Source organism: Pararcticibacter amylolyticus (assembly GCF_003130405.1).
Classification (GTDB): domain Bacteria; phylum Bacteroidota; class Bacteroidia; order Sphingobacteriales; family Sphingobacteriaceae; genus Arcticibacter; species Arcticibacter amylolyticus.
Genome location: NZ_QEAS01000006.1, coordinates 1 through 47928, shown reverse-complemented (window position 1 = coordinate 47928; position 47928 = coordinate 1). Strand labels below are relative to the sequence as shown.

Genomic DNA, 47928 nt, shown 5'->3' with positions numbered 1-47928 from the left:
CCTTATCAGGTACATTTCAGCTGTCCTGAATAGTTTAATGTCTGTAAGCCCGGCAGCTTCATTGCTTCTGCCCGCATATTTTTTTACCATGTATGGTGATTTTCCATTACCCCGGTCCGGATCAAATGCGATATAGGAGGTGTACCGGATATCCTTGTCTTTGTCGAGCGAACTGATTAGTTTGCCGGATGGGGCATAAAGAACGATCCCGCCATTTTGCCGGAAGAAGAAACCTCCGATCGGTGTGTCTCCGGCAACTCTTTTTAGTTTCCAGATCACTTCCTGCTCACTGACGTCCGTCCAGATCTCAGGGAAATCACTTAATGAAGCGAGCGGCTGTGCCTGAATGGCTTCAGTAGCGTAAGTGACAGCCTCGGTCCAGTTTTTCTCATATAGCGCAACCCTTGCCTGAATAGCACTTACCGCGTTCTTTGTGATTCTCGTTCTGTCGCTGAAAGAAGAGGAGATCAGGGGTTTTGCTTGTATCAGGTCGTCCTTTATGTTGGTGATTACAGCTCCGAACGACTCTCTTGCGGGGTAGCCGATCGACGAAGCTTTCATATAAGCGATACCTAACGCATCCGCCTGGTACGCTGATGCATAAGCTCTCAGCAGTTCAAAATGGCAGTATGCCCTTAAAGCAAGCAGTTCACCACGGTACTGTTCTTTTATTTCAAGTTCATTGTCCTTTACCTTAATCCGGTCGATCGCAGCAAGCACACGGTTTGCCCGGTCGATGGAAACATACAACTCATAAAATGCTGAGGTAACGGAGCCGCTCCCGGGGGTATAGAGCCAGCGGTAAGCACTGGTATTGGTCACATTGTTTTCCTGGGGCATCACGGCCTCATCGGATACAGTTACATTATTTCCCGTTAGTGTATAACCGAGCGAGCCGTAGACGCCGAGTATGCCCATGTTCACATCCTTGATATTGCGAAAGGCAGCCGAAGGATCAATGGTATCTGACGGTGAAATGTCCAGCTTGTCACACGATGCCAGAAGGAACAGGACCGGAAATATCAGTAGGTATTTTTTTATGTCTTTAGTGATCATTGTCTTACATTTAAAGGTTAACATTAAGCCCTGCTGTATAGGTTCTGGCGGCCGGATACTGAAAACGGCCGAAAACACTGCTGTTTTCGGGGTCAAGCCCTCTCCAGCTGGTCCAGGTAAAGAGATTTTGTGCCTGCACAAAGATCCGGAGGTTCTTTATGAACCCCAGCTTTCCTATTGTGGCAGCAGGAAGCGAGTACCCGATATTTACATTTCTGAGCCGGAGAAAAGAAGCATCCTGGATGTCCTTGGATGTGAACTCGCGCGGAATGTCGATCCTTTGAAGGATCGCATCATCGCCCGCTTTTTTCCACCTGTTCTCAAGCATTCTTATGGACTGGTTACTGGTCATGTAATCCATATTCTCGTTATAGTAGTCCTCATTATTCCAGCGTTTTACATTGGTGACAAATGAAAATAAAACACTTGCGCTGAAGCTTTTCCAGGTGATCCCCGAACTGAAACCTCCCGTGAGCCGGGGAAACATACTGCCCGATTCTGCAACGCTCTGAGTGTTTTCATTATAAACTGAAGTAATACTACCGTCTGTATTGTAATACTGAGGTTCGCCTGTTTCACGGTTTACACCAGCCCAGCGGGGAGCGTAGTACGATCCGTAAGCCTTTCCTACTTTCAGGATACGGGTGTCACCATCAAGAACTTCATCGGTAATATCTGTGAGATGAAGGATCGTATTCTTGTTGTAAGCCGCATTAACGCCGGCAGTCCATGAGAAATCCTTATTCTTTATAATGTCCCCCTGGATATCAAATTCGACACCACGGTTTCGCATTTTCCCGGTGCTGAGCGACAGGATGTCAAAGCCTGATGTGGCAGAAAGAGGCTGGTCAATGAACATATTACGCGTGATCCGGTTATAAAAATCAGCAGTAATCCTGAGACGGCTTTCCTTCAGCAGGCTGATATCAAAGCCAGCGTTAAATTCATCTACGTATTCCCAGTCAAAATCGGGATTTCCTGGTTGTGAGGGGGCTATGGCTTGTGATCCTCCATAGGAGCCGCTGGTCACATAAGTGGGAAGGTAAAGGAAGTTGCTGCTGAAAGGGCTGGCCGTGGTTCCATAGCTTATCCTGAGTCTGAGAGATGGAATAAAAGCAAGGTCCTTAAGGAAGTCTTCCTGTTTAATATTCCAGTTTCCGCCCAGTGAATAAAACCCATGCCAGCGGTTTGTCTTCGCTACTTTAGTAGACCCATCGTACCTGTAGCTTCCGGTAAGAGTGTATTTGTCGCTGTATGTATAACGCCCGGTAGCCATATACGACAGGAGGGCGCTTTTAGTTCTTCCTCCTCCTATAGTCGGGAAAAAGTTGGGATCATTGTTTGAGATCCCTGCTGGTGTTTCCGGTAGCCTTTCGTCAAGGCCGAAGGCAGTATAATTAAAAGACCGGTAGTTGTCATGAACATATTCAAAAAAGCCTGATACTTCGAAGTCATGAAGATCACCGGCTCTTTTGCTGTATGTCAGCCCGGTCGTGGAGATAATGTTAAAGTTCCTTCTCGTACCTTCTTCGAATCTGCCCTTGCCCCCAACAGTCGTAGAATTGTCCCTCGATCCATAATAGGAGTTGGGATTGATATAAGTCTGATCCGTGGAGTTCCGGTAATCGATCCCCGCACGGGTGCTTGCTTTTAAGCCTGGCAGTATCTCATAGTTTAATGAAATTCCGGTGACAGACTTCAGCTGATCTGTCTTGCTGGAAGAGTTCAGGAGGCGTTCGAGGCCCTGGCTGCCTTCCCGGAGGTCATATATATTATCATATTCATCTTCGTTGCCAGGATGAATGAGTGTGCCATCCGGAGCGTAAGGGTATTCATAAGGAAGAGCATAATAAACTGACGCCATAGCTGTGCCGACCCTTGTTGTTCCTTCACCTTCCGTGAAACTGGAATTCGAATAGCCCAGGGAAAGGTTTACATTTCCCGAAAACTTATCCGACCTGAAATCAACATTACTTCTTAATGCATAGCGGTCCATTCCCGTTCTCTTGGCAATCCCGTCCTGGCTGTAGTAATTTAGTGAGTTATAAAAACGGACATTCTCATTACCGCCGCTTACGGCTACCTGCTGCTCCATAAATTTACTCTGCTGGAAAAATATGTCCCGCCAGTCGGTGTTGATCTTACTAATACTGTCGAGGATGGAAGCGTTACGGTTTTTCTCTTCCTGCGATAAATTTGCGTTTTCCGGGTTTTGTGGCGAGAAAGCCCATCCAGGACCGATATCTTCATCCATTTCAAGCCCTACCTCTTCTTCAAAGCGAAGCCGTTGTTCGGTATTCATCATAGTAAAACGAGGTCTGGTGAGGTCTGAAAAACCATACTGCGATTTATATTCAACCGCTACTTTTCCGGCCTTGCCTTTTTTGGTCGTAATGACGATTACCCCGTTTGAGCCTCTTGATCCATAAAGTGCTTTTGCAGAGGCATCTTTCAGAACAGTCACCGATTCAACGTCTTCAGGATTGATAGTTTGAAAATAATCTGGCTCGATCGGAATGCCATCCATAACATATAAAGGAGCTGTACTGCCATTGATACTTCCTACTCCCCGTATGGTCACCATTGCGCTGCTTCCGGGTTGTCCTGTCCCCGACATAACGGTCATGCCGGGAACTCTTCCCTGGAGCACCTGGTCAATGGATGCCATCGGCACCTGTTCTATTTTGCCTGCTGTTACAACAGAAGCGGCATTTGCCGACTGAGAGCGCGAATAGTTTGTGTATCCCGTAACGGTGACTTCTTCCAGTGTCCGGTTGTCTTCGTTAAGAGAAATGCTGACTTCTGTCCTGCCTTTTACCGGCACCGTTCGGGTAGTAAATCCAACGAATGAGAACTCAAGTACGCTGGTTTCATCAGGAACCGGCAGAGAGAAACGGCCGTCTGCGTTTGTCGAGGTACCACGAAGCGCCCCGGGGATTTTCACCGAAACACCTGGCAGAGGCAAGCCCTGCTTGTCCGTTACACGGCCGCTTATCACGCGGTCCGGTTTCGACAGTGCTCCACTATTATGGATGACGATCAACCCGTCTCCTTTTACAGTATAACTCAATCCGCTGCCCTTTAACGCCTGCTGCATCGCTTCATCAATAGAAGCATCCCTGACATCAATACTTATATGGCGGTCTTCCGCAAGGATAGTATTGTTATACACAAACCGGTACCCGCTTTGCTTTTCAATTTCCTTCAGAAGATGCTTCATGCTGATCTCCCGGTAATTTACATTGATCTTGTTTTGGGCATAGGTTAGCGCTGAGACCTGTAAGCACAGCAGGAGCAGGATTAAAGAAGTTAATTTCATGGTCCGAATGATTTGCCTGGCAAACGTATTACTGCCGGGATGTACCAGTAGTATAGTTTTTCTCATAAATTGGGTTGATTTGTGTTGAACAGATAATGATGATTTCTGAATTATTTGACAGATCATGTGGCTGTGATCAGCCTTCCTGTCATTAATGGGTGATGATTATTTTTTCATTTTCGGCCTTGAAGTTAAACGGATAGGATAATTGCAAAGCTTCGAGAGCCTCCGCTATAGTTTCACTTTCAAATGTGCCTGAGTACCGTAGATCCTTAACGTTTTCATCTCCGAACTCTATCCTGATTCCATACCATTTCCCGAGTTTGAGGGCTATATCAGAAAGTTTCTCATTGGATAATTCAATCCTGCTTCTCGTCCAGCCCGTCTCCGCCGGTCTATACAGGACCCCTTCTTTTGAAAGCGGGCTGATTTGCGCCTGAATGTTGCCGGTAGCGATAGCGGACTTACCAGCGTGCGCAACAGTACGTATTTTTTGGCCCGCCCTGAGCAGGTATTTCTTTTGGAGGCCCTGGTTCAGCTCCACCTCCACTATCCCTTTCAGCAGGGTTGTCTCAGTTATACCAGCGTCCGCAGGATGTGCTTTCAGATTAAATGTAGTACCCAGAACTTTTACGGTTACAGTATTCGTATGAACCAGGAAGGGGTGAACAGGGTCTTGTTTTACATCAAAGAATCCTTCTCCCCGTAAATGAACTTCACGTACCTGTTTTCCGAAATCGGCCGGCAAAAGAAGGAAACTGTTATGGTTTAAGGTTATAAAGGTTCCATCAGGTAGAACTATCGTTTTTCGTTCTGATTTTCCTGTTCGGTATGATTTTGACTGATTATAAGATCTGCTGACCTGCTCGTCTTTAGGATAGCGTTTGTCTTGAAGAAAATATAAGCCTGCTGCTATGATGATTGTGGCGGCTATACCGCTGATATATTTCGCTGCTCTTCTGAAAGGGTACGAATCTGGCTTTTTGATATCCAGTTTATTTTCAAGAATCTGTCTTTGTTGCAGGCCTTTTTGAAGCCGGGACAGCTGATCATCGCGTTTTTCCTGGCCTGCGTTGAGGATCATGACCAGTTTTCGGGCAGCATCAATGATATCCTGCCGGGCAGGATTTTTTTTCGTCCAGTTCTCCCAGAATGCTATTGCCTCCGGATCTTCTCCCTTGCAATACTGTTGAAAGCTGTGTTCACACGCAAAGTCTTCTATGTCGTAGTTGTCGTAATCCATCCAGAGGTGAGTGTTTTCTATACAGACGGAAAACTTCCCGTAATTTCCCTGGAAAAAATACCTTTTTTTTAAAATAGGGCTAAAATTCTCTTTTTTTCTTGTCTATTTCCGGGAGAAGGTCTCTTTTGAGGGTTTTGACGGCATCGTGGATGACGTTGTAGCACGTTTTTATGCTCTGGGTTGTAGAAGAAGCAATTTGTTCGTAGCTTAAACCCTCGAAGAACTTCAGCTTTACGAATTCAATTTGTTTTGGGGATAGTTTTTTTAAGGCAGTATTCAGTTTTTTTCTAACCTCCTCGTCATGCTGTACCCTGATCAGGATCTCCTCATATGACAACTCTGTTTCCTGGTCCGCAGCTTGCATGTTGCTCACTGCCAGGTCTATTTTGGATTGGTAAGAAAGCTGATCCAGGATATTACGTCTGAGGGAAGTGAAAAGATAAGCCCTCACATTCTTCACCGGTTGCAGCCGTTCACGCCTGTCCCAGATGTTTAAGAATAACTGGTTTACACAGTCCGCTACCAGATCGTTATCTGCGCATACTTTCAGCCCAAACCTCAGCAAGTGAAAATAGGTATTATTATACAGATCAAACAGAGACTGTTTATCCCCTTCCAGTATTTTGCTCCAGAAATCTCTGTTCTCTTCTTCTACGGACATCTCATGAATAAAAGTAGTATAAAAAGTTTTCTTATCAAAAACATTCAACTCTATTGCCGAATCAAAATATTCCTGTATTTTTGCAGCCGGTTTTGGCGGAAGCACGTACAGTGCAGCCAGAACTTAAACCATAGAATGGTCCATTCGTCTAGGGGTTAGGACGCAAGATTTTCATTCTTGAAACAGGGGTTCGATTCCCCTATGGACTACCAAAAGCCGCTGGTGCCCGCCTGCGGCTTTTTTATTATTCCCGCGTACCGCCATTATCAACCGTGCAGCCAGCGATGTTGTTATTTAGAATCATTATAAAAGTCTTATATTCGCAGCGAAATCTTTTGTTTTCATGTTCGATCAGGATATAGAAGAAAAGGCAGGGCCATTGGATGAAACCATGTTTACTGATTTGTATAATCAGTATTGGGAAAAGGTATTTTCAATCTGTTATGCACATTTGGAAGATGTCGATGTGGCTAAAGAGATAGTACAGGATATTTTTAAGTCGGTGTGGGAAAGAAGAGATACGCTGACATTTACTCATTCTGTTGAACGTTATCTCCTGCGTTCTGCCAAATTAAAGGTATTTGAATATATCCGGAACAAACAGATCAGAACTACGCATTTAAAACGTCTGGCTGATGAAGCAGGGCGTGAAACGAATGTGACAGAAGATCTGGTCATGCACCGCTGCCTTTCAGAAACTCTGGTATCTTTAGTAAATGCTCTTCCTTATAATTATCAGCGTGTTTTTCGTATGAGCCGTGAACGCGGCTTAAGTACGAAGGAGATTGCTGAAGAATTGCTTATTTCAGAGCGTACTGCCGCTTATCATCTGGCCAGCGCGCTGAAGCAACTGAGATCAAGCTTGAATGACTACGCTTTATAGCAGCGGATCGGGTCTGAATAACCGAACTTGTTAAAAAAAGAAAGTTTGTCTAAGTTTGTTACATTAAACGATTTTCATTTCCCGCTTTTTTATGAAGGTATCCAAAGATCTGCTTGAACGGTATCATCACGGTCTTTGCAGCCCCGATGAACAGAAGTCCGTAGAACAATGGTTACTGGAGGATGATGATGATTTTCATTTCCCGGATCACTTACCCGATAAGAATCTCGTTAAAGAAGAGATTTGGCAGCAGGTACAGTCAGATACTATTATGGCCGGCCCATCTGATTTGAGTACCATAGTCAGGAAAAAACCTAAAAAAAGATATTGGGCAGCGGCAGCTGCTATTGTATTGCTGGTAACGAGCCTGTTCGTTTTCAGGAACGGTAAGGAGCCTGATAGTATGGTAGTCCAAAACCGGAAAATGAAAGGCTTAAACACCGAATTGTTCGATATAGAGTTCGGCAACGAAAGCCGGGCGACATTTGACCGCGAAAATGAGATGGTCGATTTCTGCGGTATCATCAAAATCACGCCTAAGAAAAGTATGAAATTGTCCTTTTCGAACTATTGTGGTAATCACGAGGAACTAAAGAGGGAAATGCATGTGACCGGTGGAACCACTTATTTTGCCCTTGATTTGAAAAATAATCACCATACCGAATTATTGGTTATGAATGAAGACTTGCTTTTCGAACTACCTCCTTTGTTACGCAATTCGTTAATAAAGCAGTTCGGTATATAACATGATCAGCCAACCTAAAAATTTCTTTCCTGCAATTATCGCTGCATTTCTCATAGGTAGCTTGCTTTCAACTATAGGAGCTTGCAGAAAGAAGGATCCAGCCGGGCATAAAAAGTATAGTTTCTTTGTTATGAGCAAAGATCAGAAGCAATATCTGTGGCAAACCGACAGCCTGGATGCGGGAGCTGCTAACCCGATAGAAAAAGGCGTATTGCTGGATCACCCGCCGCGCATCTGGTACTATATGCTGGTAAAAAATGGCTATTATTATTATGTAGATCCGAAAACGGAGTATTTCATCAGGGGACGGATCGAAGATTCCCGTTTTGAACGTTTGGACTCGGTTCATCTTAAGGGTTTCAGCTATCCGGACAATGCATTGTTTATCAATGCAGACACCGTTTTTCTCGTCAATCACAGTGTAGGGAGAAACCCAAAACGTTACGCCAAAGTAAATGTCCGGGACATGTCGGTCGTTACGGATCAATTACCTCTTCCGCCTCCTCGTGCATTATTCGATAATATGTCTGTCGGGTTTGAACTTTGGAGGGGCAATCAGCTATGGATGGGGTATACCTATCATTTTAACAATGAAGAAAGAGGCTATGGTTCGTCCGACACCGTATACATAGCCCGGATGTCTTATCCTGAAATGAAGCTGCTGAATATAGAAAAGGATCCGCGTTCCACTTATCCTGGTAACGTGAACACGGCTCAGCAGAATACTTTTGTGGACGAGAAAGGCGACTTTTATTTCCTGTCATGTCCCGGCATTGCACGGGGAGCCAACCCGGATCAGCCGACGGCCATTTACCGTATTAAAGCAAACGAACAACAGTTAGACCGTGCCTGGTTTTTTAATATTTCTCAATCACCTATACAGAACCATGCTTATGGCCTCTGGTATCTTGGGAATCATAAGGCCCTTGTCCGGAGTGAACGAAAGGATCTCTTCAGGACTTATGAAGAACATTACCTCCTTGCACATATCGAATATCACGAAGTAAACCTGCTTACCCGGGAAGTGCACAAATTGAATTTGCCATTAGACAGGGGAAGTTCCCGTACCTGTGTTCTGATCCGGAATGAACGGGCTTATATTACGATCAACGATGGAAAGGGGAACAATGATGTCTGGATTTACCGTCCCCAAGACCGGTCCCTCACCAAAGGCCTGCATCTGGAAGGCAATATTGACTATATTTTCCGGTTAGAAAAACTATACGATTAAGTCGCTTTTTAACCTTATTTAAATTAATTCTAAAAAAAATCATATTCTATTGCAGTGAGGGATCACTTATGCAACTATGTCTTGGTTATCGGGAAGAATGTTCCTGATTATAGATAATCAAAATATGTGCATAAAAAAATACCTGTTTAGCAATATTGTCATTTTCTGTATTCTTATTATTTCATTTGCACAGGCTCAGCCGAAGCATACTTTATCCGGGAAAATCTCGGATTTGGAAGGACTTCCGCTGGAAGCTGTGAGCATTTCCGTTAAAGGGCTTTCTTTCGGTACTCAATCCGATAGAAAAGGGGAGTTCAATTTACAGCTGCCACAGGCTGGTACCTTTATCCTGGTTTTTTCATCTATAGGTTACCAGAGCCTGGAGAAAAGCGTAAGCATCGGCAATGGTCAGAGCGCCAGGTCCCTGCGAATTATCCTGGCGGCTAATACGAATGCCCTGGAAGAGGCTCAGGTTCGGGGGAAATCAGAGACACGGCAATTGAAAGAGCAGGGCTTTGCCGTGAATGCCATTGATGCGCGGCATTTCGCTAATCAGAGTACCGACCTGGGGCAGGTGCTTAACCGGACAACGGGAATTAAAATGCGGGAGCAGGGAGGTGTTGGTTCCGATTTTGATTTTTCTATCAGCGGACTGTCAGGCAAGTCAGTCAAGTTCTTTTTAGATGGTATACCCCTCGAGGTGATGGGCAGTGCTATGAACCTGAATAATATCCCTGTTAACATAGCCGAACGTATTGAAGTATATAAAGGTGTTGCTCCTGTATCTCTCGGATCTGATGCGCTGGGCGGCTCAGTTAATATCGTTACTAATAAAGCCCCCGGCAATTATCTCGATATCAGCCATAGCTATAGCTCCTTTCAAACCAATCAGTCGGCGTTGACCGGACAATATGTCTTCCCGTCTTCAGGCCTGGTGCTCAAAGGCAGCGCTTTCTATAATTACTCTAAAAATAATTACAGGATGAAAGACGTGGAAGTCTGGGACGCGCAACAGAAGCTCTATGTGGAGCGTGACCTTCCCCGTTTCCATGATCGCTACCGTTCGGTGATGGCACAGGCGGAGATCGGGTTGGTTAATAAGCCCTGGGCAGACATTCTCTTCATTGGATTAGGGTATACTAATTACGACAAGCAGGTACAAACAGGAGTACGGCAGAGCATTGTATACGGCGCGGTCACACGTGACGGAGATGGCCGCAATATAAGTATGCGCTACCGGAAAGCGAACCTGTTTAACAACAGGCTCGACCTGGGGCTGTATGCAACTTATTCGAAAGACAACTATGTGCTGGCTGATACTACCCTGAAACGATACAGCTGGGATGGAACCTATACGGATGGGAATCCAGAGACAGGAAGTTTCCGGCTTACGCATGTAGAAAGGCCCCGGTATTTTAGCAGGTTAAATGCGAATTACCTGTTGGCTGAGGGACACAACCTGAACCTCAATTATAGCTTCGATCAGGTGGAAAACCGGACATTTAACGCCCTGTTCGAAGATGAAGACACTATGCCCGGTAAATTGGGGAAGCACATTCTGGGCCTGGGCTATGAGCAGAAACTGAGCGAACGCTGGACCAATACCTTTATGGGCAAGTACTACGGACTGACCCTGAACAAAAAACAAAACGATTACAACGCAGGCGGCTTCGTCAATGTACACAGTTACCAGGAATACTTTGGCTATGGCCTGGCATCAGTTTATAAGCTCTGGGAAAACCTGGGAATCAAGGCGTCTTACGAACATACCTATCGCTTACAGGATGTTAATGAAGTATACGGAGATGGCTACCAGCTTATGAACAACCTGGACCTGAAACCAGAGTCGGGCGATAATATCAACCTGGGCGCCTTTTACGGGCAGACTTTTGGTAAGCATGAATGGTTTGCCGAAGCATCCGGATTTTACCGGGACGCTAAGGGATTCATATATGTTAACCAGTATGATAATAATCAGATGCGATATGAGAACCTGTCCAATGTACAGATCAGAGGAGTGGAATCCGAACTTCGTTACCGCTACTCATCTCTGTTCAGTGCCGTTCTGAATGTCACTTACCAGCATGCCATAGATAACACGAAGTATGTCAAAAATGATGCGAGTGGAGCCATATCAGCTACCTACAAAAATAAGGTTCCCAACCAGCCCTGGTTGTTCGGAAATCTTGATTTGAGCCTTGGCAAAAACGATGTCCTGACAAAAGGAAACCGCTTGCAGTTCAATTGGATGACCTATTATACTCACTGGTTTTATCGTTCATGGGAAGGTTTTGCTACGGCGAACTCCCTGGTTACAATTCCCCGGCAACTGGTCCACAGCCTCTTACTGGCCTACTCCATGGAACAGGGAAGGTATAACCTGTCCCTCGAATGCCGGAATCTGACAGATGAAACTCTTTATGACAATTTCAGGCTGCAAAAACCCGGGAGGGCTTTCTATGTCAAGTTCCGGTATTTCCTGAAGTAACTCACATTTTAAACTATAGATCATGAATAAATTCTGCAAATTTTTCTTCGCGGCCGCATATTTGGCCTTAAGCTTTACTTCTTGTAGCAGTGATGATGGTGCTAAACCGGAAGATCCGGAAGCCGGATCTGAATTTGCTATCTGGACCCAGCTGGGAAGCTGGCCTAATACCAGCTATTATATCCTCGGTGTTAATAATTTGAACGAAGGCGCTGTAAAGCTTGAAGGTAATGGTATCGATGTGACCACCAAGCTGAACAATTCGGTCATTACCCGCGCCGGTTATTATTATTTCTATAACACTGCCGAGGGCCGTTTCGGGAAATACCAGTTAGTAAATGGTGCAGTGTCTACCGTAAGAGAGGTTCCCCTGACTAACTTAGCTTCCCTGGCTGGCCATACATGGATTGACGATAATACGCTCGTTATTATCGGCGCCAACGCGGCTGCCAGCGCGATCAATTATTCCATTATCAAGGTTAATGACTTAGATATTACCAACGGAACGGTAAGTGGTCTGCCTGACCGCCCGGATGGACACAAGTATCGTGTCGGTGGAGATATACAGTATAAAGATGGTAAATTGTTTTTTTCAATTGCCTATCAGAATACATCTGACTACCAGCTGTACCCACGTTTCAATACCCTGGCCGTTTCTTATCCGGCATTCAGCGTCACTCGTGTTTCTACCGACACCCGTACCGCAGGGGTAGGAAATACTTCAGGCTATTTTGCAACCTCTTTCGTGGACGAAAAAGGGGATATGTATTTTCTGACCAGCTGGAACGGAGTTTGGAAGGATGACGGAACTTCGTCTCCGAAAAATATCTATCGTATCAAAGCCGGATCGGATGAACTGGATGCATCCTACCTTTTGGATGTTCAGGCAGAACTGGGCCATGAAGCAGCAGCCGGTTTATTTATGAACCTCGGAAATGGTAAAGCGATCATTAAATATCAGGAAGCACCAGGAAACAGCAATACTAAATTTGGCTATGCCATCCTCAATTTAACCACGGGAAAAGAGCTTCGCAAACTCACTGAAATCCCATCAGGTGCCTCAGGAGAGCGGAATGTTTATGTAGAAAATGGTAAGGCCTATATCGCGGTTTTATCAGGGCAGGGGACCGACTACATCTGGATCTACGACTCAAATACAGATAAAGTAACGAAGGGTCTTCAGATCCAGGGAGGGTATACCTCTTTTTCACGTATCGATAAATTACAGTAACGTACAGATTTCATAGAATGATGCCAGATGCACCATCAGTAAGCAAAAAAAGTAAGCCGCCGGCAAACAAAAAAGCGTCTTTATTACGGCGTTTCAACGACTGGTTTCACCTTTGGGTTGGGATCGTGACGGGCATTCCTATTGTCCTGATCAGCCTTACTGGATGTTTATTGGTCTTTGAGCAGGAAATTACGCAGCTGTCCAGGCCCTGGTGGAATATAGAGGTGAAGGGCGAAGCGCACTTGCTGCCTCCTTCTGTTATCCGTTCACGCGTGCAGCAGCAGCTGCCCGACATGGAGATCCGCCGCTTCTGGTATTATGGGTTGGACGCTCCGGTGAAAATTACACCGGAGCATTCCGATTCCCTGATATTCGCTAATCCCTACACCGGCAGGGTACTGGCGCTGGAAGATCATGAGAATTTCTTTCATCTGATCGATGAAGGCCATAGAAATCTTTGGCTGCCTCCCGAAGCCGGACGATCTTTTGTAACCTGGTGTACGGTGATCTTCTTTGTCCTGCTCATTACCGGGATGGTACTTTGGTGGCCTAAAAAGTGGAATATACGTCATGTCAGGCAGGCCTTTACCATAAACTGGCGGGCGAAATGGAAACGTGTTAACTATGACCTGCACAATGTACTGGGTTTCTATTCTCTGACGATCGGCGTGCTGATGGCATTTACAGGAGTATTGATGGGTTTCCTGCCCGTGCGTAATGCTGTATACCATTTATTGGGAGGGCAGGATAAGCGGGAGGAAGTACGCAGCATCCGGGAATGGAATGCAGAGCTTCCGCAGAAAATGGATGGAAAAATTGATGCTATCTGGCATAAGGTAACCCGTGAGTTAGGGGAAAAAGATCCCTTCCAGATCAGTATCCACTATCCAAAAGAAGAGGCTACCTCCATCTATGCCTGTACAGACATGCAAAACGGTACCTGGCGGGAACTTTACTTTGACAAGGAGACGCTTGATCTTTTATCGAACTCACAGGAGAAAATATCTCTGGAGGTACCATCCAAATGGATGATGCGTTCAAATTTTGCTCTGCATACTGGCTACATAGGCGGAACTGTTACCAAATGGCTGTATTTCATTGCCAGCCTGATCTGTGCCAGTCTGCCCATTACCGGATTTTACATCTGGTGGGGTAAGAAGAAGAAAAGAGCATCACAAGCATTCTAGAATAGAATTTAAAGAAGAGGACATCCAAAGTTTGAATGCCCTCTTCTCGTTTTAATCCTCTATTTCAATCTTAACCTTCTTATCTTTCACGATCACGTAATATTCTCCAGGTTCCAGGAACCGTTTCCCATCCCCGTCAACAAATCCTAAATCCCGTTCCAGGTTTACTTCAAAGCGGTAGTTCACCGTTGTCCCTTTCTTTATCAGTTTCTTTTCGAAATACTTAAGCTCTTTCACAGGACGGGATATGGAAGATACAGGATCTGATATAAACCAATGTACCGTTTCTGAACCATCCCTGTCTCCCGTATTCGTAACGGGGATCTCAATTGAGAGCTTATCGCTGCGCTTCAGTTTCGGTGATGAAACCTTTATCTCCCCATACTGGAATGTTGTATAGCTCAGTCCATGAGTAAATTCGTATAAGGGGGTGCTGGGTATATCCTGGTACTTGCCCTGGTGAGGACGGGCACTTTGCCTGTGATTGTAATAAACAGGGATCTGGCCAGTAGAGTAGGGGAATGTCATAGATAGTTTCCCCGACGGATTTACCCTTCCTGATATGATTCCTGCAAGGGGCTTACCTCCCGGAGTACCGGGCTGCCACATGGTAAGAATAGCATCACTCAATGGCTCTAACCGGTTAAGCTGCAGAGGGCGACCGTTTGACAGTATCAGTATCACAGGTTTCCCAAGCTTTTTAAGTTCCATCACCAGTTCCTCCTGTATACCGGGCAGGGCTATGGTGGACCGGGAAGCATTCTCGCCGCTCCAGTTTTTCTTTTCTCCCAGGCAGAGCAGGATCACATCCGATTTTGAAGCCAGGGCTTTTGCTTCTTCAAATCCCGATTTGTCTTTGCCGTCAAAATCACAGCCCAGGGAGTAGGAAACCTCCGCTTTGCCTTTATATTCCGCTTGCAAAGCATCATAGATCGTCGTAATATCTTCCGCCTTACCCTGCGCAGCCCACGAACCAAGCAAATGCCATTGGCTTTTTGCCATAGGACCGATCACGGCTAACTTAGAGACTTTCGATAGTGGCAGAGCTTTGTCCTTATTCTTAAGAAGTACAATAGATTCTTCAGCTAACTGTTCAGCGATCTTCAAGCTTTCCGGAAGATAGAACCTCGCTTTTTCAGAACTGGCTGGCGTATAAGGCCGTTCAAACAACCCTAACCTGAACTTTACCCTGAGTACGCGTCTCACTGCGTCGTTGAGTTGTTCTTTAGTCAATTTTCCCTCTTTAATAAGATCCGCGAGATGGTTGTCATAGCAACGGTTCATCATATCCATCTCCACACCGGCACTGAATGCTTTCAAGGCCGCTTCTTTCTTATCCGCGGCGACCCCCTGCGGACGAAGCTGCTCTATCGAGCCCCAGTCTGATACAACGAAGCCATCATGCTTCCATCTATTCTTTAAAATTTCAGTCAGGGTATAGTGGTTCGCCGAACCAGGAACGCCGCTTATATCATTAAAGGAGCTCATCAAAGTAGCCGCTCCTGCCTTTACTCCCTCTTCGTATGGCAGCATGTAAGTATCCCACAGGCTTTGCCGGGAGATCTCGGTATAGACGTAATCCCTGCCCGCTTCCGACGCGCCGTAGCCAATATAATGTTTCAGGCAAGCTGCCACCTTGTTTGTGCCCGACATGTCGTTGCCCTGATAGCCTTTCACAGAAGCAACCGCAAATACCGCATTTGTATAGGGATCTTCGCCGTACCCTTCTGCAACTCTTCCCCAGCGCCCGTCACGTGCGACATCGATCATCGGCGAAAAGGTCCAGTCTACTCCCGACATTCTTGATTCCTGGGCAGCCACCGCACATGCCTTTTCTACCAGGCCGGGGTTCCATGAACATGCCTGGCCCAGAGATATAGGGTATATCGTGCGATACCCATGTATAACATCGTATCCGAACAGGATAGGAATGCCCAGCCGGGTCTGTTCCATTGCTTTTTTCTGTACCCTGTTACGCAACTCAGGGTTACTGCTGAAATAGATGAGAGAACCTACCCCTCCCGGAATATCGTTAACGGGGTCAGCCATATTATTTGCATTATCATTCCTTCCGAGGGTATATTGATTTAGCTGCAAAACTTTCTCCTCTATGGTCATTCGCGACAACAAATCTTCAATCCGCTTTTCAACAGGCTGTTTCGGATCTTTGTATAGCGGTTTTTCTTTATCACCTGCCGCAGGAGAAGCGGCCGGAATAAGCAGAACCAGTAAACAGTATATGAGAGTTTTTTTCATAATTGCATGTATGTCTATTTGAAAACAGGAGTTTCCGATAGTTTCATTGTATTTTTCTGATTGTTCTTTAATTCAAAGACAACAATTTCATTATTGCCCTGCACCAAATCACCCGCTTGTATTTTTATGGACTGTTGTTTTTCCTGCTCCCAGTACGCTCCTACATATTTGTTATTGATCCATACTTCCCCCATTCCCCAGCCGGATATGTCAAGATTCGTATTCCGTACAGAGCTAAGGTTAAAGGTACCCTTATAAAAACAAGGTACCTGGCTATTGGTGTCCGGGCTGAAAGTAAGATTTTTAACGGGACAATTCCTTACATTTATTGGGGTGATGGTCCAGTTTCTGATCTCTTCTCCATTCAGCGTGACGCTTCCGAACAGCCCTTTCGAGTTATCCAATATCTCGGGGCCATAGGTGATCCGCCCGATATTTTCGACATATAACTGTAGCTGATGTTTTCCCGGAACCGTTTCGAGACCTATCTTTTTTTGATTATCCGTCAGTGTTCCCTTCAATTTACCATCTACATAGACGGCTGCATAATCACGCACATTCTCCAGTTCCAGCTCCGCACTTTCCGATTCAGTTGAAATTTCAGACTGATATAATACATATCCTGACTCTATATTCAGGTCGTTCATCGGCAGCAGGTTTTCCGACTTTACAGAATCAATATACGCCTGCTCTAAAGAAGCTGTTTGATCCAGGGTGATTTCCTGGCTCAGGAGAGGAGTATAAAAAAATACCACGAGCCCCAATACAAATATCCTGATCATAATTTATCTGTTTATTTAATTAAGAATGACTGGATGAATGACTCTTCCACCGCAACTTTAGGAGCAAATTTGTCGCTCTTTACATAGTTGTCGATGCTCCGCAGCAACTGCTGTGTAGCTGGCCGTTTATCCATATCTTTTTGAGTGTCTACCGCCAGAACCAGTAATTTGCCACCCTTCACTTTTGCTTCAAACCCGATCCCCAGCTTCTGATTATTATCATAGCTGTCTATCACCTGTATAAATGGGCGTAGCTGGCCAGGCGTATCCTGCATTTCAATCACTTTAGCATTGTTTAAAATGTCCCACCACTGCCAGTCTGTATGATAGGAGGTTGTAAAGTCTTTAAATACAGGTTCTTCCTGGTGAATCAGACAACCGATCGTCATCGGTGGCCATGCAAACATGATAGGATTCCAGAAATGGTTATGGAAAATAGATTTTCTTCCTTTTACATTATTAGGCATCGGGCATAGCACCACAGTCTTCCCCGCAGCAAGCTGCTTTTGGGCTGCATCGTCATACACAGTGGTGTAGAGCACCTGATCGGTGGACTGCATCAACGATTTATTTTTAGGATACACCCAGATATTCCAGCTGTTTTTAACCTGGTCATTTACAGAGAGGTGCACAGCCAGCTTTTGCGCCACAGTAATGCCATTCAACGCTATTGAAAATTCGCCGATAGGGGAGACGTTATCATTGGCAATGGTTTGCGTTTTAAGATTTCCCTTTTTAAGCACCTTGCCTGCATCATCCGTCAGCCACCACTTCAGCTTAGCATTTTTAATCTCAGAATTGCTGAAGTTATACACTTCAGCTTTGCCCTTAAAGGTCTCATCGTTGAAATATGCGCTTTTATCATAGCGCAGCAGTGCAACCCGCGGAGCGCAGAACTCCCTGAACTTTTCAGGAGTAACCAGGCCTTTTGAATCCCAGAAAGGATCAAGAATGCCTACAGGCGCATAACCCTGCCCCGGAAAGTCATTGATAGACAGCAGCTGGAATCCGGCTGATTTTGATGAACGCAGAAGAGCTTCAATAACGGCTTTGTATTCCAGCACCGTCAGTGCTCCCGATGCCCGGAAAAAGTCGTGAGCCTGATCTCCCATCCCGTTTTTTTCCAGCATTTCTTTAAATACCTCGAAGTTGCGGGCTTCAACGGGACTGTTCGCATATTTTTTTATTTCTTCGAAGTTCGGGTAAATACAACGCTGACCTGATTCATGTGATATCACGGGCACATCCACATCCGATTCTGTATTCCGGTCCCAATCCGTCTCCGGCAAGCCTTCATAGACCTTTACCGGCCCTTTGTTGGTTTGCTGCGACACGTAATACTGGTCTGACTTTACCCGCGTACGGGCGGTAGATCCGCTGTACAGGTGACGGGGATCGAGTTTTCTGCCTTCTGCGGTAAGCTCTTCTATAAAATCAAAGTTGCCGGTAATTTCATTTCCATTACAATACAACACAAATGAAGGGTGATTGCCATATTCCTTTAAAATGGCCTTAATCTCCCTGCGGAAAAAATTGTAGCGGGCTTCATCAGGCTCGGCATCTTTACCCCACATAGGCATTTCTACTTCAAAGTAGATCCCGTGTTTATCAGCCATGCGGAAGGCCGCCTCTGGTGGACACCAGGAATGAAAGCGGAGATGATTCATGCCATACTCCTTCATCAGCAACATGATCCGCTCCCATGATGCGTCGTCTACCGGTGCATGTCCTGTCTTCGGGAACACCGCGTTTTCAACATTTCCCCTCAGGTGAACAGGCCGGTTATTGATCAGTACGTGATTCTTACCCTGTTTCACTTCCCGCATTCCGAAAGTCGCGGATTTCTCATGCTGATAGTTAACTTTATCATCTGAGGTCTTCAGCTGGCAGCTGATCGTATACAGGTTCGGATTGAACTCGTCCCACAATTTGATGTTTTTACCCAGTTGAATGATGCTTTCGATAAAGGTCACCGAATCCTTGCAGACCACCTGAACCTCCTTGCTGAGGCTGTAATTTGTTCCTGATATTTTAAATACGGCGCCGCCGTTTATGGCTTTCTTAGTGTCGTTATTAATTTGCAGCCGTACTTTCACAGATTTGTCCGCTATGTTAGGATAAACCTGGATATCATCAATGTATACCGGATCAACTGCAATCAGCTTCATCTTCCCCAGTATTCCGTTCCAGTTTATTTGTGTAAACTCGGTGTGGGCATGATTCCATTTATGGGTGTTATACTGGAATCTGTTATCGATGCAGACGGTGATCCGATGCGATTTTCCTGGTTTGACAAAATCAGTCAGATCGTGATTATGCGGTACGCTTATATAATCGATTTTGCTCACCTCCTTGGTATCCACATAAATAGAACTAAGCCAGTGTGTACGTTCGAAATACATGAATATGCGTTTCCCTTTCCAGGATGCCGGGATTTCAATGTCCCGCTGGTACCATGCCGGTCCCATATATTCATATTTCCGCGTAAGGCGATCGATATAACGGTAAGGCGATTTATAACCGATCTGGTAATCGTCGGTGATCCCCGGAAGTTCAATCTTTCCCTGCAAAAGGTGATTGTAACGGGGAGAAAGAGAGCCTCTCCGGAAATCCATCAGGTCTGTTTGAAATCCCCAGGTTCCCGATAGATCGACCTCAATGGTCTGCGCCTTAAGTGGATTGATCTGAATAAACAAAAGGATAATAAAAAAGCTCTTCAGGTATCTTTTTATAGTATGATTCATGTCGGTCTCTATCTTCAAATGCTTTAAATCTTTTTCTTCAAACGGCTCAGCGCTTCCAGGTAGTAATAGTCGGCATAGGTGAGCGGTACATCGACCTCCGACTTGCCGGGGTAAGAGCCGACACTATGTTTCAGGATGAAGCATCCGTTTTCTCCCGGTTGGGCGGTATACTCAGGTGAAGCCAGTGTCCTGATTTGTGTTTCCACTATCTTCATGTATTTTTGAGCAAGCTTCTTGCCGGTATACCCGCTAAGCTCAGTCAGCGCCGAAGCCATAACAGTTGCTGCCGATACGTCCCTGTAAGTATCCGGGATACCAGGTGCGTTATAATCCCAGTATGGAATATAATCTTTCGGCATATTGGGATGATTGATCAGGTAGTTTGCAATATTTTTAGCTTGTTCCAGGTAGCGTTTATCTTTTGTTTCCCGGTATAAATAGGTATACCCGTATAATCCCCATGCCTGTCCGCGGCTCCATGAAGATTGATCTGAATACCCCTGGTGAGTTTGCTTCAGATGAGGCAGACCGGTAGTAGTATCATAGGATACAACATGGTAAGAACTGTAGTCCGGCCGGAAATGATGTTTCATGGTCTTATCGGCATGAGATAAAGCAATTTCCCTGAATTTGGTGTTCCCCGACTGGTTAGCCGCCCAAAGCAAAAGTTCCAGGTTCATCAGGTTGTCGATGATAACCGGATATTGCCATTTATCTTTATTATGATCCCAGGAGCGGATAAGCCCGACCTTCGGGTTATAGCGGGTACTCAGCGATTTGGCAGCAGTAAGCATGACTTCTTTGTAGCTATTGTCATGGGTTAACCGGTAGCCGTTGCCAAAACTGCAATAGATCATAAAGCCCACATCGTGGTTATCGGTAGTGTATTTCTCTCTCTCGACCCGGCCGGTATATAACCGGGCGTACTTCAATACTTCCGCATTCTTATTGTTGCCATAGAGATACCATAGCGAGCCGGGAAAGAAGCCGCTGCACCACCACCGAGAATCAGAAGATACGTCTTTGCCCTTTTCGTATGTCTTTGGAAGCCTGCCTTCCTGGCTTTTGTATTTTTCAGCCATTAATAAAGATTGTTTTTCAGCAAGGACGAAAGCCTGGTCGACAACCTGTTTTAAGGGCTGATCTTTGTCTTTTTTTGGCTGGCTATTGCCGGATGCCAATCCTGCCAGAACCATTATAAAAATCAAGGTTATGTTATTCATTGATATGGGATTATGTGTGTGTTATTTAAAATGTTTGTCAGCAAATTTTACAAACTGTTCCCAGTCGTAAAGGGTAATGTCATGGTTTCCCGAGCGCACGTGGTAACCGATTGAGCCCGGCATCAGGGGCTGGTTAACCGTAGGAAGACCCGTGCCGTTCAAACCTTCACGACCCAGTAACCGGTAGACAGGAGTAGCATGAACCCCGGAAAGAAATTCTCCTTTCGGGTCAGCCCATTTATCATCTATTGCGCTGGCTATATATACCGGCCGGGGAGCCATCAGGGCGATCAGTTCATGCTGATCGACAGGTAAAAGCTCTTCCTTATCGTTGTATTGCTTGAAATTTTCGCAGAACCAGTGGGGGAAGAGCCTATTGACCTTGCTGAACGTTTCTCCATACTTCCGCCTGGATATAGCAGCTCCGCCACAGCCTGAGTCGTTGGATATCGCCATGGCAAAACGCTGATCAATCGCTCCGGCCCATAATGCTGTCTTCCCATGACGCGAATGGCCCACTAAAGCAACTTTCTTACTGTCAATGTCCTCATCTGTTACGAAATAGTCCATGGCACAGCTTAATCCCCATGCCCAGGCGGAAAGTGTGCCCCATTCATCTGCGCGCGGCCTGGTTTGACCTTTGCCATAGAATAGCGGATGCACGCCGTTTTGAAAACCGTCATCATAATCAGGATCAATATCTCCACGATAAACTGTCGCCACAGCGTATCCGTTGGCGATCAGCATCTCAACCGGCCAGCGCGATGATTCAGCCCCGCGCTTAAATGTTCCAGGCTGTTTTTCACTGCCTCCTTCACGCGGCTTCATCCGTGTCACCGATTCCGTGATATCCGGATCATCGCAGATGGTATGATTCCCCTTAAAATTCAATCCAAAGAACACCGGTGCTTCGCCACGCCGTTTATTAGGGATATACATCAGGATGGTCATATAATGCTGTTCATCTTTCGTAAAATAAACAGCAACCTCTTTGCGCGTGGCCATATTGCTGAGGGCATAGCGGTCTTCAGACAGTACCCGGAAGTGCAGGTCTTTCGGGTGTTCCGGCATTTTACCATACACCTGGGTTTCAAATACCTTCAATATTTCCGCCCTGCGTTCAACCCATTTTGCCGGGCTGTTCACCTCATCGCCGTTCTCCATTCTCAGAGGATCAGGCAATGTATAGGCAGGTACTTTAGATTCATCATAATTAGGCTCCTGCGCTTTAAGCGTAAAAAACGCACCAAGAAAAAGGGCCAGCAAAAAAGCGTTCCTCATAAGTCCTGTTTTATGAGCCTTATTTAATACTGTCATAATATTCCTTCATTAAATACCACGCTTTCTTCCGCTGTCCCTGGTCCGATACCAGTCCTTTGCGGTTCCAGCCATCCTGGTTAGTAGGGTGGAGGCGAAAAGGGGAGCGGAAATCAAATAGTATCCATGGCGCTGTTCCCCGCAGGTTTGGGATATGCTTAAACATCTCCAGGTTATCCCTGTAAAGAGTCGCCTGGTAGTCTTCGCTCCAGGAACTGACCACGTCAGCATCTCCTGTCTTCCCGTAAAGCGCCTCGCCCCCGAATTCCGAAATGATCAGCGGCTTTCCTCTTGCCACATCCCACTTCGCTTTATCCGGTGCTAAAGGCCACTGGTGGTACCAGCCCATATATTTGTTCACAGCTACTACGTCCAGTTCTTTTATAAAAGGATCGTTCATGGTGAATACCTGTCTTTCCCGGTCGAATCGTACCAGGTCGCAGGCGGCCGTTATCAGGCGTGTGGTATCTATCGATTTGCAGTTGGCGATCAGGTATTTCAGGAAAGCATCCCGGGCTTCGGAAGGCTGTGTTTCATTCGCTACTCCCCAGAAAGCCAGAGAACAGCGGTTCTTGTCCCGAATGACCATCTCCCTGGCCATCTTGCCCGCCTTCTCCCGGGTCGCTTCATTCTTAAAATCAATGCCCTGCCATACCGGTATTTCTTCCCACAGCAGGAAACCCATCTTCTCCGCCAGTCTTACCGTGTATTCATTTTGCGGATAATGGGCCAGGCGGATCAGGTTGCATCCAAGCGCTTTGGCTTCCGAAAGAAGCATGTATGCATCAGCTTCAGAAAAAGCACGTCCCTTCCTTTGGGGTATTTCTTCATGAAAGGAGATGGCTTTCATAAATACCGGCTTATCATTCAGATAAATATCTTCTCCCTTCACCCATAAATTACGAAAGCCAATAGTTTCCTCTACCTTGTCGTTTACACCTGATACAATCACTTTATAGAGTTTGGGTGACTGAGGCGACCAGCGTTCCAGCTTCCGGGATATAAAGGAAGTTTTTACCTCGCCGTTTTGGTCCGTCTTCAGGGTCTGCCTGATCTTCAGCTCGGGAATCTCGATTGTCACCGCCGCATTGGCGGTCTTCTCTGATAGTTTCACCCGTGCATCGATCTTATCAGCCTTATATTTATCCAGCTGGATGAAGTAGTCTTCAATAAACACATTTGGTGTGCTTACCAGCAATACATCCCGGGTAATCCCCCCGTAGTTCCACCAGTCAAAAGACATCGCGGGAATGGCATCGGTTGTTCGTGTATTGCTGACTTCCACCGCAAGGAAATTATCCTTCTCTTTAACGTCTTTCGTTACTTCTATCTGGAAAGGAGTGAAACCGCCTTCATGCTGACCGATTTCCTGCCCGTTCAGGTAGATCCGGCAGCGGTAACTGACAGCTCCGAAGTAAAGGAACAGGCGTTTGCCGGTTTCCTTTGCAGCATCGAATCTGCGCGCATACCAGATCGTTCCCTCATAATATTTAAGTTCAGGCGCCTGGCTGTTCCAGTCGGAAGGAACATTCAACCGGAGACCGTTTTCAAAAGAATATTCATAAAAGTCCGTCTTTCCCTCAGGCTTTTTATTGAGATAGATCTTATTTCCGCGCCCCTGCGCATACAGATCAATAATGGCATCCCATTTTCCGTTTAAGGATTGCATCTTACGTCCGTAGATATTTACCAGGGTTTGCTGTGCAGACAGATCCGAAAAAAATAAGCATGAAAGGATCAGCGCTATAGTAGTAAGTGTGTGTAGCTTCATGATAATCTGGTCCTATTTTTTATATATTTTCATGGCAAAGCCCCCGCCTTGTGCCATGGACACCGTTAATTTCCGGTTTGAAGGAACCGCAATAGTTTCTTTTTTATAATCCGATGCTATCCGGTTCGCGTTTGCCCCGTCCCGGTAAACCTCCGCCATATAATCTCCTTCATCTAAGAATGACAAGTCAAGTTCCAGCTTGCGTGCATCCCAGTTAGTGAGAGCACCCACATACCAAACATCCGCCTTCCGGCGTGCGATGGACAGGTACTGACCAATCTTTCCGTCGAGGGCAACTGTATTGTCCCAAACCGTGGGAACAGCGGATATGAAGTTCGTGCACTCCTGCTCTTTTTCGTAGCTGGTGGGACTATCGCACAGCATATTTAAAGGCGATTCGAATATGACATACTCTGCCAGCTGCCGGCAGCGGGTACCCTGGCTCATGGGCTCGTCGTTAATCCCGCGGTGGGTTCTCTTTGTTGCGTTACGCATCGCTCCCTGCGTATAATCTACAGGCCCTGCTACCATGCGGATAAAAGGCATGGTGACATCATAAGTGACCTGGTCCAGCTCCGGACCAGTCCATTTCATTTGTTCCAGCCCGTGAACGGCTTCGAAGTTGATCACGTTCGGATAAGTACGGTTGATCCCTGTGGGCTTATAGGTCCCGTGAAAGTCAACCAGCATCTTGTACTTTGCAGCTGTAACCGCTGCACGGTAATGGAAATCGACCATCTGCTGATCGTCCCGGTCCATAAAATCTATTTTGAACCCCTTTATGCCCATTTCAGAATAATGCCTGCATACCCGTTCCATATCCCGTTCGAAAGCATAATATCCGGCCCACAGGATTAAACCCACATTCTTTGAATTCGCATAAGCTACAAGGTTTTTCAGGTCTATTTCAGGTACTATACTGAACATGTCGGCCTTCAGATTCACTGCCCAGCCTTCATCGAGTATCACATATTCGATCTTGTTCTTCGATGCAAAATCAATATATGCCTTATAGGTATCGTTATTTACGCCGGCTTCGAAGTCTACATTCGACAATCCCCAGTGGTTCCACCATTCCCAGGCAACCTTGCCCGGCTTGATCCACGACAGGTCGGTTAACCGCGTGGGGGATGCAAGCTTATAAACCATGTCGTTATCTGCAAGTTCTTTATCCTTTGCAGAAACGATGATGATCCGCCACGGAAACCTGGATTTCGCTTTACTCTTTGCGATGTAAGGCTGCCGGGAGGTCACCAGCTGCTGCAACTGGTTGTGCCCGCCCTGTTCTGCAGCGGCGGGGTATGGAGCGAAACTGGAACTGAGTGATAGCGATCCGGTCTTATTGCTGAGGAACATTCCGGGATAGCTTTCGAGGTCCGACTCGGCGAGGCAGATCTTCCTTCCCTTATCCAGGCATACCACTAAAGGAGTAAAAGCCAGCTTATCCCTGTTCATCCTGCTCAATGGAGCGTATGTATATTCGTTCTCGAATGAGTTGAAGAACTGACTTTCGGTATCTTTGAATTTCCCTTTTACATAAGGAACATAAGCAGAATAATCCTTGTCAAAGTTAAATGAGGCCTCCTCGTTTTTTACAATGATATCCCGGGTTCCTGTTGATACGAACCGGTATGCGATGCCTTCATTGTAAGCCCGGAAGATCAGGCTGAAATTCTCCCTGAAATGAAGGGTCAGTTCGTTGTAATGGTCTGTTATTTTATTCCTTTTGTAGAAGTGGGCATCTATCTCCTGCCTTACAGAGCTTGTTTTCGCGTTTTGCAGCTTAGAGTCTCTGCCCCAGGTCACTCCCTTGTCCAGTTCCATCGAAAGGCTGGAAGGCTTTAAAAGGATATCTCCTTCATACGAGACAGAGTAGCTTACCTGGCTCCCTGCGGAAACAGTTGCGGCAAGCTTGCCGTCCGGTGATTTTAACTCAAACTTTTTCTGCCCGTGCAGACCAGTGACGAGGGTAAATAAGAAAATGGTAAAAAGGAGGTACTTCATCGTTCTTTTTATTGGTGGATTATTTCGTAACGGTACATCACAAAGTCATTCACATCAGGAAGTTTGACTTCAATGATGCCGTTCCGGCTGGTGGTGGCGATCATGGCCTTTCCGTTGCCTAAAACGGGCGTGCATTTTATCTGGGTACCTTCAGTTAGCCAGGTGTTAACAAAACCAACGGAGTCCGGCGTATTTTCCCTGTAAAAGATGAAATAGCCTGTACCGTCTTTTACCGACTGAAAGCCAGTCCAGGATTTCCCGGAAGGTTCTTCCCCGATTGGGAGAATGACACCTGTATGGAAATCATGCTGCACCTTTTTATATGCTTTGATCAGTTGCCCGATGCTCAGGCCCTCTTTCGGTAAACCGCTCCCCTCAAACCAGGCAAGCGGCTGTCCGGCCATCGTAGTAGCGAATAAATATTCGAAGGAGTAATGCTGCGGAGCAAAAATATCGCTGCCGTATTTGGCAGTATTTCTCCATTTATTCAGAAATTCTATCTGGAGCTTTTCAGCAGGGACATACTTCGACAACTGCCACAGGTTCCTCAATGTCCAGTACGGATAATAATTCTGCCAGTCGGTATAACGGTTTTCGAGGAAAATATTTCCGTACTCATTAAAGGTATGATACCCGCCCCGGCGTCCGGCCGTAGCGTCAAGGTTAAACACTACCTGGTTGTCTGTCTTTTCGAGAACAGTGTCGAATAGCTTGCGAAGATTGATCTCGGATTGCCTGGTAGGAATAGCTAAACCATCAATTTTAAACGTGCGGATACCATACTGCTTATACAGGCCGACGATGGCCTCTGCATCTTTTTTCCAGTCGGCATAATCATTCTGTACACTTGGATTAAACCAGAGGCAAATCTCTACCCCGAGTTCTTTTCCTTTTTTCACCACAGGATGCAATCCCCTGGGATATTTTTCGGAATCTGGTTTCCAATAGTCCGGGTTATCCCAGATATTTTTGAATGAGCCTTTTGCAACCGCCGAATTGGGGCTCTTTCCTGATTGCCAGCCATCATCGATCTGGAAATGCGAGATGCCCAACTCTGCCGCCCGGTTCACCTCTATCAGGCTGAATTTCTCGTTTACTTTCGAATCCTGGCTGCGGTCGCCCCAGGTATTCATCATCACCATCTCATCTCTTTCCGGCAATAACTTTCGTATGTTTTTCTGGTAGCTTCGCAGGGCCGTAAGCTGGTTCAATTCTGATCCGCTGTAAACACCCATGACAACGCCATAGGCTTTTCGCCACTCATTGGGCGAAATATCTTTTTGGGTCATCCCAAGTCCGCTCACCATAAAATGGCCGAATTCGGTGGTAAAGTCGTATCCGTTATATGCCAGTTGTGTACTTGAGGATGGCGCTTCCTTCAGAAAGAAAAGCCCCTTATCATTTTCATTATTATGGGCGAAAAGAAGATTCCCTCTGTAGGTGTTTTTCCGGTATGGGATGATCTTACGTTCAGACACAAGGTTGTTGTTCCAGTCAGTTACATCGAAGAACTCCACAATCTTTGTCTGCCAGTGAAATCCGTCGAGCTTTATCTGGTCCAGTATTGCGGTTACCTGCTTAGACTTCATGTCTTCGGCAAACTCAATATTTTTCATATCAGCCGGATTTGCCGCCGTTCCCTCAAGAATAACGTCTGTGCTGCCCTTCAGGTAAATATCACAGGCAATTACCGGGCTGTCGCTGTAGATACGGTATATTTTCTTAATATATAAGGTTCCCAGCGAAAAGCTTACCTCCGTTTCCAGGTAAGGCGGATGAATAGCGTTCTCCTTTATTTCTCTGGAGTTATATGAGGTGTTTGATACCGGTTCCTGATTTTTCCCGATATAAAAATCAGGAGTTTTTGTTTTGTTCACCCAGATCTGTCCGGACGACTGATCTGTCAGGCTGTAAGTGATGACGTTCCCTTTATTCCAGATAAATTTGCGTTCTATTAATCTGTTCCCGATAACCAGCGTGTCGTTCTTTAAACGGCTGTAGTATGTGGACGGACTAGTGTTACTTTTTTCATCAAATTCCTTTCCGGCGGCGTTTTTGGAGAAGCATACAAGTGCAGCGAGATGTATAATTCCCGTCAAGGTAGTCCTGATTATTGTCTTTCGTTTGATTTTTCCATTCATTAAACTTATTGGTTGGCTGAAGTGCAATTATTATAGTTTATTATATGGTTTGCGAAGCGATGTCGTACTTACGCATGATGCAAAAGTAGGCCGGGGACGTTCGTATAATGGTATTAGTTCGTACAAAAATGGTTCTATTTTGTACAGTCGGCACATAAACAACTGGTCAATTTCACCTAAAATACCTGCTACACCATTAAAGGGCGTAGCAGGTAACCCTTTTCACATGAAACGTATTTATGCTTACCATTCCGGGTTCTGCACCAGTTCCGTGTTCCTTTCTATCTCATATTGTGGCACAGGCCAAAGAAAATGTTTCTTCTGAAATGTGCGTGACTCAGTAATCTTTCGTTTGTAGAAATTCTGATCGCTGAAACTGGTGCCTGTAGTTACGTTCATCCCATATATCGGTGCAGCATCAGTTTGTTCGGCAATCTTCCACCGTTTTACATCCCAGAAACGATGTTCCTCCAAAGCAAGTTCTATTCTGCGTTCATGTCTGATACGTTCACGTATCTGATCCTGATTAAGACCTTCCGGAAGTGAAGGTATTCCCCCCCGCTCACGAATCAAATTAATATATTTATAGATATCGGGGTTTTGCGGATCATATTCGTTAAGGGCTTCTGCGTAGTTCAGGTAAAATTCTGCCAGCCTGAAAAATATCCATGATTTCAATACATGCCTTCCGTTTCTCACATCGCTTTCGGGGTGCACATATTTAACCGTAGTGTAGCCCGTTGTGGAATGGTCGTTGGATCCGTTATAGCCGTCTTTACCCGTAGAAAATAACTCAACACGAATAATGGTTTTACCATCTGCTCCTTTATAAACCCAGTCCATGCCGTTAAATCCAACTGTCGCATAAAAGCGCGGTTCACGGCCAACATACATGTTATGAATGCCTGCTTTCGTGAACTTGGTCGCAGTAGTCGAAAATCCTGTCTCTGTATAGCCGGAAGCCGGATTGATTACGGGGTTAGCAGTCGTGCTCGCAGCCGTAAACGGACTCATCCCGTTTTCCATTTCATACTCGTCCACTAATTGCTGACTGGGACCAAGTCCGATATAGCCGTTAATTTGCCGCGGAGCTGAACATCGTTCCCAACGAACGGCATCCCCCGTCATTGGCCGTGCCCAGATAACCTCTGTGTTCCACCTGTCCAGGAACACATATTGGTAAGAAAGAAATGGATCAAACTTTCCGTCAGTGCCGTTCTTCTTATAAAGCCCTTCAGGCATTTTGTCTATAACGCTCTTAGCCGCTTCCGCTGCTTTACGCCACTTGTTTTGATCATATACCTGGTTAACGAGTTGCTTCCCGTCTTTATTTTTGAAATCAGCATAGTCCGTATTTCCATTCCATAGGGGACTGGCGGCATATAGTAAAACCCTTGCTTTTAATGCTCTTGCCATTCCTGCTGAAGTCCGGCCGTATTCCCTTGTATTTGACTGTTTGTCTGGCAATACCTGCTGCGCCTTGTCAAGTTCCGAAACAATGAAATCAACGCATTCGTCATACGAGTTTCTGGGTAACTGCATTTCAGACAATGGTGCGTCAATAGCTAAAGGCACATCCGGCAAGATGGTTACGGGGCCATATTGCCGGATTAACAGGAAATAATAAAATGCCCTGAGTACCCGTGCTTCTTCCCGGTATTGTACAGTAATACCAGGATTGAGCTCATCACATTCCTTGCATTCGCTCACCCTGTTAATAAAAGTGCTTGCAGCTCTTATACCTTTATAGTATTTGGACCAAATATCGTAAGGGGTATTGACGGGTGACCAATTGCCGGTATTAATCTGTTGGTGAGGCCAGTTAAATACCCAATCCGCTTCATCTGAGAGAGGAGTATAGTTAACACCATTGCACACCAGCGGATCAGGGATGTAGCTGTAAACATTGGCAAGGTATCTTTCAGTTTCCAGTCTGATAGAGAATACCTGATCAAGATTCAGCATATCATTAGGTTGTTTATCCAGGAATTTTTCACAGGACAGCAGACTCATGCTGCATATGAGCAGAAGGATATATTTTGAAGTTTTATTTGTCATGATTTTTCTCATTTAGCTTACATTTAGTTCGTTTAAGCGCAGCTTATTATAAATTCAGGTTGATCCCAAAATTGAATGTCTTCTGGATAGGGTAAGCTCCTCCGTTGGCACTACCCAGTTCAGGATCCCAGAAATCGAATTTGCTCCAGGTGTGCAGGTTCAACCCGTTCGCATAAACTCTGAGAGTGTTGATTTTTAGCTTTTTTGTCAGAGATTTAGGAATAGTATAACCTATTTCAGCAGTTTTCAGTCTTAAGTAGCTGCCGTCGCGTTGCCACCATGTGGAACTCTGAAAATTATTGGAGTTGGTGCCAAATGAAAGCCTTGGAAAAAGGGCATCTTGTCTGGGATCTTCAGGTGTCCACCTGTCCAAAGTGTTGATATTCACATTGCCGATCAGGCCCCCTTGCGCAAAGGGATACCATCCCGAACCGCCAAGCGTAAAGCTGGCGGCTCCGTTGCCCTGAAAGAATACAGAGACATCAAAGCCCTTATACGCGATGGTGCTTCCAAAGCCATAGATCGCCTGAGGTACTGCAGGATTGCCTATTGCTATAGCATCGAACGAATTGACCACACCATCATTGTTGTAATCCAGGTATTTGATGTCTCCCGGTCGTACCGCTCCGAATTGTTGAACCGGTGAATTATCAATCTCGGCCTGATCATTAAACAAGCCTAAAGCGACCAGGCCGAAGGGTTGATTATATCTTTTCCCAACGCGGTTTTGGTACGTGTACGTATAGTCCGGCTGATCAGTATTCAACAATTTATTCTTGGCGAATGTATAATTGCCTCTGAAGGAGATATCAAGATTTCCCATTCTTGCCCTGTACTCGAGAGTAGTTTCGAACCCTTTATTTTCAAACTCCCCAAGGTTTCCGTATGGGTTGTTTTGTAAGCCCAGCATAGTAGGTAACGAAGCGCGTTGCAGGAATATACCCTCCCGGTGGCGTTTGAACACGTCAGCCTGCAGGTTGAAGCCTCTCAAAAATCTCATTTCTATGCCCAAATCGGTTTCTCTTTCTTTTTCCCATGTCAGATTTGCCCCCCATTGATCTTCCCCACGGCCGGTAAAACCATTATTTGCATCAATACCGAATGTATAGCCTCCATTTCCCCCGGCTACTGTTGTCAGGTAGGCAAATCTCCGGCCTCCGATCTGATCGTTTCCTTTGATTCCCCATGACCCTCTCAACTTCAGGTACTCAATGCCTTTGATAGTGTTTTTGAAGAACGACTCCTCAGAGAGTATCCATCCTATAGCTGTTGCCGGAAAAAAGCCATATCGGTGTCCTTTTGCAAAATTTTCTGAACCGTTATAGCCGGCGCTTACTTCTATAAAGTAACGGTTGTCGTAGCCGTAAGACAGCCGGGAAACCAAGCCCTGAAGCCGGAATGGCAATGAGCTAATGGCGTCAGTAGCATCGGCGTTCTGGTAGTCCTGCTGGTTGTAGAGCAATAAGCCTTTTACACTATGTTTCCCAAAACTTCTGTTGTAATCAATGTTTGCCTGGATATAAATGCGCCTGTTACCGCCAGAGGTCTTTCCAAAACCGAGATCTGCTTTACCTGTCACCAGTCTGCTTAATATCAGGTCTCCGTTTTCATCCCGTCCCGTAGCAAAATACTTATCCACCTCGCCGCTGTTGGTCAGGTAGGTTCTGGTTTGATTAATATCATGATAATTATAGCCATCGAAAGCGAATTTTCCCTGTATGTTCAAGCCTTTCACAAACCTGGAAAGGTCATGTTTTAAGGTAAGGTCAGACTGTATGTTATTACGCCATTGAGTTTTGAAGCCAGTACCCGTCAATTGAGCATATGGATTGATCAAACTGGTGATGCCTCCGTATAAGATTTTTCCGGGACTTGCTGGATCAGGATATGTTGGCGAATAGCCGATTGGCGTATTATTTTGAATAGCCGACCAGATATCCCCGTTACCGGTGCCCGGATAATTAGATGTAACCAGAATTCCTCCTAAGCCGAGGCTAAGTTCGGTGTCTTTGTTCAGATTCACATCGATATTAGCACGGAAATTATAACGTTTTACTTTTGCATTGGTATTATATGTGTTCAGGTTATCCCCCTTCCATATGCCATCTTCCTGATAATACCCTGCGGAAACGAAATACTTAGCCATCTCGCTGCCCCCGGTTATGTTCAGGTTGGCTCTTTGATTCGAAGCGTGATCTTTCATCATGAGATCAAGCCAGTCAACATTTGGATAAAGATAAGGGTCTTCGCCGCTTCCATATTTTGCTATTATTTCAGGTGTGTAGGGCGAAACAAAGTTAGGATTCGTGGCCAATTGTGCTTCATTGTATAAATTCAGCCAGGTAGGACCATCCACGTACTCCTGTAACCGGGTGGGTCTGTTCGTTCCGCTTTCCATTTTAAAACTGATGCCGGGCTTCTGCCGCAAACCTCTTCTGGTTGTCACGAGGATAACCCCGTTGGCGCCTCTTACACCATACACAGAAGTAGCGGCTGCATCTTTCAATACCGAGAAGGTTTCGATCTCTTCCGGCTCAATGTTTGCAATAGGACGTTCCACTCCGTCAACTAGCACCAGGGGATTTGCTCCTGCGCCGAATGTGCTGATGCCCCTGATCCAGAACTGTGCATCGTCGTATCCCGGCTCACCGCTTCGCTGAACAGAAATTAGTCCGGAGACCTTTCCTGCAAGTGCATTGGTCAAAGAACGGGGGGCAGCTTGTTTCACATCCCGTACGTTAACTGTAGAAATGGAAGCAACTACGCTTTCTTTTTTTTGCGTCCCAAATGCCACCACAGCAACCTCGTTTAAGCTTGTTGCGTCAGGTTCCATGGAAACATTGATCAGCCTTCGGGTCTCGACAGGTATTTCCTGGTTTTTATATCCTACGAATTTAAAAACCAGAACTTCATTGCCGACAGGCACAACAATCCGGTAATTACCTCCGGCATCAGAGACTGCGCCCTTGCTTGTGCCTTTAATGTAAACAGTTACTCCGGGAAGGGGCTCTCCGCGTTCATCGGTTATCTTTCCGGAAACCTGTGCTTCCAATAAATCGTTCAAGCTAATTAAAGGCATTGCTGACCGCGGCTCATTAATACGCGTGTTTTTATCAAAAAATGGGCTGGCGCTGCTTTCTGTTGCTAAACAGCTCCCTGAAATGACCCAGAATGTGATTATCTGTAAAAAAGATATTTTCATAATTTTCACTAGGGAAGTTTTATGTCTCATTGTGTAATTGGTTAATATTTCACGTTAACTTATTATAGAAGCCGGGATTGCTTCAGATAAGTCAAAACGGCACGGCTTATTCAACAGGGCTGAAATATCGCCTGCTTTATGCCCGTTATGTTTCCGGCATATCTTGGTTTGTTTATACTATAATTGTATGGCTGAATGAATCGATCTCTGTCTCGGAACTACTACTCATCTTTGCCCGTGGCTACATTGTGTCATCAGCCGGAGAGTATAGGCCTTCAGTATTCTCTGTTACTTTTATAGCATTTTTAGGGAAAACGGAGTGTAGCTGCCAGCGGAAGTGGAGCAGTAAACAGTAATAAACTTCAGCTTGAGGAGTATTGCTTTGTCATATAATTTAGTTTAATGTTGGTTGAGTTTTTAGAAGTATTCATTTTCTACCGTCATTACTATATTGAATAATGAAGATAAACGGTTGTTAAGTTGGCGGTCTTTTCTATAGGCAAGTGGATTTTATGGTTAAACTTCTTTTCATTATCTGGTACTTACAGTCAAGGGAAGTAATAAAATAGCTTCATCGCCGAAAACCATCGTTGGGTTATGACAAAACTATATGTACGTACTATCGGAAGGGTTCACTTTTGTACGGAAATGGTTTGTTTTTGTACGAAGCAGGTTATACGGGTGATAGGTAAATTATTCGGTCAGTTTTTAATCAGAATTGAGATGACAAGTATGGTTTCTTCTGCTTACGACCATTCGGGATAGCCGTTCTATAAGCCCCTTGTAACCAATCCTGGAAACAGCAACGGTTACAAGGGGTGAAAATGTTTACTTTATTGAACTTGTAAATCCAGCAGTTTTACCCAGCCGTCATTAGTAATATCCCCGTTAACGGCCAGCTTTATAGCCGGCTGGTTGTCTTTCGATGTATCTACAATCGCTACAGCCCATGAATAAGCCCCCGCAGGTAGATCTACTGTAGTTTTGAAATCGTAAGATACAGGAGTGTCCTTCAGCCAGGTGGAAGGCTCGCTATCTTTATCTACAAAAACCTTCTTCACATTATTCTGCGCGTCAAGAAGTGCGAAGGCAACTTTATACCTATAATTCCATTGAGGGATGTTGTTAGGGAAGTATCCCCAGCCCATATTTCTCCAGCGATGGCTTAGGGTTGTTTCGGCTCCGCTTTTAATTTTTTCCGGTAAGTAGATCCGGTCTGGGTATAGGCGGTACCCCCCCTCAGAAATAAAGCGCTGAACCAAAGTAAAACTATTTTCGAACCAGGAGACTGTCTCTGATCCCGCACGAAAGTCCATCATATTCACATGGGCTTCCGCCGACGCATCAAACTCTCCCTGACGTACGTCTTCAGGATGTCCCTGCCTGTATTTACCGCTTGGATCTGTCCAATAACTATGGGAACTGATGATCCAGCCTCCTTCCATAATGATAGGGCGCTTAAAAATCCAGTTATTCGCAAATTGCTTTTCCCAACTTCCATAATAGCCGTTCATTCCAAAGGCATCCTGTCTCAGGCTATATCCTTTATTAATAGCTTTAACCAGCAGCCTGTCGCTGTTTGGATTTGCAGAACCCCAGCTTACCGGATCTCCGATCACCCGATGGTAATTGATCACCAGAGGTACTTTGGTAAAGGTCCGGGAATATAGATCCGTAATCCAGTCAAAAACCTCTTCTTTAAGCCTTTCGGTATTTTGGCCCGTAGAAGTATTTGGATCCTCATATACTACATTGTGAGCTTCACCCCATTTGCCCAAACCATATGCGTCGATAAATGAAGTGCGTGCGGGATCATTGAAATCCTTCGCCAGCTCTTCGATAAATTTGGCATAGTATTGCTGAAAAACAGGATCTTGTGGTATAGGAGTTATCCGGGTCGGATAATTGCTGTTCTCAAGGTAAGATTTAGCCCCGGCGTCAAATACAAACTTAGGTGTATTCATGCCCTGATCCCGTCCGTCCACTACTATACGAAGACCTATTGGCAAGCCCCTGTCCTTTGCTCCTTTAATTAATCTGCCAATCTGTGTATTAGGATCTCTCCAGGTATATACACCATCGCTGGGATTTAGAGATGACCAGCTGGTACGAAGATAGCAGGCCGAAGCATAATCAATGACCTTTACTCTTTTGCCTAAGTCTGCCACATAGATCTCCTTGTCCCAGTATGATTCATTGGCATCGCGCGCGGCATACATCACCCAGCCGTTTAAAGGATTTCGGATTACCGAATTCCTGTTGTATTTGGGCTTTACTAAGGTTCCTTCTTTTGGTTTCTCTGCTTCACCAGTATTATCTTTTGAGGAACAGGCAAATAATTGAAGGCATAGAAATGCCATCAGTGTGGGTATGATCATTGTTTTATAATTCAATTTTCTCATTTCGTTAACGTTTAATGCGCATCAGAAATATTGCTGTATCTCTCTTATCCCCTGAGGTCATCATTCATTTGAATGCAGCAATACTTCCTGACACATACTGGTTATTTTTTGCTTGCTACCATTGTCATATTTCTTATATCGAGGATGATGAAGTTAGTCCCCGCCGGAATACTGAAGTATGCGTTACGCTCATTGGTCGTGTAACCGCTGAACAGGTTATAAACCGTTCCCAGCGTAACAGGAGTATTGGTAGCGGTGTTGTTACCGGTGTATACATAAGTTTGGTTGTTGGGCTGTACTCCAAATTTGGTTCTTCCACTAAGTGCCGGCCCGGAATAGATGAATACCTGCGGATCGGCCAGACTCTGTTTCCAGTTGCCTGTCCGCCAGGCCCAGCCTGTCGGTTCTCCATACTCCCAGAGGTTGTTCACCGTAGTAGTTTGTGTCACTCCCGAAAGAGGCCATTCCACAACAGCAGGCTTAAGATCTGTTTCAGGCGAATAGATGGCAACTGTTGCTTTTTGCATATTGACAACGATCCGGTATTGTCCAGGCGTTTCTATCTTCCAGGCGAAAGCAGTTTCCCGCATTTTTATGCCTGTTGCTCCGTCCTGCAACTGTTGATTGCCATCCGCTGCAAAGATATAATTGGTTGCACCCTGAAATTCAACAGGGATTTGCAAGTCACCGGCCTCCAGGTTAACCAGGGATGCATATTGGTTAGGATTTTCAACTGTTTTGCTCATCTCAACAGGGCTCATACCCGGAACGGCAGTGCCATCCAGGAACACTTTGTCCGCATCAAAGACCACCGTTTTGATAGGCTGCACGTTAACCCGTACGGTGCGTACTTCTGGCGCTTCAAAGGTGGCTCCCCCTTCCCATTGAGCTACAACCCGGAATTCCAGTGTAAAGGGTTTGTTAACAGGAACGCCCCACTTTTCATTTGCCCAGTTCTGCAATTGTTCAGATGTGAAACTTCTGCTCAGAACTCCCTCATCCTCATAGTTCATAATAGCTGTAGAGGATCCGAAATTATTCCCTACGATATCCAGCTTAGTCGTATAAGAAACCAGGTGATCATCGGAAACCTGCCTCGCCTCCGTCCATGTGAATGTCACAATGTCGTCGGTAAGATGTTCTTCACTCAGGGTAATGCTTTCGGCTGATGCCTTCAGTTCCAGCCGTTCCTGTACCTTTTTAATGTCCATGACGTCCTGTTCACACGCGGTCAGTAAAACCACAGAGAACAACAATGGAAATATTTTATATAGAAATTTAATTTTTTTCATAACGTTGTTTCTTTGTTAAGTCGTTATTCCCCTCTTCCGGCAATTAAATGTGGAATATTTCTATTTATTGCTGTAGCCCGGATTCTGAGGAAATTCTGCATCACGATTGGCATCTATTATAGCTTGCGGAATAGGCCACAACGTATGATAATCCTGAATTTTGTCTTTTATAGCTGTATTGTATGTTTTCACCCGGTCCACCAGTTTTCCGGTACGTATCAGGGTGAAACGACGGCTTTCTTCGCCTACCAGTTCTCGGATCCGCTCGTCGAGCAGGAAGTCCATAGACATTTGACCGGCAGTTATGGCTGCTGCTCCGGATCTGTTTCTGACTTCATTTACTGCGTCTGCTGCCCTGGCCGGATTATTCTGCCCCAGGTAAGCCTCTGCCAGCAGCAGGTAGGTTTCTGCCAGACGGAATTTCATGCGGTCTTTATAACTTCCGGTAAGACTCAGGTTCTCCGGGCGCCCATAAAAGAATTTGGTTATTGCCGGGAACAGGGTCTTGGTTGAAAACCAGGTCTGCTCTGTTATATTAGCCTTCTTTCCATATAAAGACGGGTCACCTGAGTTGTTGTAATACCAGTTTCGTTTGATATTATAGTTGGAGTTACGGATATCGGTGGCGCCGAAGATACCTGCTACGTTCCCGGAGGCGTTGGTGCCGTTTGTGCCAACCCACCATTTCATCGGTGTTAATTGAGCCAGACCGCGGCCTCCCAGTGTATCAGCCAGAACAAAACCGGATATATCCTGGTATTTGGGATTCCATGCCCTGCGGGTCCAGTCGTCAGAATTTGTACCCCCTCCGACTGTATTGAATTGAAACTGCAGAACAAATATACTCTCCCTGTTGCCACTCTTCCTGTTTTGATTATTCTCCAGGAACATATCGCTGAATACATCGCCCGGCTTGTCCTTGTTTACGCCAAACCGTGTTTTCATCAGCCCGTAATACCCGCTGTTAATAACGGCCAGTGCCGCTTGTTCTGCCGGCGCATATTCTTTCTGCATCAGGTACATCTCACTTAATAAATGATAGGCCGCCCATCTGGTCAGCTTCCCATCCTGAACCTGGTCCGGATTGGCGGGAAGATATTCAGATGCAAATTTCAGGTCGTCCACAATATGACCCACTACCTCGGCTTTCGGAGTGCGGGTGAAATTGAGCTGGAAATCATATAATATTGTTTCTACATAAGGAACATCTCCAAAGAGATAAACCAGTGTACGATATGCGTAAGCACGGAAGAACCGCGCCTCCGCCTGAAAGCGCTGCTTATCTGCCGGGTTATCCCAATTCGTATTTTGCTCAGAGAAAACCAGTATTTCATTTGCCGAAGCAATCAGGCTATACGCCCAGTTCCAGTAAGAGCCTACAAATCTTTCCTGCGAGTTCAGGGTCAGATTTGCAAACGGGAGCAGTGACGCGTCGCTGTTTATGACGTCTGCAATATCGGTTGCAGCCTGTAGCGCTTCGTAAGGGCAGGCCCCATTATGAATATATGCCCCTCCCTCACCAAAGGTATTATATTCTGAACGTGTAAGGGCGTAAAGACCTGCAGTACCTACCTCGAAGCCATAGGTGCTGGTAAAAGTGTTTGTTGGTGCCAGTGCTGATTTCAGATCTTCTTCCAGGAAACTTTCACACCCGCTGACAGAGATCAGGAGTATAATCCCCAGGCCGGTTTGTAGTAATTTCTTCATTTTCATATCGTATTGATTTAGAAAGTTAAGTTTAGTCCCAGCATGTAGGAACGGGCAGTTGGATAAGAGGCCATCCAGCCGTTGTCGTAGTTGAGAACCTGTCTTGTGTTAGAAAAAGTGTGCAGGTTGTTGACGCTCAGGTTCAGGTCGATGGCGCTGAAGCCAACTTTGCCAGCGGTTTTTTGACCAAACCTGTGACCAAGCGTAATATTCTTAACCTGTACATACGAAACCTGTTTGTAATAGCCGTGCCCCAGATTGTTATTATAGCCGGGAGAAACGATATCAGCATTCTGATTTTCCGGAGTCCAATAGTTTGCACCATGCACGTAATTGGTAATTCCGAATGTCCACGAACCTATATTGGCCAGGTTATCCTCGCTCCAGGTGCCAAATACTCCGTTTACGAGACATGAAAAATAGAAATTTTTGTAGGTAAGCCTGTTGCCTATGGATGCAGTGAAACTTGGCCTTCTGGACCCGATAACTTTCCGGTCTTTTTCATTAATATAGCCATTGCCGTCTACATCTTCTACCTTTGCCGATCCCGGAACCGCGCCTGTTTGAATATCCCTTTTGTTGCCATCGGCGTCTGTATATTGGAATTCGTCTCCTTGTTTCCAGATGCCTACCATATAATAATCATAAAACACCCTCAGTGGTTTACCTATAAACCAGTTGTTATTAATGTCATCTATTTTGTCACCCCTGAGATCAACGATCTTATCACGGTTCAGGAAAAAATTAACACTGGAGGTCCAGCGCAGATCCCGCTTATCCATGTTCACCGTATTTAAAGCAACTTCAATACCTTTGTTACGGGTTTGGCCTATGTTATCCCAAATCCGGTTGTAGCCATTCATCACCGGTACGGTACGTATCATCAGCAAATCCTTTGTATTAGAAAGGTAAGCATCTACGCTTCCGCTCAAACGATTCCTGAACAATGAAAAGTCCAGAGCAACGTTAGTCGTATAGGTAGTTTCCCATTTCAGGTTTGGATTGCCCACGCCGTCACCTGGCAGGTAGGCTGTATTGACAGCAGTACCGCCATCTCCCCATATATATTTAATGGTCGAATAAAGACGGTCTAGTGTCCTGTATGAGGTGATGGCCTGGTTCCCGTTAGCTCCGTAGGAAGCTCTCAATTTAAGCATGTTCACCCAGCCCAGGTTGTTCTTTATAAAACCCTCTTCCCCAATGTGCCATGCAAGAGCCGCCGAAGGGAAAAAAGCATATTTGTTATTTTTGCCAAAGACGGATGCTCCGTCTGTACGGCCGGTTATGGTAGCCATATATTTCCCCTTATAAGCATAGTTGACCCGGAGCATATAAGATAACATCGCTGTTTCGGTCAAATTTGAACTTGGGGTTAAAACCCGGGCTGCTCCATGTATCATATGATACTCAGTATCATCTGTTACGAAGCCTTCTCCCCCCTGAGAAGCGCTGATTTCTTTAGTTTGCTGCATACTGAACAAGCCGGTTGCGTCGATGCGGTGGTTGCCAATCTCCCGGTCATACTTCAATATGTTCTCCCAGTTGTAATCATTGTAATGTCCATTGTTAATACTGGCTTTCCCGCTCACTATTTTACCATCAAATGTATTGCGTCCATAATAGGTGCCAGTAAAATTACTCCGGTAGTTATAACCGTAATTAGATCTGAAAGAAAGACCTTTTACAGGCAGTTGGATATTCGCATAGGCGCTGAGGAAGAAGTTCCGGTTCGTCCTGTCCTGAACTGCATCGACATTTCGCATCGGGTTAGCTATCAGAGAGTATTCCATCGGTTCCGGAACATATTTGCCAAATTCGTCCTTATACTTCCCATACGGGCTCTGTTTGATGGCGTGCTCGATATTCGGAGTGATCCCGCCGTCTTCTCTCTGCGAGAATTGGGTCCCGATCCCGGTAGTCAGCCATTTGCTGAATGTCTGGTCGATATTGGCTGAGATAATTGTACGGGATAGTTTGGAGTTATAAACCACGCCTTCCTGGCTGAGGGAAGAAACAGCGGCAAGGTATTTGGTTGCCTCCGTTCCTCCGGCGATAGTTGCCTGATGATCCAGGGTAAGTGCTCTGCGGAAGATATAATCCTGCCAGTCATGTGTAATTCCCTTTGCATAATTTTCACGTTCACTGACACTGATGATGTTTCCCGCAATAGGGTCGAGCTGATCGCCGGAAAGCCCTTCTTTCAACCGGCCTATGTCCTGTTGTAAACGTATATATTCATTCGGTCCCATCACCTGGATCCGCTGCATGGGCTCAGCTACTCCAAACTGGCCTTTGTAAGAGACCTGCGGTTTTCCCTTCATTCCTCGTTTGGTCTGTATAAGGATGACCCCGTTCGAGCCGCGCGATCCGTAGATTGCCACAGCCGAAGCATCTTTCAGCACGCTGAGGTTATCAATAATGTTCGGGTCCAGATCGTTCAGTGACCCGCTGTATGGAATTCCGTCTAAAATAATCAGAGGAGCATTGGTGGCCGACAATGAATTTTCTCCGCGGATCAGGAGACTCTGGTCTGTTCCGGGAGCGGCATTGGAAGTGGTAATGGTGAATCCCGCAACCTGTCCGACCAAACGGTCCATTAAGTTAGGGGTGGACGCCATGCTAAGTTGCTCTTTGCCAACTACTGCCAGGCCTCCCGTCAGGTCCTTCTTTTTCGCAGTACCATACCCGATGACGACCACTTCCTCGAGTACTTTATCACCTGTCATGGTGATGTTCATCACTCCGGAAGGATTTACTTTCACTTCCCGGGCGTTAAAGCCTACATATGAAAAGACCAGTGTGGAAGACGGAGAAGCTTGTATGGTGTAATTGCCTGCCGGGTCCGTTGCCGTTCCCGTTGTTTTCCCTTTTACCCGAACCGTCACTCCAATCAGGGCTTCCCCTTTTTCATCGGTCACTTTTCCTTTGATTTTAATATCCTGTTGCGGATAGATCTGACTTGCCGACAGAAGGAGCAAGACAATAGCCATGAAGAAGCCTTTCAGCTTTATGTGTATTTCTTTTATCATGTAATTTAGATTTACGTACGGTTAATGTTAAACCAAGAACACTTTGATCCTTCGTTCCATTTGAGAATGGCGAAGATCATTGCTTTTAATCTGGCCGCTTTCTTTCAATAGGCATTCTGATCTGATAGTTAGATTTCTTTTTCATCATACATTCATTTAGTTAAAAGAGATGTGTTTGTTTTATAGCTTTATTATTGGCAGGCCAAAGTGTTGATATCGCTTTGGCCTGTACAAAAGTAGGAGAGCATGGAGCTGCACAGTGGTATCCGTTTGTACGGAAATGGTTCTATTTTGTACAAATGGCCTGTTTGTGGCGTGGAGACGCCTTTTTTAAGACTTTTTCCTAAACTCAGTAGGAGTTAAACCAAATTGTTTTTTAAAGCAGATACTGAAGTATTTTGGATTATTAAACCCGGTCTCGTAGGAGATTTCGGATACAGTAAGTTCTGATTCCTGGAGGAGCTGGGCCCCGCGTTTCAGTCGTACATCGATGATGAATTCTTTTATCGACATGCCGAGTATATCGTTTATCTTTTGGTATAAAAGGGTGCGCCCAATGCCCATATCAGACACGAACGATTCAACATCGTAGTTAATATTGCTGATGTTTTTCTCAACGTGTTCCATCGCCCTTTTCAGCAGATCCTCGTCAGTAGAAGAAATAGTAATTTTGGAAGGCTCCGCAATATATTTCTTGCTGTATGACTCTTTTAGCTCGTTCTGGGTTTTGATGAGGTTGTCCACCTGTTTGAGCAGAAAATCCATATTAAAAGGCTTGTCGATAAAAACATTCGCCCCGCTCTCCAGCGCCTTGATCTTATTTTCTGTTTCCTTACCCATTGCTGATAGCACAACTATCGGAATATGGCTCGTTTTAATATTTGAGCGCAGTCGCCGGCAAACATCAAAGCCGTCAGCTTCCGGCATCATTAAGTCGGTAATGACCACCTGGGGGAATATTTTCTCCGTTTTAGCGATACCTTCATTTCCATTAGAGGCTGTATAGATATTATAGTGCTCAGATAGCCGCTGCTCCATATAGGCCCGAAGGCTGGGGTCATCCTCAATCACCACGATGCTGTTCGCTTTACGTCTTCTTTTGTCCAGCAGATTCATTTCCTTCGATTCCGCGAGGATATTGTCAATTTCAGAAATAGTATAATCGTACGATGCTACGTTATTTTCGGTTTTTGCGACATTTACGGGAAATGGTAAAACTACCGTGAACGTAACTTTCGAATCACCGGAATGGAGGGTGACCTTACCTTCCAGATGACTAACCAGTTCCCTGACAATGGCCAGTCCCAGCCCGGTACTCTTTTCAAAATCCGGTTTGTCCGCAGAGAGGCGGTTAAAAGACTCGAATATTGCCTCCTTTTTATCCTCAGGAATCTCCGTACCTGTATTCGTGATCGCCACTGAGATATATTCATTTTCAGCCTTTGCGGGTAGTCCAAGCTGCAGAAGTTCCTCCTGTGCAGACCTGCTGATCTTTACTCCGGCAAAGCCATTTTCCGTGGTATATTTAATAGCATTGGAAAACAGGTTGGTGAAGATCTTTTCGATAACATCATGATCGAACTTTGTGTAAAAGCTCTCCATGTCGGAATTTATACTCGTTTCAATTCCTTTCTTGTTTGCATAAAGTTCGAATAAAGAGAAAATATCTCCCAGGTACTGGATCAGGTCGCCGAGTTGTTCGTTGATAGTGATCTTCTGACTTTCTATCTCCCTGAACTGAAGTAACTGGCTGATCATTCGCTGAATGCGGTTGACGTTCTTCTCAATGAGATTTACGTATGCATTGGCGTTAGACGAATTCTTCTCCGGCAAAAGTTCCTTGAGTTGTTTCAACGGATCAATAACCAGGGTAAGAGGGGTCTTCAGGTCATGCGATATGTTGGTAAAGAAGTTAATCCGTGCCTGGGTCAGCTTCTTCATATTCTGTTCCTTAATCTGCTCCATTTCCAGCTGGTGCCTGAATATTTTTTTATTGGTAAAATATCTCCAGATGAAGTACACAATACACAAAATTAAAATGGAGTAAATGATGTAGGCCCAAACGGAGAAAAACGGGGAGGGTTGTATTTCAAAATACAACGTAGAAATGTAGTCACCCCACAAGCCATCATTATTGGCTGCCTTTATTTCGAATATGTATTTCCCCGCTGGCAAATTGAAGAATTGTACGGATTTCTGGCCTTTCGGCAACGTATACCATTTATCCGATAGCCCCAGCATTCTGTAAGCATACTGATTTTTATCAGCTTGCAGATAGCTATTGGCAGAAACACGGATCTCAATATTAGCCTGCCTGTGAGACAGTACGATTTTATTGTGGTTGTTTCCTGCCGGGTAAGATAAAGTAGAAATATCCTGTGTTAACGGAGAATCCCCATTACCCGGAACGATCTTTTTATTATTGATCAGCAGGTCGGTAAAAAAGACCTTAGGCTTCTGATTGTTTTGCCTGATCTTGCCGGGACTAAACAGGATAAACCCATTGGTTCCGCCAAACAGCATTTCCCCTTTTGATGTTTTAAAGCAGGAACGGACATAGAATGTTCCGCAAAGGCTGGAAACATCGATCGGAAATTTCTTTATCTTCTTTTTAGCATGTTCATAGTAATACAGTCCGTCGTTCGTGCTGAACCACACGTCCTTTGATCCCGAATCTTCCAGTATGCCGAAAACGGTCTTCCCGAGCAAACCTTCTTTTTCGCCAAAATTGACATAACTTCCATCTTTACCCAATCTGTTGACGCCGCCGCCCCGGGTTCCCAGCCAGATATCAGAGCCGGAGGTGATATAGTAAGAACAGAGGCTGTTTACTGAATACGGCACGTTGGGCATGTAATAATGTTTGACGATCCGCCTGCTGCGGACATCCACCACATACAGACCGGTGTGCGTCATTAGCCAGAGCTTCTCTCCTTTATCGCGGAACAAAGTTTCAATGCGCATTCTAACCCGGTTACCCTTTGGATCAAAGAAGGAAACTACCTCTGCCGTACCTTTTTTCTTATCTTTATAGATCAGTTCAGCATCCGGATTAGTCATCCAGATACCTGAATCACCTTCCATGGCGAAATCATAAACGCTGAGCAGCTGGGAGTTTGCAGGGTGAGAGAGGTGCAGATCGATAAAACGCTGCTGCCTGCTATCAAACTGCTCTATGCCCCCATTGAATGTGGAAACATGGAGAATGTTAGTTTCTTTATCATAATGCAGGTTTTTGATCATATTAGACGTAATGCCGGTTTTGTTTTCCTGCGTGTAATAGGAGAAATGATCATTCTTCCGGTTCCAGTAATTTAACCCCCCTCCCTCCGTGCCAATCCATAAATTGCCCTGAGCATCTTCTTCGAAGCAACTGACGATAGGATGGTTCAGTCCGCCCAGTGTCGGCTTGAAATAGTTGACATCATTGTCGAAGAAAGTCAGGTAAGCCAGTTTTCCGCCATACGTGCCAATCCATACCCCTCCGTCGGGGTCCGGGTAAACAGACCATACCGAATTATTAGGTAGTGAGTATGCATAATGAAGATTAGAGCGAAGCAAACGGGTTTCTTTTGTGAGAGGATCCAGCAGGAAAAGACCGGATTGAGTAGCAACCCAAATGATATTGGAGGAGTCGAGATAAAGGCTTTTCGCGTTGGCGGTTTTTCCGTAGAAAGAAGAAAGATTGAAATGCCTGACAATTTTCCCTTCGCTGCTGCACTCAAGCAGTCCGTTCATTTGAGTAAGAATGTAAACCGAGCCCTTATGCTCAAGAACGTCTTTTATGACATACGGGTTGTCTCCAAGATCAGAAAAAAGGGTGTATTTTCCCGTTTTTGAATGGATCCTGTATACTTTCCGGCCCGCTGCAATATATACGTGTTTCCTCGTGGAAACCAGTGCAGATATATTGGTTAAAGGGGGGTAATGGGTTACATCTGGAAGCTGGCCGGGATGAAATGATTCAACTTTACCATCACGAACCAGCCAGATCAGGCCATCCTCTCCCGGAATAACCATTGCTATGTTCCCCGTTAAGACGCGCTGAAATTTTTGGGTCTGGTAATTGAAACGCATCAATCCCTGATTGGTCGCAACATATAATCTTTTGGATTTATCAGTAATGACCTGCCCGTACGCCCAGTATACTCCCGGAGAATGGCTTGTAACAAGGTCGTTCATCTGGATAAATGAATTTCCATTGTACATAAACAGGGCATCATACCCGCTGAACCATATTCTGCCTATACTATCTTTGGTAATACTATGGATCCCGCCATAATAAGAGGTCTCCGGCATTTTGTGAAAGCGGTAGTCCGGTATATTGATGGCCGGACATAGTCCTGCGTATGAAATGAAAAGTAAAACAAAAAGTATAAATCTCATTGGTTGCGTACTGAGGCGTGTGTTGCCGGACCCCCAAAATACACAAAGCAGGGCAATGAGAAAAAAAAATCAGTGTTTATGTTGCTAACGGGACGACCTGCGATTAGCTTGCGCGATAACTACGTGAAAAGCAAACAGGTTGGTTCTGTTCCACGTGGGATAAATTCCTATCGACTTTCCCCGGCAGAGATATTCTATGCCGAACCCGGGCTTTCATCTGCCGGAAAAGTATCCGGACTTACAGCAGCCCAGATGCCGCAGATCAAGAATAAAAAGATTATAAACGCGGTATAGTCGATCAATAAATTCAGAAACCTTTTTCCAGAGCTTGCTGCCTGTAATTGATCTTCTAAATGATCTTCGGTCAAGGGGCTTAAATTTTCGGTCAGATTATTCATTGTGAGGAAGTTTGCTCTAATGTAAAAGGAATCCCTGATAAAATCAAATTTGACTTAAATCAAACATACTGAATAGTATGTTTTGAATATCTTTGGTGACAATGCAGTATGAAAATTACTGCTGAAAGATATAAATGCATGATTTAATTTGAGATGTATTATCAGCTTCTTACTCTTCACTCGATTGCCCGATGGCTGGTTTTGATCACGCTCGTCGTTGCGGTTATCGCAGCTTTTAAGGGGTTAACCGACGGCAGGCCTTTCTCCAGAAAAGATAATGCCCTTAGACACTGGACAGCTACCACTGCCCATATACAATTAATGATCGGAATGATACTTTACACCCAGAGCCCGGTCGTAAAATATTTCTGGAAGAATACCGGAGCAGCATCATCATTCGATATCACATTTTACTCAGCAATACATGCAGCTTTAATGCTTTCTGCAATTGTGGTATTAACCATCGGATCTGCTTTGGCAAAGCGAAGATCAACGGACAAAGACAAATTCAGAACAATGCTTATTTGGTTTTCCATTGCGTTGATCATTATATTGCTTGCGATACCCTGGCCGTTCTCGCCATTGTCTGCCAGACCCTATTTAAGAACTTTTTGATTATGAGAGAATACTTCACTACTTCGATCGGGCGTTTACGCCTTTGTGCCTTTTTAGAAGGCATGTCATTGTTGATTCTGGTGTTTATTGCTGTTCCGCTTAAATACGTTTTCGATTACGATGAATGGGTAAAAGCTATCGGCCCCGTGCACGGAGCTTTGTTTATACTGTTCGTATTCAATGCGCTCCAGGTGGGTGTTGAGCAAAAATGGAATTTCTGGCAAATCACCCTAAAAGTGATTATCGCTTCTTTTATTCCGTTCGGAACTTTCTATATCGACAAAAAGATACTGAAGGGTATCGCTGAGCAAAATTCCTGATGCTTGGATACGGGTTGAAGGGATGCCGGATCAAAATGTTTTACAGATTGAGCTTCATCCTCTTCCCTGTCAGCCCGCTCCCTTCACCCCCCGGCGGACCGGAAGAGGCCTCCTGCCTCTGCTTTTCGGGCTTCTTCTTTTTCCCGTGAAGCCTCCCCATCTTCTCCAGGAGATCCTTGCCTTTGTGCACCACCGGCCATGCCGCCCCATCTCCTCCCTGTTGGCGGAGATCATTCG

Annotated in this window: 29 protein-coding genes and 1 tRNA gene; 9 read left to right on the top strand and 21 right to left on the bottom strand. The window is 45.4% G+C overall.

Features of this window, described 5'->3' with window-relative positions:
- The 4 genes from DDR33_RS08390 to DDR33_RS08375 all read right to left on the bottom strand — a co-directional run.
- Window positions 1-1056, bottom strand: a 1056-nt coding sequence (locus tag DDR33_RS08390; protein WP_238387719.1) for a RagB/SusD family nutrient uptake outer membrane protein, incomplete at its 3' end; no start/stop codon positions are given.
- Window positions 1057-1066: 10 nt separating this feature from the next.
- The gene (locus DDR33_RS08385) at window positions 1067-4441 is read right to left on the bottom strand and encodes a SusC/RagA family TonB-linked outer membrane protein (protein ID WP_238387718.1); all 3375 of its coding nucleotides are present in this window, start codon (window positions 4439-4441) and stop codon (window positions 1067-1069) included.
- A gap of 85 nt (window positions 4442-4526) precedes the next feature.
- Window positions 4527-5618, bottom strand: a complete 1092-nt coding sequence (locus DDR33_RS08380) for a FecR family protein (protein ID WP_109415333.1) — start codon at window positions 5616-5618, stop codon at window positions 4527-4529.
- Between the two features lie 79 nt (window positions 5619-5697).
- The gene (locus tag DDR33_RS08375) at window positions 5698-6279 is read right to left on the bottom strand and encodes an RNA polymerase sigma factor (RefSeq protein ID WP_146198731.1); all 582 of its coding nucleotides are present in this window, start codon (window positions 6277-6279) and stop codon (window positions 5698-5700) included.
- A gap of 137 nt (window positions 6280-6416) precedes the next feature.
- Between DDR33_RS08375 and DDR33_RS08370 the strand changes: the two genes are divergently transcribed.
- The 7 genes from DDR33_RS08370 (at window position 6417) to DDR33_RS08340 (ending at window position 14044) form a co-directional block, all read left to right on the top strand.
- Window positions 6417-6491, top strand: a tRNA-Glu gene (locus DDR33_RS08370).
- Between the two features lie 131 nt (window positions 6492-6622).
- Window positions 6623-7162 carry an RNA polymerase sigma-70 factor gene (locus DDR33_RS08365; RefSeq protein WP_109415331.1) on the top strand — a complete coding sequence of 180 codons (540 nt, stop codon included), beginning with the start codon at window positions 6623-6625 and terminating at the stop codon, window positions 7160-7162.
- 91 nt (window positions 7163-7253) lie between these two features.
- A complete protein-coding gene (locus tag DDR33_RS08360; protein ID WP_109415330.1) occupies window positions 7254-7907 on the top strand; it encodes a hypothetical protein in 654 nt (217 codons plus the stop codon).
- Between the two features lie 130 nt (window positions 7908-8037).
- A complete protein-coding gene (locus DDR33_RS08355; protein ID WP_238387717.1) occupies window positions 8038-9138 on the top strand; it encodes a hypothetical protein in 1101 nt (366 codons plus the stop codon).
- Between the two features lie 76 nt (window positions 9139-9214).
- Window positions 9215-11626, top strand: a complete 2412-nt coding sequence (locus DDR33_RS08350) for a TonB-dependent receptor (protein ID WP_202913690.1) — start codon at window positions 9215-9217, stop codon at window positions 11624-11626.
- A gap of 22 nt (window positions 11627-11648) precedes the next feature.
- Window positions 11649-12857, top strand: coding sequence for a DUF4374 domain-containing protein (locus DDR33_RS08345; protein WP_109415328.1), 1209 nt, complete (start codon window positions 11649-11651; stop codon window positions 12855-12857).
- 17 nt (window positions 12858-12874) lie between these two features.
- On the top strand, window positions 12875-14044 hold the full coding sequence (locus DDR33_RS08340) for a PepSY-associated TM helix domain-containing protein (RefSeq protein ID WP_202913689.1): 1170 nt from the start codon (window positions 12875-12877) through the stop codon (window positions 14042-14044).
- A gap of 51 nt (window positions 14045-14095) precedes the next feature.
- Here DDR33_RS08340 and DDR33_RS08335 read toward each other — a convergent pair whose 3' ends face one another.
- The 16 genes from DDR33_RS08335 to DDR33_RS08255 form a co-directional block, all read right to left on the bottom strand.
- A complete protein-coding gene (locus DDR33_RS08335; RefSeq protein WP_109415327.1) occupies window positions 14096-16300 on the bottom strand; it encodes a glycoside hydrolase family 3 N-terminal domain-containing protein in 2205 nt (734 codons plus the stop codon).
- Window positions 16301-16314: 14 nt separating this feature from the next.
- Window positions 16315-17082 (bottom strand): hypothetical protein, encoded by a 768-nt coding sequence (locus DDR33_RS08330; RefSeq protein ID WP_109415326.1) that lies wholly within the window; start codon window positions 17080-17082, stop codon window positions 16315-16317.
- A gap of 11 nt (window positions 17083-17093) precedes the next feature.
- Window positions 17094-19826, bottom strand: coding sequence for a sugar-binding domain-containing protein (locus DDR33_RS08325; RefSeq protein ID WP_109415325.1), 2733 nt, complete (start codon window positions 19824-19826; stop codon window positions 17094-17096).
- Window positions 19827-19849: 23 nt separating this feature from the next.
- Window positions 19850-21049 (bottom strand): glycoside hydrolase family 88 protein, encoded by a 1200-nt coding sequence (locus tag DDR33_RS08320; protein WP_109415324.1) that lies wholly within the window; start codon window positions 21047-21049, stop codon window positions 19850-19852.
- Window positions 21050-21070: 21 nt separating this feature from the next.
- A complete protein-coding gene (locus tag DDR33_RS08315; RefSeq protein ID WP_202913688.1) occupies window positions 21071-22366 on the bottom strand; it encodes an alpha/beta hydrolase family protein in 1296 nt (431 codons plus the stop codon).
- Window positions 22350-24137 carry a glycoside hydrolase family 2 protein gene (locus DDR33_RS08310; RefSeq protein WP_109415323.1) on the bottom strand — a complete coding sequence of 596 codons (1788 nt, stop codon included), beginning with the start codon at window positions 24135-24137 and terminating at the stop codon, window positions 22350-22352. Before DDR33_RS08310 ends, DDR33_RS08315 begins: the two co-directional genes overlap by 17 nt.
- A gap of 12 nt (window positions 24138-24149) precedes the next feature.
- Complete coding sequence (locus DDR33_RS08305; protein ID WP_109415322.1) at window positions 24150-26141, bottom strand: glycoside hydrolase family 97 protein; 1992 nt, start codon at window positions 26139-26141, stop codon at window positions 24150-24152.
- Between the two features lie 8 nt (window positions 26142-26149).
- Window positions 26150-28282, bottom strand: coding sequence for an alpha-galactosidase (locus DDR33_RS08300; RefSeq protein ID WP_109415321.1), 2133 nt, complete (start codon window positions 28280-28282; stop codon window positions 26150-26152).
- Between the two features lie 243 nt (window positions 28283-28525).
- A complete protein-coding gene (locus tag DDR33_RS08295) occupies window positions 28526-30340 on the bottom strand; it encodes a RagB/SusD family nutrient uptake outer membrane protein (protein ID WP_158280680.1) in 1815 nt (604 codons plus the stop codon).
- A 46-nt stretch (window positions 30341-30386) separates the two neighbouring features.
- Complete coding sequence (locus DDR33_RS08290) at window positions 30387-33404, bottom strand: SusC/RagA family TonB-linked outer membrane protein (protein WP_158280679.1); 3018 nt, start codon at window positions 33402-33404, stop codon at window positions 30387-30389.
- 971 nt (window positions 33405-34375) lie between these two features.
- Window positions 34376-35944 (bottom strand): DUF4832 domain-containing protein, encoded by a 1569-nt coding sequence (locus DDR33_RS08280; RefSeq protein WP_109415317.1) that lies wholly within the window; start codon window positions 35942-35944, stop codon window positions 34376-34378.
- 101 nt (window positions 35945-36045) lie between these two features.
- Window positions 36046-37236 carry a SusE domain-containing protein gene (locus DDR33_RS08275; protein ID WP_109415316.1) on the bottom strand — a complete coding sequence of 397 codons (1191 nt, stop codon included), beginning with the start codon at window positions 37234-37236 and terminating at the stop codon, window positions 36046-36048.
- Between the two features lie 60 nt (window positions 37237-37296).
- Window positions 37297-38943 carry a RagB/SusD family nutrient uptake outer membrane protein gene (locus tag DDR33_RS08270; protein ID WP_109415530.1) on the bottom strand — a complete coding sequence of 549 codons (1647 nt, stop codon included), beginning with the start codon at window positions 38941-38943 and terminating at the stop codon, window positions 37297-37299.
- 17 nt (window positions 38944-38960) lie between these two features.
- Window positions 38961-41972, bottom strand: coding sequence for a SusC/RagA family TonB-linked outer membrane protein (locus DDR33_RS08265; protein WP_109415315.1), 3012 nt, complete (start codon window positions 41970-41972; stop codon window positions 38961-38963).
- Window positions 41973-42302: 330 nt separating this feature from the next.
- Window positions 42303-46358 (bottom strand): hybrid sensor histidine kinase/response regulator transcription factor, encoded by a 4056-nt coding sequence (locus DDR33_RS08260; protein WP_202913687.1) that lies wholly within the window; start codon window positions 46356-46358, stop codon window positions 42303-42305.
- 194 nt (window positions 46359-46552) lie between these two features.
- Window positions 46553-46756: a hypothetical protein gene (locus DDR33_RS08255; protein WP_109415314.1), complete on the bottom strand. Its 204-nt coding sequence runs from the start codon at window positions 46754-46756 to the stop codon at window positions 46553-46555.
- Window positions 46757-46909: 153 nt separating this feature from the next.
- Between DDR33_RS08255 and DDR33_RS08250 the strand changes: the two genes are divergently transcribed.
- On the top strand, window positions 46910-47371 hold the full coding sequence (locus DDR33_RS08250) for a hypothetical protein (RefSeq protein WP_109415313.1): 462 nt from the start codon (window positions 46910-46912) through the stop codon (window positions 47369-47371).
- Between the two features lie 2 nt (window positions 47372-47373).
- Entirely contained in the window at window positions 47374-47691 is a 318-nt protein-coding gene (locus tag DDR33_RS08245; protein ID WP_109415312.1) for a DUF3817 domain-containing protein, read from the top strand.
- A 40-nt stretch (window positions 47692-47731) separates the two neighbouring features.
- On the opposite strand, the gene DDR33_RS25770 is transcribed toward DDR33_RS08245, so the two are convergent.
- A partial coding sequence (locus DDR33_RS25770) for a hypothetical protein (protein ID WP_158280678.1) occupies window positions 47732-47928 on the bottom strand: 197 nt, incomplete at its 5' end.

Coding starts and splice junctions, on each gene's coding strand:
- DDR33_RS08245 (WP_109415312.1), top strand. CDS start 47,374: ATGAGAGAATACTTCACTACTTCGATCGGGCGTTTACGCCTTTGTGCC.
- DDR33_RS08280 (WP_109415317.1), bottom strand. CDS start 35,944: ATGAGAAAATTGAATTATAAAACAATGATCATACCCACACTGATGGCA.
- DDR33_RS08310 (WP_109415323.1), bottom strand. CDS start 24,137: ATGAAGCTACACACACTTACTACTATAGCGCTGATCCTTTCATGCTTA.
- DDR33_RS08360 (WP_109415330.1), top strand. CDS start 7,254: ATGAAGGTATCCAAAGATCTGCTTGAACGGTATCATCACGGTCTTTGC.
- DDR33_RS08345 (WP_109415328.1), top strand. CDS start 11,649: ATGAATAAATTCTGCAAATTTTTCTTCGCGGCCGCATATTTGGCCTTA.
- DDR33_RS08255 (WP_109415314.1), bottom strand. CDS start 46,756: ATGAATAATCTGACCGAAAATTTAAGCCCCTTGACCGAAGATCATTTA.
- DDR33_RS08295 (WP_158280680.1), bottom strand. CDS start 30,340: ATGACAAATAAAACTTCAAAATATATCCTTCTGCTCATATGCAGCATG.
- DDR33_RS08325 (WP_109415325.1), bottom strand. CDS start 19,826: ATGAATCATACTATAAAAAGATACCTGAAGAGCTTTTTTATTATCCTT.
- DDR33_RS08300 (WP_109415321.1), bottom strand. CDS start 28,282: ATGAATGGAAAAATCAAACGAAAGACAATAATCAGGACTACCTTGACG.
- DDR33_RS08355 (WP_238387717.1), top strand. CDS start 8,038: ATGAGCAAAGATCAGAAGCAATATCTGTGGCAAACCGACAGCCTGGAT.
- DDR33_RS08260 (WP_202913687.1), bottom strand. CDS start 46,358: ATGAGATTTATACTTTTTGTTTTACTTTTCATTTCATACGCAGGACTA.
- DDR33_RS08385 (WP_238387718.1), bottom strand. CDS start 4,441: ATGAGAAAAACTATACTACTGGTACATCCCGGCAGTAATACGTTTGCC.
- DDR33_RS08270 (WP_109415530.1), bottom strand. CDS start 38,943: ATGAAGAAATTACTACAAACCGGCCTGGGGATTATACTCCTGATCTCT.
- DDR33_RS08335 (WP_109415327.1), bottom strand. CDS start 16,300: ATGAAAAAAACTCTCATATACTGTTTACTGGTTCTGCTTATTCCGGCC.
- DDR33_RS08350 (WP_202913690.1), top strand. CDS start 9,215: ATGTCTTGGTTATCGGGAAGAATGTTCCTGATTATAGATAATCAAAAT.
- DDR33_RS08380 (WP_109415333.1), bottom strand. CDS start 5,618: ATGGATTACGACAACTACGACATAGAAGACTTTGCGTGTGAACACAGC.
- DDR33_RS08330 (WP_109415326.1), bottom strand. CDS start 17,082: ATGATCAGGATATTTGTATTGGGGCTCGTGGTATTTTTTTATACTCCT.
- DDR33_RS08275 (WP_109415316.1), bottom strand. CDS start 37,236: ATGAAAAAAATTAAATTTCTATATAAAATATTTCCATTGTTGTTCTCT.
- DDR33_RS08320 (WP_109415324.1), bottom strand. CDS start 21,049: ATGAATAACATAACCTTGATTTTTATAATGGTTCTGGCAGGATTGGCA.
- DDR33_RS08250 (WP_109415313.1), top strand. CDS start 46,910: ATGTATTATCAGCTTCTTACTCTTCACTCGATTGCCCGATGGCTGGTT.
- DDR33_RS08340 (WP_202913689.1), top strand. CDS start 12,875: ATGATGCCAGATGCACCATCAGTAAGCAAAAAAAGTAAGCCGCCGGCA.
- DDR33_RS08305 (WP_109415322.1), bottom strand. CDS start 26,141: ATGAAGTACCTCCTTTTTACCATTTTCTTATTTACCCTCGTCACTGGT.
- DDR33_RS08315 (WP_202913688.1), bottom strand. CDS start 22,366: ATGACAGTATTAAATAAGGCTCATAAAACAGGACTTATGAGGAACGCT.
- DDR33_RS08265 (WP_109415315.1), bottom strand. CDS start 41,972: ATGATAAAAGAAATACACATAAAGCTGAAAGGCTTCTTCATGGCTATT.
- DDR33_RS08365 (WP_109415331.1), top strand. CDS start 6,623: ATGTTCGATCAGGATATAGAAGAAAAGGCAGGGCCATTGGATGAAACC.
- DDR33_RS08375 (WP_146198731.1), bottom strand. CDS start 6,279: ATGTCCGTAGAAGAAGAGAACAGAGATTTCTGGAGCAAAATACTGGAA.